Origin of the sequence: Duganella sp. (assembly GCF_039595735.1) — a bacterium.
In the GTDB taxonomy this organism is placed as follows: Bacteria; Pseudomonadota; Gammaproteobacteria; order Burkholderiales; family Burkholderiaceae_D; genus Rugamonas.
The window spans coordinates 57672-112699 of record NZ_JBCNLB010000001.1; the positions used below are offsets into that span (position 1 = coordinate 57672).

The 55028-nt window shown below is 63.4% G+C and carries 52 protein-coding genes (1 of these 52 only partly in view); 27 read left to right on the top strand and 25 right to left on the bottom strand.

All coding sequences use genetic code 11. From position 1 onward, the window contains the following. Positions 1–173 precede the first annotated feature (173 nt). Positions 174–395 (bottom strand): hypothetical protein, encoded by a 222-nt coding sequence (locus tag ABDW57_RS00240; protein ID WP_343728197.1) that lies wholly within the window; start codon positions 393–395, stop codon positions 174–176. A gap of 194 nt (positions 396–589) precedes the next feature. Between ABDW57_RS00240 and ABDW57_RS00245 the strand changes: the two genes are divergently transcribed. Further along, a complete protein-coding gene (locus ABDW57_RS00245; protein WP_343728198.1) occupies positions 590–2011 on the top strand; it encodes a diguanylate cyclase in 1422 nt (473 codons plus the stop codon). A 10-nt stretch (positions 2012–2021) separates the two neighbouring features. Here the strand turns inward: ABDW57_RS00245 and ABDW57_RS00250 are convergent, their stop codons facing one another. The 3 genes from ABDW57_RS00250 to ABDW57_RS00260 all read right to left on the bottom strand — a co-directional run bounded on the left by ABDW57_RS00250 (position 2022) and on the right by ABDW57_RS00260 (position 6895). Further along, a complete protein-coding gene (locus ABDW57_RS00250) occupies positions 2022–2939 on the bottom strand; it encodes an EamA family transporter (RefSeq protein WP_343728199.1) in 918 nt (305 codons plus the stop codon). A gap of 9 nt (positions 2940–2948) precedes the next feature. After that, a complete protein-coding gene (locus ABDW57_RS00255) occupies positions 2949–5123 on the bottom strand; it encodes an FUSC family membrane protein (RefSeq protein ID WP_343728200.1) in 2175 nt (724 codons plus the stop codon). Between the two features lie 83 nt (positions 5124–5206). Further along, positions 5207–6895: a M14 family zinc carboxypeptidase gene (locus tag ABDW57_RS00260; RefSeq protein WP_343728201.1), complete on the bottom strand. Its 1689-nt coding sequence runs from the start codon at positions 6893–6895 to the stop codon at positions 5207–5209. A gap of 183 nt (positions 6896–7078) precedes the next feature. Between ABDW57_RS00260 and ABDW57_RS00265 the strand changes: the two genes are divergently transcribed. Beyond that, entirely contained in the window at positions 7079–7861 is a 783-nt protein-coding gene (locus ABDW57_RS00265) for a hypothetical protein (RefSeq protein WP_343728202.1), read from the top strand. Here ABDW57_RS00265 and ABDW57_RS00270 read toward each other — a convergent pair whose 3' ends face one another. Next, on the bottom strand, positions 7862–8428 hold the full coding sequence (locus ABDW57_RS00270; protein ID WP_343728203.1) for an NAD(P)H-dependent oxidoreductase: 567 nt from the start codon (positions 8426–8428) through the stop codon (positions 7862–7864). 59 nt (positions 8429–8487) lie between these two features. Continuing rightward, positions 8488–8952, bottom strand: coding sequence for a DUF2269 domain-containing protein (locus ABDW57_RS00275; protein WP_343728204.1), 465 nt, complete (start codon positions 8950–8952; stop codon positions 8488–8490). Positions 8953–9030: 78 nt separating this feature from the next. Here ABDW57_RS00275 and ABDW57_RS00280 point away from each other — a divergent pair, with 78 nt between their 5' ends. Next, positions 9031–9510, top strand: coding sequence for a hypothetical protein (locus tag ABDW57_RS00280; protein WP_343728205.1), 480 nt, complete (start codon positions 9031–9033; stop codon positions 9508–9510). Between the two features lie 100 nt (positions 9511–9610). Here the strand turns inward: ABDW57_RS00280 and ABDW57_RS00285 are convergent, their stop codons facing one another. The 5 genes from ABDW57_RS00285 to purB form a co-directional block, all read right to left on the bottom strand. Continuing rightward, positions 9611–11764 (bottom strand): S46 family peptidase, encoded by a 2154-nt coding sequence (locus ABDW57_RS00285; RefSeq protein WP_343728206.1) that lies wholly within the window; start codon positions 11762–11764, stop codon positions 9611–9613. 193 nt (positions 11765–11957) lie between these two features. Continuing rightward, positions 11958–12524, bottom strand: coding sequence for a YceI family protein (locus ABDW57_RS00290; RefSeq protein ID WP_343728207.1), 567 nt, complete (start codon positions 12522–12524; stop codon positions 11958–11960). Positions 12525–12547: 23 nt separating this feature from the next. Further along, positions 12548–13102, bottom strand: a complete 555-nt coding sequence (locus ABDW57_RS00295) for a YceI family protein (RefSeq protein ID WP_343728208.1) — start codon at positions 13100–13102, stop codon at positions 12548–12550. 25 nt (positions 13103–13127) lie between these two features. Then, complete coding sequence (locus ABDW57_RS00300) at positions 13128–13655, bottom strand: cytochrome b (RefSeq protein WP_343728209.1); 528 nt, start codon at positions 13653–13655, stop codon at positions 13128–13130. A 132-nt stretch (positions 13656–13787) separates the two neighbouring features. Further along, positions 13788–15164: an adenylosuccinate lyase gene (gene purB / locus ABDW57_RS00305; protein WP_343728210.1), complete on the bottom strand. Its 1377-nt coding sequence runs from the start codon at positions 15162–15164 to the stop codon at positions 13788–13790. A 104-nt stretch (positions 15165–15268) separates the two neighbouring features. On the opposite strand from purB, the gene ABDW57_RS00310 reads away from it, so the two are divergent. The 6 genes from ABDW57_RS00310 to ABDW57_RS00335 all read left to right on the top strand — a co-directional run bounded on the left by ABDW57_RS00310 (position 15269) and on the right by ABDW57_RS00335 (position 23417). Further along, positions 15269–15877 (top strand): glutathione S-transferase N-terminal domain-containing protein, encoded by a 609-nt coding sequence (locus ABDW57_RS00310; protein ID WP_343728211.1) that lies wholly within the window; start codon positions 15269–15271, stop codon positions 15875–15877. 3 nt (positions 15878–15880) lie between these two features. Beyond that, positions 15881–16912, top strand: coding sequence for a LacI family DNA-binding transcriptional regulator (locus ABDW57_RS00315; protein WP_343728212.1), 1032 nt, complete (start codon positions 15881–15883; stop codon positions 16910–16912). A gap of 128 nt (positions 16913–17040) precedes the next feature. Beyond that, a complete protein-coding gene (locus tag ABDW57_RS00320) occupies positions 17041–19329 on the top strand; it encodes a TonB-dependent receptor (RefSeq protein ID WP_343728213.1) in 2289 nt (762 codons plus the stop codon). Positions 19330–19345: 16 nt separating this feature from the next. After that, entirely contained in the window at positions 19346–21172 is a 1827-nt protein-coding gene (locus tag ABDW57_RS00325; protein ID WP_343728214.1) for an alpha-amylase family glycosyl hydrolase, read from the top strand. Next, positions 21169–22104, top strand: coding sequence for a PfkB family carbohydrate kinase (locus tag ABDW57_RS00330; protein WP_343728215.1), 936 nt, complete (start codon positions 21169–21171; stop codon positions 22102–22104). Before ABDW57_RS00325 ends, ABDW57_RS00330 begins: the two co-directional genes overlap by 4 nt. Next, the gene (locus tag ABDW57_RS00335; protein ID WP_343728216.1) at positions 22101–23417 is read left to right on the top strand and encodes an MFS transporter; all 1317 of its coding nucleotides are present in this window, start codon (positions 22101–22103) and stop codon (positions 23415–23417) included. Before ABDW57_RS00330 ends, ABDW57_RS00335 begins: the two co-directional genes overlap by 4 nt. Here the strand turns inward: ABDW57_RS00335 and bfr are convergent, their stop codons facing one another. Further along, positions 23418–23891 (bottom strand): bacterioferritin, encoded by a 474-nt coding sequence (gene bfr, locus ABDW57_RS00340; RefSeq protein ID WP_155464418.1) that lies wholly within the window; start codon positions 23889–23891, stop codon positions 23418–23420. A gap of 216 nt (positions 23892–24107) precedes the next feature. Here bfr and ABDW57_RS00345 point away from each other — a divergent pair, with 216 nt between their 5' ends. Beyond that, on the top strand, positions 24108–24644 hold the full coding sequence (locus ABDW57_RS00345) for a pyridoxamine 5'-phosphate oxidase family protein (protein ID WP_343728217.1): 537 nt from the start codon (positions 24108–24110) through the stop codon (positions 24642–24644). Here ABDW57_RS00345 and ABDW57_RS00350 read toward each other — a convergent pair whose 3' ends face one another. After that, the gene (locus ABDW57_RS00350; RefSeq protein ID WP_343728218.1) at positions 24645–25331 is read right to left on the bottom strand and encodes an energy transducer TonB; all 687 of its coding nucleotides are present in this window, start codon (positions 25329–25331) and stop codon (positions 24645–24647) included. A gap of 2 nt (positions 25332–25333) precedes the next feature. Then, a complete protein-coding gene (locus tag ABDW57_RS00355; protein ID WP_343728219.1) occupies positions 25334–25555 on the bottom strand; it encodes a (2Fe-2S)-binding protein in 222 nt (73 codons plus the stop codon). Positions 25556–25743: 188 nt separating this feature from the next. On the opposite strand from ABDW57_RS00355, the gene ABDW57_RS00360 reads away from it, so the two are divergent. From ABDW57_RS00360 to ABDW57_RS00375, 4 genes are all read left to right on the top strand, one after another. Continuing rightward, on the top strand, positions 25744–26010 hold the full coding sequence (locus ABDW57_RS00360; RefSeq protein ID WP_343728220.1) for a FeoA family protein: 267 nt from the start codon (positions 25744–25746) through the stop codon (positions 26008–26010). Between the two features lie 3 nt (positions 26011–26013). Beyond that, positions 26014–27918 (top strand): ferrous iron transporter B, encoded by a 1905-nt coding sequence (locus ABDW57_RS00365; RefSeq protein ID WP_343728221.1) that lies wholly within the window; start codon positions 26014–26016, stop codon positions 27916–27918. 1 nt (position 27919) lies between these two features. Beyond that, the gene (locus ABDW57_RS00370) at positions 27920–28189 is read left to right on the top strand and encodes a DUF6587 family protein (protein WP_343728222.1); all 270 of its coding nucleotides are present in this window, start codon (positions 27920–27922) and stop codon (positions 28187–28189) included. Between the two features lie 179 nt (positions 28190–28368). Then, complete coding sequence (locus tag ABDW57_RS00375; RefSeq protein WP_343728223.1) at positions 28369–30765, top strand: dockerin; 2397 nt, start codon at positions 28369–28371, stop codon at positions 30763–30765. Positions 30766–30767: 2 nt separating this feature from the next. Here ABDW57_RS00375 and ABDW57_RS00380 read toward each other — a convergent pair whose 3' ends face one another. Continuing rightward, positions 30768–32381, bottom strand: a complete 1614-nt coding sequence (locus ABDW57_RS00380) for an FMN-binding glutamate synthase family protein (protein WP_343728224.1) — start codon at positions 32379–32381, stop codon at positions 30768–30770. Between the two features lie 155 nt (positions 32382–32536). Here ABDW57_RS00380 and ABDW57_RS00385 point away from each other — a divergent pair, with 155 nt between their 5' ends. Genes ABDW57_RS00385 through ABDW57_RS00395 form a run of 3 tightly spaced genes read left to right on the top strand, consistent with a single transcriptional unit; the run spans position 32537 to position 34465 of the window. Continuing rightward, positions 32537–33208 carry a glutathione S-transferase gene (locus tag ABDW57_RS00385; protein ID WP_343728225.1) on the top strand — a complete coding sequence of 224 codons (672 nt, stop codon included), beginning with the start codon at positions 32537–32539 and terminating at the stop codon, positions 33206–33208. 44 nt (positions 33209–33252) lie between these two features. Further along, the gene (locus ABDW57_RS00390; RefSeq protein WP_343728226.1) at positions 33253–34026 is read left to right on the top strand and encodes a 5'-3' exonuclease H3TH domain-containing protein; all 774 of its coding nucleotides are present in this window, start codon (positions 33253–33255) and stop codon (positions 34024–34026) included. Positions 34027–34042: 16 nt separating this feature from the next. Next, positions 34043–34465 carry a response regulator gene (locus tag ABDW57_RS00395; RefSeq protein ID WP_343728227.1) on the top strand — a complete coding sequence of 141 codons (423 nt, stop codon included), beginning with the start codon at positions 34043–34045 and terminating at the stop codon, positions 34463–34465. On the opposite strand, the gene mnmA is transcribed toward ABDW57_RS00395, so the two are convergent. Next, complete coding sequence (gene mnmA, locus ABDW57_RS00400; protein ID WP_343728228.1) at positions 34462–35580, bottom strand: tRNA 2-thiouridine(34) synthase MnmA; 1119 nt, start codon at positions 35578–35580, stop codon at positions 34462–34464. The two genes, ABDW57_RS00395 and mnmA, sit on opposite strands and share 4 nt — an antisense overlap. 3 nt (positions 35581–35583) lie before the next feature. Then, positions 35584–36081, bottom strand: a complete 498-nt coding sequence (locus ABDW57_RS00405) for an NUDIX hydrolase (RefSeq protein WP_343728229.1) — start codon at positions 36079–36081, stop codon at positions 35584–35586. Positions 36082–36280: 199 nt separating this feature from the next. Between ABDW57_RS00405 and ABDW57_RS00410 the strand changes: the two genes are divergently transcribed. The 3 genes from ABDW57_RS00410 to ABDW57_RS00420 are packed head-to-tail and all read left to right on the top strand — an operon-like array spanning position 36281 to position 39193. Further along, on the top strand, positions 36281–37408 hold the full coding sequence (locus ABDW57_RS00410; RefSeq protein WP_343728230.1) for a Re/Si-specific NAD(P)(+) transhydrogenase subunit alpha: 1128 nt from the start codon (positions 36281–36283) through the stop codon (positions 37406–37408). Between the two features lie 10 nt (positions 37409–37418). Beyond that, positions 37419–37733 carry an NAD(P) transhydrogenase subunit alpha gene (locus ABDW57_RS00415; RefSeq protein WP_343728231.1) on the top strand — a complete coding sequence of 105 codons (315 nt, stop codon included), beginning with the start codon at positions 37419–37421 and terminating at the stop codon, positions 37731–37733. Then, entirely contained in the window at positions 37730–39193 is a 1464-nt protein-coding gene (locus ABDW57_RS00420) for an NAD(P)(+) transhydrogenase (Re/Si-specific) subunit beta (RefSeq protein ID WP_343728232.1), read from the top strand. Before ABDW57_RS00415 ends, ABDW57_RS00420 begins: the two co-directional genes overlap by 4 nt. 3 nt (positions 39194–39196) lie before the next feature. Here ABDW57_RS00420 and ABDW57_RS00425 read toward each other — a convergent pair whose 3' ends face one another. From ABDW57_RS00425 to ABDW57_RS00440, 4 genes are read right to left on the bottom strand one after another with little or no spacing between them, the layout of a single operon-like run. Continuing rightward, entirely contained in the window at positions 39197–40336 is a 1140-nt protein-coding gene (locus ABDW57_RS00425) for a UbiH/UbiF/VisC/COQ6 family ubiquinone biosynthesis hydroxylase (protein WP_343728233.1), read from the bottom strand. Beyond that, complete coding sequence (pepP, locus tag ABDW57_RS00430; RefSeq protein WP_343728234.1) at positions 40329–41675, bottom strand: Xaa-Pro aminopeptidase; 1347 nt, start codon at positions 41673–41675, stop codon at positions 40329–40331. Before pepP ends, ABDW57_RS00425 begins: the two co-directional genes overlap by 8 nt. Next, the gene (murU, locus tag ABDW57_RS00435) at positions 41675–42409 is read right to left on the bottom strand and encodes an N-acetylmuramate alpha-1-phosphate uridylyltransferase MurU (protein WP_343728235.1); all 735 of its coding nucleotides are present in this window, start codon (positions 42407–42409) and stop codon (positions 41675–41677) included. The genes pepP and murU overlap by 1 nt, the downstream gene beginning before the upstream one ends. Before the next feature lie 10 nt (positions 42410–42419). Next, on the bottom strand, positions 42420–43463 hold the full coding sequence (locus ABDW57_RS00440; RefSeq protein WP_343728236.1) for a phosphotransferase: 1044 nt from the start codon (positions 43461–43463) through the stop codon (positions 42420–42422). Positions 43464–43562: 99 nt separating this feature from the next. Here ABDW57_RS00440 and ABDW57_RS00445 point away from each other — a divergent pair, with 99 nt between their 5' ends. The 4 genes from ABDW57_RS00445 (at position 43563) to rsmA (ending at position 49213) form a co-directional block, all read left to right on the top strand. Beyond that, on the top strand, positions 43563–45818 hold the full coding sequence (locus ABDW57_RS00445; protein ID WP_343728237.1) for an LPS-assembly protein LptD: 2256 nt from the start codon (positions 43563–43565) through the stop codon (positions 45816–45818). 105 nt (positions 45819–45923) lie between these two features. Further along, positions 45924–47375, top strand: coding sequence for a peptidylprolyl isomerase (locus ABDW57_RS00450; protein ID WP_343728238.1), 1452 nt, complete (start codon positions 45924–45926; stop codon positions 47373–47375). An 18-nt stretch (positions 47376–47393) separates the two neighbouring features. Beyond that, positions 47394–48443, top strand: coding sequence for a 4-hydroxythreonine-4-phosphate dehydrogenase PdxA (gene pdxA / locus ABDW57_RS00455; protein ID WP_343728239.1), 1050 nt, complete (start codon positions 47394–47396; stop codon positions 48441–48443). Further along, the gene (gene rsmA, locus ABDW57_RS00460; protein ID WP_343728240.1) at positions 48440–49213 is read left to right on the top strand and encodes a 16S rRNA (adenine(1518)-N(6)/adenine(1519)-N(6))-dimethyltransferase RsmA; all 774 of its coding nucleotides are present in this window, start codon (positions 48440–48442) and stop codon (positions 49211–49213) included. The genes pdxA and rsmA overlap by 4 nt, the downstream gene beginning before the upstream one ends. A 149-nt stretch (positions 49214–49362) precedes the next feature. Here the strand turns inward: rsmA and ABDW57_RS00465 are convergent, their stop codons facing one another. From ABDW57_RS00465 to ABDW57_RS00475, 3 genes are all read right to left on the bottom strand, one after another. After that, positions 49363–49977 carry a hypothetical protein gene (locus ABDW57_RS00465; protein WP_343728241.1) on the bottom strand — a complete coding sequence of 205 codons (615 nt, stop codon included), beginning with the start codon at positions 49975–49977 and terminating at the stop codon, positions 49363–49365. A gap of 31 nt (positions 49978–50008) precedes the next feature. Next, positions 50009–50620 carry a hypothetical protein gene (locus tag ABDW57_RS00470; RefSeq protein WP_343728242.1) on the bottom strand — a complete coding sequence of 204 codons (612 nt, stop codon included), beginning with the start codon at positions 50618–50620 and terminating at the stop codon, positions 50009–50011. Between the two features lie 133 nt (positions 50621–50753). Beyond that, the gene (locus tag ABDW57_RS00475) at positions 50754–52151 is read right to left on the bottom strand and encodes a metallophosphoesterase (RefSeq protein ID WP_343728243.1); all 1398 of its coding nucleotides are present in this window, start codon (positions 52149–52151) and stop codon (positions 50754–50756) included. A 57-nt stretch (positions 52152–52208) separates the two neighbouring features. On the opposite strand from ABDW57_RS00475, the gene ABDW57_RS00480 reads away from it, so the two are divergent. Together ABDW57_RS00480 and hrcA are read left to right on the top strand one after the other, a co-directional pair. Beyond that, on the top strand, positions 52209–52916 hold the full coding sequence (locus tag ABDW57_RS00480; RefSeq protein WP_343728244.1) for an HAD family hydrolase: 708 nt from the start codon (positions 52209–52211) through the stop codon (positions 52914–52916). A gap of 40 nt (positions 52917–52956) precedes the next feature. Beyond that, positions 52957–53973, top strand: coding sequence for a heat-inducible transcriptional repressor HrcA (hrcA, locus tag ABDW57_RS00485; protein ID WP_343728245.1), 1017 nt, complete (start codon positions 52957–52959; stop codon positions 53971–53973). Between the two features lie 86 nt (positions 53974–54059). Here the strand turns inward: hrcA and fur are convergent, their stop codons facing one another. After that, on the bottom strand, positions 54060–54488 hold the full coding sequence (fur, locus tag ABDW57_RS00490) for a ferric iron uptake transcriptional regulator (RefSeq protein WP_176648127.1): 429 nt from the start codon (positions 54486–54488) through the stop codon (positions 54060–54062). A 150-nt stretch (positions 54489–54638) separates the two neighbouring features. On the opposite strand from fur, the gene ABDW57_RS00495 reads away from it, so the two are divergent. Then, a protein-coding gene (locus ABDW57_RS00495) for an outer membrane protein assembly factor BamE (RefSeq protein WP_343728246.1) crosses the window boundary here: on the top strand, positions 54639–55028 show its 5' portion. It continues 255 nt past the right edge of the window; only the first 390 of its 645 coding nucleotides appear in the window; its start codon is at positions 54639–54641; the stop codon falls past the right edge of the window.

The following is a 55028-nucleotide window of genomic DNA, read 5'->3' on the forward strand; positions in this document are numbered from 1 at the left end:
CTTGCGCGTGCCGGGGCTTTTTGCCATATATGCTCAGTCGCTGTGCAGCTTATTCCGCCTTGTTTTCTGGCTTGTTGCCCAGGTAGAGGCGCAGCACCAGGCCGGACAGGGCGATGGCGGCAGGCAGGTTCTCGATGATGGTCAGCATGGTTTTCTCCTTGAGGTAGATTCAATTAACCGCGGGAAGCGAAGTAGCGCAGCTCAGCAGCCAGGTTGGGCGAATGCAGCTCGCTGTCGGCGGCCAAGCGGTTCAGCCACCAAATGGTTTCTTCTTTGTTGCGCTGCGACACGGCCGGCTGCACGGCGAACAGTGCGGCGATCAGTTGACGCGCGGCGTTGGCAATGTTGGCGAAGTAGCCAGTGTCAGCAAAGGTGTTCAGGGTCGTTGCGCTCATTTGAAGCTCCATAAATATTCGTTTGATGCGATGCAGTATGCGCCCGTTTCAGTAATAAATAAACTTTTGATTTGTGATACGCGCCATAAGTTATCCGTATAACTCTGCATTTTTCCTATGAAACTGCATTGCCGTATGGCAGCGAAATTCAGGTATCATTGCTGTCCACATGGCAATAATTTGATGGAGTCCGGATGTCCCTGCGCACAAAATTCATGCTGGCTTTGTTGTTGACCGGACTGGCGGCGGTTGCGATGGTGGGCGGCCTGGCCTACGTGGGCATGACCAAAAAGGTGGATACCATCCGGCGCGAGCAGGCGGCCGACCAGTTCCACTCGGTGGTGACGGCTTATCTGCAAAAGTACGGCAACTGGCAGGCCAGTCCGGGCAAGCAGGGCTTCGACGCATTCATGCAGTCAGGTGAGCATCCGCCGCCGCTGTCCGATGGTGCGCAGGATGAGGATCGCCGGCCGCCGCGCGAAGACGGGCGCGGCGCGCAAGATGACGGACGTGGTCCGCCGCGCGAAGACCGGCGAGGCCCGCAGGATGACGGCCGCGGCCCGCCGCGGGGCGAAGGTCCGGATGACGGACAGCGGCCACCACGCGGCGAAGGTTATCGTCCGCCGCGCCGCGGCGGCGAGCCGCCATTCCGCTTCATCCTGGCCGATCAGGATTTCAAGGTGCTGCTGGGCGCCGGCGTGTATCGCCACGGCGAAGCGCTGCCGGAAGCCGCGCGCAAGGATGCGCGCGCCGTCACCGTCAATGGCAGCGTGGTGGCTTACGTATCACCGGAAGGCGTGATCACGCCAAGCAAACAGGAACTTCAATATCTGGCCGCCATGCGCGACGCCCTGTGGTACGGCGTGAGCGGTGCGGCCGTGCTGGCGCTGGTCCTCGGCCTGCTGCTGAGCCGTAGCCTTGGCCGCACGCTGGGCCACCTGACCAGCGCCGTGCGCGCCATGCACGGCGGCTCGCTGCTGCAGCGCGTACCGGTCGAAGGCAAGGATGAAGTGGCCGAACTGGCCGCGGCCTTCAATGACATGAGCGAAAAGCTGGCGCGCTCGCATCAGGAATTGCAGGAGTCGCACCAGACCATTCTTCAGCAGGCCGAGCAAATGCGCGAACTCAGTGTGCGCGACGCCCTGACCAAGCTGCACAACCGCCGCCACTTCGACGAGCAGGCCACCACCTTGTTCAGCCATGCGGTACGCCACAAACGGCCGCTGGCCATGGTGATCGGCGATATCGATTACTTCAAGAAGATCAACGACCAGTTCTCCCACGCCACCGGTGACGCGGTGCTGCGCCAGGTGGGCGAGATCCTGCGCAGCCATATGCGCCTGAGCGATCTGGTGGCGCGCTACGGCGGCGAGGAATTCGTCATCGCCTTCCCGGAGACCGAGCTGCCGCAAGCCGCCGCGCTGTGCGACAAGCTGCGCGGAATTATTGAAGCCTTCCCATGGCATCAGGTACATCCGGATCTGAAGGTCACCATGAGCATGGGCGTGTACGCCGATCTCGCGGCCGGCACGGCGGAAGCCATGCTGCAAAAGGCCGACGCGCTGCTGTACCGCGCCAAGGAGACGGGGCGCAACCGCGTCTGCTTCGCGGCCTGATTCGCGGCCTTCACAGCGCCCGGCGGTCCAGCCAGCGGCCGCCAAACATGGTGCACACCAGCGCCGCCACAATCAGCGCAATACCGGCCCACTGCCAGCTGTTGATGGTATCGCCCAGCGTCACCATGCCGGAGGCAATGCCCACCACCGGCACGCCCAGGCTGAACGGCGCCACCCGATTGACCGGGTGGCGCTTCAACAGCCGGGTCCACATCGCATAGCCGATGATGGTCGAGATCCAGCCGACATACGCTACCGCCACCCAGGTCGCAAACGGCGCATCAACCCACTGCCAGCGCGTGGCCGGATCATCGAACGCCAGCGACAGCAGTACGAACGGCACAATGGGCACGGCGCCGCACCAGACAATAAAGCTGATCACATCGAATTCCGGCGTCTCCTTCTGCGCCCGCCGCACGACGATATTCGACACCGCCCACATGGCGGCGCCGGCCAGGCACAGCGCAAAGCCGGCCGGTGTGATGTCGGCCGAATGCACGGCTTGCACGGAGCTCATGCCAAAGCACAGCAAGCCCACCGCCGCCAGCGCCAGGCCGGCCAGCAAGGCGCGGCTGGTGCGCTCCTTCAGCAGCATGAAGCCGAAGATGGCGGTGAAAAAGACCTGCGTCTGCAAAATGACGGAAGCCAGCGAGGCCGACATGCCCACCTTCAGCGACAGAAACAACAGGCCGAATTGGCTGACGCCCTGGCTGAAGCCGTAAGCCAGCACCCATTTGGCCGGCAGCCTGGGGGGCTTCACAAACAGGATCAACGGCAGGATGGCGAACACATAGCGCGCTGCGCCCAGCTGGAACGGCGTCAGGTTGCGCAGGCCGACTTTCATGGCGACGAAGTTGGTGCCCCAGATAAGGACCACCACCAGGGCGGAGAGCAGGTCGCGGGTGCTGAAGGATGAGTTGGAAGTCATCCCTCCATGTTACGTCACATCGCGCAGGATTGCTTCGCTGTGGACGATGATTTTCACCGCGTCCGCTTGCAGCAGGCGAATGCGTCGTTGAACCAGCGGCCAGCCGGACCACGGCACCAGCGCCGCTGCCGCCGCCGCCGCATCCTGCGCGGACAGGGTGGATGCCGACATCAGCGCATCCTCGCGCGCTTCGGCCGCATGCGGATCGAGCGCGTGCTCCAGAATCTGCACCACCTGCTCGTGGCTCTCGGCCAGCATGGCGTTCAGCTGTTCGGCCGGCAGTTCCTTCACGTGGCGGCGCAGAATGGCGCGCAGGGCCGCCACGTGCGCCATCAGCAGGTAGTTCTGCACCATGAACAGATTGATGTCTTCCACCGCGCGCTGCTTGCTGGATGGCTCGTCCAGCATGCGCGCCAGTGCGGAGCTCAGGCCGGCCAATGAGTCCATCAGGCGCTTGCGTTCGATGCGGTAGGCGAAATCGTCCTTGCATTTCCCCTGCAGCAGATCGAAGCTGGCCTGCATGTAGCGCAGGTTCACATCCAGCACGCCGCGCACCAGGCGTGGCAGGCTTTGATACTCCCAGTTCGCCAGCACAAAGCTGAACGCCGTCGCCACCGCCGCGCCGACGATGGTGTCGATCAGCCGCTCCATGATCAGGTTCTCGTTGCCTGGCGCGATCAGGTACATCTGCAGCAAAATCATCACGCTGACCGCCACCGCCGCATAGCGGTAGCGCAGATAGACGAAGGTCGGCATGGCCACGGTGGACAGCACCAGCGCACCGAGGATAAACGCGGGATAGTTGAGGAACTTGAGGATCAGCGCCGTGATGAAGCAGCCGATCACCGTGCCGACGATGCGGTCGCGCCGGCGCTGCTTGGTCATGCTGAACGACGGCTTCAGGATAATCACGATGGTCAGCACGATCCAGTAGCTGTGCGCCGCATACGGCAGCCACGCGCCGATCAGCAGGCCGACCGAAATCGCCATCGCCACCCGCAGCGAGAAACGGAAGATCGGCGAATCCCAGCGCAGGTGCGACAGAATCATGCGGAACTCGTACTTCTGCTGCGACAGGAATGGCCCCATGTCGGCATCGGCCCAGAAGGGCGTGGTGTCGTAGGCCTTCTGGCTGGCCTGATGCAGCTCACCGATCATCTTGATGATGGCGCGGATCTTGTTGCGCTGGGCGCGCAGCACGGCCAGTGCTTCCTGCTGAGGCTTGCCCTCGTTGATGCGCTGCTGGATGGCCGCCAGTTCGGCCTCGATGGCGTCCAGCTCCGGCTCGTACGAAATCTCCGGATACGAAGCCTTCTTGCGCGTGACGTCATACGCCACCGATTCAATATCGCGCGCCGCCTTGTAGGCCAGGTCATGCAGCGTTTTCAGCACCGGCGAATCCACCAGATGCACGCGCAGCTGCGCGTAGTCGGTATGGGTGGACAGGATCAGCTCATACAAATCCAGCATGCAGACGTGCACCTGCACCACGATCGCGTCCTTGGCATTGTTATGGGCGCGCAGGATCAGGTCGCGCGATGCCTGCTGGCGGTCGGCCAGCAGGCTTTGATGGCGGATCAGTTTATTGAATTGCTCGGTGAGGTTGTAGCGCGCGTCGTAGAAGTCGGCCTTGATGTCGATGTAGGCCGCCAGCTCGAACAGCGCTTCCGCCAGCACCTGCTGCTTGATGCGGTGGCGCAGTATCCACGAGATGCCCATGGCGTAAGCCAGATAGGCCACCGCGCCCAGCGTGAATAAGCCGGTATGGACGAAGGACTGGCGCACCGTCATCGAATGTTCCATCGACATGGTCATGATGAACAGCGTGGCCAGTTGCAGCGGCATCGACTTGCGGCCGTACACCACCATCATGCAGGCGCCAAAGCTGATCGCCACCAGCATGGTCATGAGCAGCCAGTGATATGGCGCGCACAGGCTGATTAACAGGGTGACGGCGCTGCACAGCAGCACCGAGGCGCTCATCTCGTTGAACTTGTGGCGCAGGGGGCTGGGCATGTCCATCAGTGCGGTGCAGAGCGCGCCGATGCACACCGTCATGGCGGTGGCCAGGTCGGCAAATTGGAGCGTGATCAGCGTGACGCCCACCAGTCCGGCGGCGAAGCGCAAGCCAAGATAAAAGTAATGGCTGTAGAAGAAGGTTCGGAAATTTAACGCGTAATGCATGGCCTGGGCCTTGTGGGCAGCTTGCATGCGCACCGCAGGATCGCCGCGGTGCGCATGTTGAATGACGCAGAGGGACTACTTTTTTACAGTACGGAGAGCACCGGATAGCGGCGCCACTCAGGTTCCTGGTGGCGTTTGCCGTTGGCGAAGATGAAGCCGAGCACCGCGTCCTGATCCGACAGCAGCGCCGGATTGGCGGCTTTCCAGGCTTCGAATCCGGCTTTCAGTTCTGGTTCGGTTTCCAGCATTTCCATGGCCAGGTCTTCGAACACGTAGTCGGAGTAGTTCTCTTTTTTCTCCAGCACGCTGTTGAAGAAGCCCCAGCGGAAGAAGGAGTCATGGCCTTGCGGTTCCAGCGTTTCGACGGCGTAGCGGGCGTTGGCCTGCTTGAGCGGAATGAAGTAGTCGCCCGGCTGCACGGTAAAGCTGCCGGTGCGCGCTTCCAGCTGCACTTCGTCGTGGTACATATGGCCTTCGTAGGCGGTCGGGCGCGAGGTGACGGAGACGATGTGGTAATACTGCGCTTCCACGGTGGAGGCTTCGTCAAAGCGCGCCATGTCGACGCCATTCCATTGCAGGCGCTCGATGGCTTCGCGCCAGGCTTGCGGCACGATGTAGCCTTTTGGCGCACGCACGGTGGCTGCCGGCACGAAGCTGTTGTAGTAGGCGATGTCCTTTTCCCACGGCTTGCTGCGGTCGTACGACAGGCGCTGGTAGTCGCCCAGCAGGGATGGGCTGCGCTTTGCTTCGTAGCCTTTGAAGCGGAAGGTCGATGGATTGTTTTCGTCCATCTTCCAGGCCACGGTCCATTCGCTGGCGTTGGCGGCCTGCTCGCGCGCTTCGGCGCGCAGCTGCCTGATTTGTTCGCCGTGCGAGACGGTGAAAGCCATGGTCACGTCCAGCAGGGCGCGCATCGAATCGTAGCGGTCCTTGAAGGGCTTGAGCATGTGCGTCTCCGGCATGAAGCCGATCACATGATGCAGGGCGGCGAAGCCGGTCGAGAAGCGCGGCACTTCCAGGAACTCGGCGATGCCGTCGTCCGGCGTGTCCCTGACCGGATTGACGTACGGGCAGGTCGGCCAGCCTTTCGCTTCCATCTCCTTGTAGATGTGCGGCAGCATGGTCTCGCGCAGGAAGGGGCCGAGGCCGTAGCCCAGCTTGTCCGCCTGCGTGTGGATCAGGGTCATGGTGTACGGATAATCGGCGCCGTTGGAGGTGTGGGTATCGACCATCACGTCCGGGTCCCAGCTGGTCAGCAGCTGATTGAAGATGCGGGCGTTGAGCGTGTCGCACTTGACGAAGTCGCGGTTCAGGTCGAGGTGGCGGCTGTTGCCGCGGAAGCCGAATTGCTCCGGGCCGTCCTGATTGACGCGCGAGGTGTTGGCGCGGTTCAGCGCGCCGTCAACGTTGTACAGCGGGACGAACAGCAGCACAGTCTTGCCGAGCGCCGCCAGCTTGGCTGCATCGAAGCACAGGTCGCGCACGATGGCCATGCAGGCATCCACGCCTTCGGGTTCGCCGGGGTGGATGCCGTTGTTGTTGAAGAAGACGGGGCGGCCTTCGGCCTTGATCTGGGTGCGATCGTGCACACCGTCGGCACTGACCACGCCGGCGTGCACCGGGATGCCGCCGTCGGACACGCCGATCTGCTCAAATCGCAGCACTTGCGGGAAGCGCTGCGCCAGGGCTTCGTAGAAGGCGATGCATTCGCTCCACGTGGTGGTCTGGTTTTGATTGCCTTTTTCGTAAGGCGTCGGCATGTCTGGGTGCATGGTCGTCTGGATCTCAGCGGGTGTTTTGGGGGAAGGCGGGCTGGATAAGCCCGCTGTCGAGGGCGAGATTGTATCATCGTGCCCGTTTTTTGAGCGCCGGCAGCGCCAGCGTTGCGTTGCTTCAAAGAAAACTCTGGCGGGCGGTGTTCTACTGGCCTGGTGAAAATCAGCCAGGGGAACGGGATGCGGACCTTGATCGTGGTGGCGGTGCTGGCGCTGGTGTGCAGCTGGGGCGTGGCGCAGATTGGCCCGCGCTATGTGATCGAACTGCGCAGCCAGGGCGGCGGCACGGTGGGCATGGCGCAGGGGCGCGTGCAGTTGGCGGGCAAGGGGATGGCGCTGATCCGCTTTCAGGGCCTGCGCGTGCTGGCGGTGGATGCGGATAGTGAGGCCTACAGCGGGGAAGCGGTGCGTGGCTGGCCGGCGGCCGATGTGCTGCTGGTGCTGCCGGCCGCCGCCGGGCACTACGAAGGGCTGGCGCCGCTGCGCGCGCTGCGCCATGGCATGCCGGTGATCGTGGCGGAAACCCCGGTTGAGATGCAGGCGGCCCAAACGGCCCACGCAATGCAAGCGGCCCAAGCGGCCCAAGCGGCGCGGACACCGGGCGCGGCTGGGACTGCGGCGGACGGGCCGCAGCTGTATCCCATGCAAGTCTGGAACACGCTTGACCTGCGCAAGCAAAACACGCGCTTGCGGGTGACGGCGATGGCCGGCGCGCCAGGCACACGCGGCGTGGCTGGCTTCATGCTGGAGATGGGGAACAGCCGCTCATCCTACCGCCTCTACATCAGCGGCGGGCAGGACGAGGCGGTGACGCTGGCGCAGCGCCTGCCGGGTGCGGACCTGGCGCTGCTGCCGGCCCGCGAGGCGCCATTGCTGCTGGTGCTCAATCGCGGCGCACCGGCGGCGCGCGAACCGGCCGCGTTGACCACGGCCGGCTACGCCTTCACTGCGATCAGGCGCTGATCATTTCTTGCCGGTGGTTTCGACCCACTGGGCGTAGGCGTCGATGAATTTCTTCAGGAACTGTTTGGTGCTGTCGTTATTGATCTTGCCGTCCGGGCCGAGCAGATTGGCGGCGCCGCCGATGTAGGCTTCCGGCTGCTGCAACAGCGGCATGTCGAGGAACACCATCGACTGACGCAGATGGTGGTTGGCGCCGAAGCCGCCGGTCGCGCCGGGCGACACGCTGACGATGGCTGCCGGCTTGCCGCTCCACACGCTGGCGCCGTAAGGCCGCGAACCGACGTCCAGCGCGTTCTTCAGCGCGGCCGGCGTCGAGCGGTTGTACTCGGGCGTGAAGAACAGCACGCCATCGACATCCTTGATGCGCTGACGGAAATGCGTCCACGCCTGCGGCGCCACCGCACCGTTCTCTTCCAGATCCTGGTTATACATCGCCAGCTCACCGATCTCGACGATTTCGAACTCCAGCGATGGCGGCGCCAGCGCGATGACTTCGTGGGCGAATTTCCGGTTCAGCGAATCCTTGCGCAAGCTGCCGATCACAACGGCGATTTTCTTCGCGGGCATGACATCTCCTTACGGTAAGTGGGCGGAAGCCATACTGTAACCTATCCGCCAAAAAACGCTCACACCGGCTTGGCGACCATCAGGTAGAACACGGCGAGCAGGGCGAAGAAGGCGGGAGCACCGAGGACGACCCAGGCGGTGAAATAGCGCCAGAAGGCGCGCGGCAGTTCGCGCCCGGTGGCGGCGGCCGCCGCCGACAGGTCGCGCAGCCGTATCTGCAGCCACACGACCGGCAGCCAGCACGCCAGGGCAATCAGATACAGCACCAGCGACCACATGATCCAGCGGCTGTGCATGGGATAGCCGGCCAGATGGATGAGATAGAAGCCGGTGGCCGGCTGCACGATCATGGTCACGCCGGTAAATAGCCAGTCGGCAATCACGACCATGCGCGTGACGGACGCGATCACCCGCGTGTCGCGGCTGATGACGGCAAACAGCAGATACCACGCGGTGCCAATGCCAGTGCCAAACAACAGCGTCGACGACAAAATGTGCAGCCACTTGTAGATGAAGTATTCCATGCCATTCCTTACGCCGCGCCGTGCGATTCATTTTTTCGGTATCTTGGCTTTGACCTTACACCAAACGGGAGAATGGCCATGGACGATTGGAAGACTGCGATAGGAAAGGGCATGCTGCCCGGCGCGCTGGCCAGCGTGGCTTCGGCAGCCGTGCTGGCGCTGCGCGGCAAGCAGGAAGCCGGTCATGTGTTCGCAGGGCACAATGCCATTAGTCACTGGCTGTGGGGCGACAAGGCTTTCCGCAAGGATGCGCCGACATGGAAATACACGCTGGTCGGCTACGGCATCCACCACGCCAGTTCCCTGATGTGGGCCAGCTTGTTCGAGCAGGCGGCGGGCAAGGTGCTGGACCGCAAATCGCCCGGCGCCACGCTGGCGGCATCAGCGGCGGCCACAGCGGTGGCCTGCTTTGTCGATTATCAGATGACGCCCAAGCGCCTGCGTCCCGGCTTTGAAGAACGGGTGTCGCGCAGTTCGCTGGCGTTGGTGTACACGGCTTTCGGGCTGGGACTGGCGGCCGGCGCGTTGCTTAACCACCGTGACAAGGACCAGGCTTGACCGAGTCCCCAAAGATCCGCCTTGGCTGCTGCCGATGCCTGGCTGGCGCAGCATGGAGCTGCGGTGGGCCGCACCTCCACGCGGTAACACACTGCGCCGCTTAGTCTGCGTTCATTTCTTTCAGCAGATTGTCGGCGTGGTCGACGTGCTTCATGTTCCACAGGATGTAGCGCAGGTCAACCTGAATGTCGCGCGTCATGGCCTTGTTGAAGTCCCAGTCGGAGATGATGGAATCCAGCGTGCCGTCAAACGCCAGGCCGATCCACTCGCCCTTGCTGTTCAGCGCGGCCGAGCCGGAGTTGCCGCCGGTGATGTCCAGCGTCGCCAGGTAAGCCACCGGCACCGATTTCAGCACCGGATCGACATACTTGCCGAAGTCCTTCTCCTTGATGGCTTTCAGCTGCGCGGCCGGGGCGTTGAACTCGCCCTGGCCGGTGGCCTTGGCCGCCACGCCCTGCACCGTGGTGAAGGCCTTCCAGATGGTGCCGTCCGCACCCGGATCGCGGCCGGCGATCTTGCCGAAGGTCACGCGCAGGGTGCTGTTGGCGTCAGGATAAACCGCCTGGCCCTTGCTGTGCATGTAGGCGATCTTCGCCTTCATGTAGTTGGCATAGGCTTGCTGCAGCTTGCCGCCCAGTTCCTCTTCTTCCGCTTCGGCCTTCAGATCCGGCTCGTACAGGGCCACGGCAGCCTTGATGAAGCTGTCGTCGCTGGCCTTGAAGTCTTCCGGCTTGCGTTCCAGCCAGGCCTTGCGCTGCTCGGCATCGCCCAGCTTGCTGCCGGCGTACAGCTTGTCCAGCGCCGCTTGCAGCTCGGCCTTGCTCATGCCGTCCTTGATGCCGACCACGGCATCAAACGCGGCGTTGCGCTGCGCTGCCGGCTGGGCGGCATACTTGGTCAGGCTGTTCAGCACCAGTGCCGTGTCCACCTTCTCGTCATAGTTGCGTACCAGAGCGTCAACCGCAGCCTTGATGCGCGGCACGTCGCGTTGCTGGAAGCCCGACTTGCGCTCGACATCCGGCTTGGCATTTTCATTGGCCAGACGGTACAGCGTGCGCGCCGTGTTCAGCAGGCGCGGCTTGGACGAACTGAAGTAATAGTCGCGCTTGTATTCCGCATCGCGCTGGGCGATCAGTTTTTCCACCGCTTCGATATCGCCGGCGTACTCGGCCTTGCGCTTGGCGTCGGCATTGATCCACTGCTTCAGCGCTTCGTGCTCGGCGGTCTTACGCTTGAGCATGTCGCTGCCGGCGTAGGAATCGAGCATGCCCTGACGGTTCTTGTAATAGTTGTTGATATTGGCCACTTGCGACGCGTACTTCAGCGCGGTGTCCTTGTTGTCCTTGGTGGTATCGGCAATGATGGCCAGGCTTTCGGCCGAGGACTTCACGAACGCCGGGTAGCTCCAGTCGAAGGTAAACGCCACTTCCGACGGCAGGCGGTGACGGTTGGTGCGGCCCGGGTAGCCCAGCACCATGATGAAATCGCCTTCCTTCACGCCTTCCTTGGCCAGCTTCAGGTAGTGCTGCGGCAGGTAAGGCACGTTATCCTTGCTGTAGTCGGCGGCCTTGCCGTCCTTGCTGACGTAGGCGCGGTAAAAGCCGTAATCGCCGGTATGGCGCGGCCACATCCAGTTGTCGGTATCGCCGCCGAACTTGCCCACGCCTTCCGGCGGCGCGTGCACCAAGCGCACGTCGCGGATTTCCAGTTGCTTGATCAGGTAGAACTCCAGGCCGCCGTAATAAGACGACACGGTACAGCGGTGGCCGGGATCTTTCTCGCACTCGGTCTGCAGGGCTTTCTGGTTTTTCTCGATGGCATCGCTGCGCTGCTTGCCGTTCAGCTTGGCCACGGCCGGGGTGATGATCTGTTTGCTGACATCGGTCACCGCCTTGGTCACGTAGACGCGGGTGCCCGGTGCGGCGGGCAGTTCCTCGCCCAAGTTATGGGCCAGGAAGCCGTTGGCCAGCAGATCGCGTTGCGGCGTCGAATTGTGGGCCACGCTGCCGTACACGCAATGGTGATTGGTGGCGACCAGGCCCTGGGGCGACACGAACGAGGCCGAGCAGCCGCCCAGGCTGACGATGGCGCCCATCGGGAATTCGGTCAGCTTGGTCAGATTGGCGGGATCGAGTTTGAGGCCGGCTGCCTTCAGTTGCTTGGCTACTTGTGGCAGCTGCTGCGGCATCCACATGCCTTCATCGGCATGGGCTGCGGTGCTCAGGATGGCGAGCACGAGGAGGGATTTTTTCATTTGTCTTCCTGATAAATTGTGGCGAACAAAGTATCGTCAGACCTTACGTTCGCGTCAACCAGAATTTTCAGGAAAATAACTCCGGGGTCATAACTCCGGGGTCAGGTCCGCCATTTCTACACGGGCTGTGCCGTAGCGGCCGCTACGGCACAGCCCGTGTAGAAATGGCGGACCTGACCCCGGAGGTGGCGGGTTACTCGGCTTTGATGGCTTCGATCTGGATAGCCAGTTTCACTTCCGGCGAGAAGTTCGGCAGGCCGTAGTTCAGGCCGAAGTCGCTGCGCTTGAATTCGGCGCTGGCGTCGGCGCCGCACACTTCACGCTTCAGGCGCGGGTGCATGATGCACTTGAACTTGTTCACTTTCAGCGCCACCGGCTTGGTCACGCCCAGCATGGTCAGCTCGCCGTCCACCGCCACCAGCTTGTCACCGTCGAACTTGAACGATTTGCTGGTGTAGGTGATGGTCGGGAATTTCTCCACATTGAACATGTCCGCGCCCTTGGCGTGCGAGTTCATTTTGTCGAAGCCGAAGTCGATCGACGCGGCGTCGATTTTCACGTCCAGCGCGCCGGTCTTGGCGGCAGTATCCAGGGTCACGGTGCCGCTGGTTTTGTCAAACTTGCCGCGCCATACCGACAGGCCCATGTGGTCGGCTTCGAAGCTGGGGTAGGTGTGCGTCGGGTCGATGTTGTAGGTGGCGGCGATGGCGGAGGTGGCCGAAGCGGCCAGCAGCGCGGCGATCAGGATCTGCAATTTCATGTGGTAAGTCTCCCTTGAGTGGTTTATTGCGCAGCTACTACGTGGAATTTGATGGTGACGTCGTCGGCCACCATGCTGGTGTCTTTCCATTCGCCTTCACCGATGTTGTAGGCCAGGCGCTTGATCGGCACGGCGCCGTCAAACACCTGGGTCTTGCCGTCAGCCTTGACGGTCAGCGGGAAGGTGACGTCGGTGGTCTTGCCTTTGATGGTCAGCTTGCCGGTCACGGTCAGCTTGCCGGTGCCGGCCGGCTTGATCGAGGACGAGACGAAGGTGGCTTTCGGGAACTGCGCGGCGTTGAACCATTCCTTCTTGGCCACTTCCTTGTTGTACTCGGCGTCGCCCAGGTCCATGCTGCCGGTGTCCACTTCCACCGTGGCTTTGGCGGTTTCCGGCTTGGTCGCATCGTAATCGATGTTGGCGGTGAATTTCTTGAACTTGGCGTCCACCGGCACGTTCATTTGCTTGAAGGTGGCGGTCACGGTGCTCTTGGCCGGATCGGTCTTCAGGGCCGCGGCGCTGGCGGCAACGGCGACACCCATCAGGGAAACGAGGGCGATTTTTTTCATGGTGTTCATGTTATGGGGCTCCAGTGGGTGAGATTTACAGCGGCAGCATGCGTTTCAGCGTGACGTCGCGGTCGACAAAGTGGTGCTTGAGTGCGGCCAGGGCGTGGGCGACTACTGCTGCGGCCATCGTCATGGTCAAAACATAATGTACAGTTTTTAAAGTTGCCTTAAGTTCAGGATCTGCTGCCAGCGGGGCCGGCATCTGCCACAGGCCCAGGTAGACCACCGGCACGCCGGCCGCGTAGGTGTACAGATAGCCGGAGATCGGCACGGCAAAGATCAGGAAGTACAGCAGGTAGTGCATGCCCTCGGCGATCTTGTGCTGCCAGTCCGGAATCGAGGCCAGCTTGGGCGGCGGCTGATGGGTGACGCGCCACAGCACCCGCAGCACGGCCAGCAACAGCACCGTGACGCCCATCCACTTATGCCAGGAGAAGTACTTCAGCTTGGTGGGCGAAAAGCCGGGAATGGCGACCATGGACAGGCCGAGGAAGAAGGTGGCGATGATGAGCAAGGCGACTAGCCAATGCAGCAACATGGCGATTTTGGTATAGCGTGGCATATAGCAGCTCCGGAAATAGTACGTGTTAGGACTAATATACCAAAGAAACCTGAAGCGTGCTTGCACAGGCGAAAAAAAGCCCCGGGACGCAGGCGCCGCCGGGGCTAGTGTAGAGCAGTTTGCTGAATTACATCAGATGGCTTTAGCCAGAGCTGCGGCAATGCCGGTGTAGTTCGACGGGGTCATGGCCAGCATCAGGTCCTTGGCTTCCTGCGGCACGGCCAGGCCGTTGATGAACTCCTGCAGCGCGGCTTTGGAGATGCCCTTGCCGCGGGTCAGCTCTTTCAGCTGCTCATACGGGTTGGCGATGCCGTAGCGGCGCATCACGGTCTGCACTGGCTCGGCCAGCACTTCCCAGTTGGCGTCCAGGTCGGCTTCCAGGCGCTGCGGGTTGACTTCCAGCTTGTTCAGGCCGCGCAGGCAGCTGTCGTAGGCCAGCAGGGCGTAGCCGAGGCCGACGCCGATATTGCGCAGCACGGTCGAGTCGGTCAGGTCGCGTTGCAGGCGCGAGACCGGCAGCTTCTCGGACAGGTGTTTCAGTACGGCGTTGGCCAGGCCCAGGTTGCCTTCCGAGTTTTCAAAGTCGATCGGGTTGACCTTGTGCGGCATGGTCGATGAACCGATTTCACCGGCCTTCAGCTTCTGCTTGAAGTAGCCCAGCGAGACGTAGCTCCAGATGTCGCGGTTCAGGTCCAGCAGGATGGTGTTGGCGCGCGCGAAGGCGTCGAACAGTTCGGCCATGTAGTCGTGCGGCTCGATCTGGATGGTGTACGGGTTGAACACCAGGCCCAGGCGCTGCTCGATAACGTTCCGGGAGAATGCCGGCCAGTCAAACGATGGGTAGGCCGACAGGTGGGCGTTGTAGTTGCCGACCGCGCCGTTCATCTTGCCCAGGATTTCCACCTGCTCGATGCGCTTGATGGCGCGCTGCAGGCGGGCGACCACGTTGGCCATTTCCTTGCCCAGGGTGGTCGGGCTGGCGGTCTGGCCGTGGGTGCGCGACAGCATCGGCAGTTCGGCATTGGCGTGGGCGATTTCAGTCAGCTTGGCGATGACTTTGCGCAGCGACGGCAGCATGACGTTATCGCGCGCCGCTTTCAGCATCATGCCGTGCGAGGTGTTGTTGATGTCTTCCGAGGTGCAGGCGAAGTGGATGAACTCCGACGCCGCCACCAGCTCCGGCACATCCTTGACCTGCTCCTTCAGCCAGTACTCGACCGCCTTGACGTCGTGGTTGGTGACTGCTTCGATTTCCTTGATGCGGGCCGCATCTTGTTCGGTGAAGTCGGCGGCCAGCTTGTCCAGCAGGGCGTTGGCTTCGGCCGAGAACGGCTTGATCTCGTCAAAACCGGCCAGCGACAGCGCTTGCAGCCAGGAGATTTCTACTTTGACGCGGTGGTGCATGAAGCCGGATTCGGACAGGATGGGGCGCAGCAGATCGGTTTTACCGGCGTAGCGGCCGTCCAGCGGCGACAGGGCCGACAGCGTGGAGTAAGGAGTAGTGGTCATGATGGAAAGAACGGAAGTTGAAAGAGCAGACCGTGATTTTACCATTGGCCGGCCCCGGAGCCGCCGATGTTATACTGGGGCCTGTTCTTCCTCTCTAAGCGTCTATGAAACTTATCGGTTCCCTCGCCAGCCCTTACGTCCGCAAAGTGCGCGTGGTGCTGGCGGAAAAAAAGCTCGATTACCAGTTTGAATTGGAAAATGTGTGGGCGGCCGACACCACCATCAGCCAGCTCAACCCGCTTGGCAAGGTGCCCAGCCTGGTCATGGAAGATGGCACGGTGATGATCGACTCGCGCGTCATGGTGGAATACCTGGATACCCTGACCCCGGTCTGCAAGCTGCTGCCGCCGAACGGCCGCGACCGCGCCGACATCAAGTGCTGGGAAGCGCTGGCCGACGGCATGCTGGATGCGGCCGTGAGCGTGCGCCTGGAGCGCACCATGCGTCCCAAGGAACTGCAAAGCGAGGAATGGATGGCGCGCCAGATGCACAAGGTGGCGCTGGGCCTGAAGGCGCTGTCGGACAAGCTGGGCGACCAGCCTTACTGCGCCGGCATCCATTACTCGCTGGCCGACGTGGCGGTGGGCTGCACGCTGGGCTGGCTGTCGTTCCGCTTCCCGGACATCGCCTGGCGCGACGATTATCCCAACCTGGCCAGGCTATACGACAAGCTGTCCGAGCGCCAGTCGTTCAAGGACACGGTTCCGGCCTGATCCATGCCGAAGACCACGCCCGAAGCAGAAAGCCGGCGCCTGCAAATGGCCGACATCGCGCGGCTGGCGGGCGTGTCGACTTCCACCGTCTCGCGCGCGCTGGCCGGCAGCAAGCTGATCAGCGAAGAGACGCGCACCCGCGTCATGGAACTGGCGCGTTCGCTCAACTACAGCATCAACATCGGTGCGCAAAACCTGCGCATGAAGCAGAACCGCACCGTCGGCGTGGTGGTGCCGTACGACCCGGACACCCGCCAGCACCTGTCCGATCCCTTCTTCCTGTCCATGCTGGGCAGCCTGGCCGATGCGCTGACCGAGCAGGGCTTCGACATGCTGGTGTCGCGGGTGGACGCCAGCACGCTGGATGCCGCCGCCGCGCCCTTCGATACCGGCCGGGTGATCGGCATCGTGCTGATCGGCCAATGGCGTCATCATGATCAACTGAACCAGCTGGCCGCGCGCCATGTGCCCATCGTGGTATGGGGCGCGCAGCTGCCGCAACAGCTGTACTGCACCGTCGGCAGCGACAATCTGGCTGGCGGCGCGCTGGCCGGCGCGCACCTGCTGGCGCAGGGGCGCCGGCGCATCGCCTTCTTTGGCGACATCAATCTGCCGGAAATCGGCCAGCGCTACGCAGGGCTGTGCCAGGCGCTGACCGCGGCCGGCATCGCGCCTGATCCGGCGCTGCTGGTGCCGGCCTCCTTCGTGCCGGACGGCGGCCGCCTGGCGGTCGAGCAGCTGCTGGCCGCTGGCGCGGCGTTTGACGCCATTTTCGCCGGCAGCGACCTGATGGCCATGGAAGCCATCAACGCCCTGCGGCAGCGCGGCCTGGAGGTGCCGGGCCGCGTGGCGGTGGTCGGCTATGACGACATCCAGCTGTCCAGCTATTTCCACCCGCCGCTGACCACGGTCCAGCAGCCTATCCAGGAGGCTGGCCGGGCGCTGGTCGCCGCCCTGCTGGAACTGACCGAGGGCCGTCCCGCGCCCTCGCAGCAACTGCCTACCCAACTGATTGTCCGCCACAGTACTGTGTGATTTGTGCAACCGATTGCATTCGGATTTAAAAGCCGTAACAAAAAGTCTTTTGCATTTTCATGCAATCGATTGCATAATGCGTCCATCTGCTCAATAAAGCAGCAACAACGACAATACTGGAGACAACCATGCACCATCGCACCCTCAAACTGGGCGGCATCGCTGCCGCTGTCGCAACCGCCGTCCTGCACATGGGCAACGCCGCCGCGCAGGAGGCGCCGCCTTCGGACGGCCTGAACATGGAGCGCGTGGTGGTCACCGGCACCAGCACGGCGTCGTCCAAGATGAAGACCAGCGTGTCCATCAGCACCCTGGAAGGCGACACCATCAAGAACGCCGCGCCGCTCAGCGCGGCCGAGGTGCTGCGCTCGGTGCCGGGCGTGCGTTCGGAATCGTCGGGCGGCGAGGGCAACGCCAACATCACCGTGCGCGGCGTGCCGATTTCGGCCGGCGGCGCGCGCTATGTGCAGATCCAGGAAGACGGCCTGCCAGTGCTGCAATCGGGCGATTTCAACTTCATCACGCCAGACAGTTATGTGAAAATCGACGGCACGCTGGACCACCTGGAAGTGGTGCGCGGCGGTTCGGCCTCCACGCTGGCGACCAATGCGCCGGGCGGCATCATCAACTTCATCACCAAGACCGGCGAAGAGAAGGGCGGCCACATTGCCATCAGCCGTGGCCTGGGCTACGACGAAACCCGCTACGACTTCGACTACGGCGCCCCGATTTCCGACAAGACCCGCTTCTTCATCGGCGGTAACTACCGCACCGGTGAAGGCGTGCGCAACACTGGCATGAGCACCGAAGGCGGCGGCCAGATCCGCGGCAATATCACGCATGATCTGGACAATGGCTTCATCCGCCTGTCGTTCAAGCACCTGGACGACAAGGCGCCGACCGCGCTGCCGGTGCCGGTGCAGGTGGTGAACCAGCAGATCCGCGAAATTCCGGGCATTGATCCGCGCACGGTCAGCTTCTATTCGCCGTACTGGGTGCGCGACGTGGTGCTCAGCAAGAACAACACGCCGGTCTCCACCAACGTCAACGACGGTTTGAAAGTGAAGAGCGATTCCATCGGCCTGGAAGGCTCGTTCGATCTGGGCGACGGCTGGAACCTGAACAACAAGTTCCGTACCTCGGACAACAGCGGCCGCTTTGCCGGCGTGTTCCCGGCCAATAACGGCACGGTCGGCAGCTATATCTTTGCCACCGGCCCCAACAAGGGCAAGGCTTACAACGGCCGCGCCTTCTCCGCCGTGGTGTTCAACACCTCGATCGACGATGCCGGCAACACGCTGAACGACACCAGGCTGGCCAAGACCTTCAAGCTGGCGGACGGCTCCAGACTGACCACCACCGCAGGCCTGTACCTGTCGACGCAGAAGCTGGCACTGACCTGGAACTTCAACGAATACCTGATGCAGGCCACCGGCGACAAACCGGCGCTGCTGCAAACCGCCAGCGCCACGCCGGGGCTGGTGGGGCCGGCCTTCGGCGGCTGCTGCTCGCGCGCGGTGGATATGGAGTATAAACTCACCTCGCCTTACCTGAACCTGGGCTATGAAACCGGCCCGCTGAATGTGGATGCCAGCATCCGTCAGGACCGCCAGCGCGCCAGCGGCACCGCCAACATCGCGACCATGAGCAACGGCGCGCTGCGCTACGATGCGGCCACCGAGCAGTTTGTCGACTACAAGCTGAATCACAATTCGTACTCGGTGGGCGGCAACTACGCATTCACGAAAAACCTGTCGGCGTTTGCCCGCGTCAGTGATGGCGTGGCCTTCAATGCGGACCGCATCCTGTTTGGCACGCCGCTGGACGGCAGCGCACCGATCAACATCAACACCGTCAAGCAAGTGGAAGGCGGCGTGAAATGGCGCAGCGGCGGCATCAGCACCTTCGTCACGCTGTTCCAGGCCAAGACCGACGAGAGCAATTACGAAGCGACCACCCAGCGCAGTACCTCCAACAAGTACGACGCCAAGGGCGTGGAGCTGGAGGGCGCTTACAGCAATGGCGGCTTCCGCATCACCGGCGGCATGACCTATACCGACGCCAAGATCGTCGGCACCGCAGCAGCGGATGTCGCCAATATCGGCAACACGCCGCGCCGCCAGGCCAGGTACATCTACCAGCTGGCGCCGAGCTACAGCTTTGGCAGTGCCACGGTTGGCGCCAGCTTGATCGGCACCGGCAAGTCGTGGGGCGACGATGCGCACACCATCGTGCTGCCGGCGTATGAAGTGGTGAACGCCTTCGTCAACTACAGCCTGACCGAGAAAGCCACGCTGTCGCTGAGTGTGAATAATCTGTTCAACAAGATCGGTTACACCGAAGTGGAAGGTGACGGTCACGCTGCCCGCTCCATCTCCGGCCGTGCCGCGAAAGTCAGCCTGTCCTATGCCTTCTAATGTGATGATGGACCGCATGCTCGCGGTCCTGCCCGAGGAACTGCGGCCGCAAGCCGCGCAGCGCCTGGCCGCCAACGAGCCGGTGCTGCGCCGGCTGCTGGCTGGTTTGTACGGCGGGCATGCGGGCTTCGATACCTGGCTGGGCGAGTTGATGGCGTCACTGGGCGCGCTGTACGCGGCACGCCCGGCCGAGCTGCGCGCGCTGGATGAACAGCGCGCAGCGCAGCCGGACTGGTTTCTCAGCCAGCGCATGCTGGGGTATTGCGCGTATGTGCAGAACTTCGGCGGCGATCTGAATGGCGTGGCGGCGCGTATCCCGTATCTGCAGGAGATGGGCGTCAGCTATCTGCATCTGCTGCCTTTCCTGCGGGCGCGCGCCGGTGAAAATGACGGCGGCTTTGCGGTGTCCAGTTTTGACGATGTCGAACCATCGCTAGGCACCAATGCGGATCTGGTGGCGTTGACCACGCAGCTGCGCAAGGCCGGCATCAGCCTGTGCTCGGACTTCATCCTGAACCACGTGGCGGACGACCACGCGTGGGCGCTTGCCGCCAAAACCGGCGACGAGGAAGCGCGCGCCATGTTCCTGGTTTATCCGGACCGCGAAATGCCGGACCGTTATGAGCGCACGCTGGGTCAGGTGTTCCCGCAAGTCGCACCGGGTAATTTCACGCCGGCGCTGGGCGGCTGGGTGTGGAGCACCTTCTACCCGTATCAGTGGGATCTGAACTACGCCAATCCGGCGGTGTTCGCGGCGATGGCGGCCGCCATGCTGCGCCTGGCGAATCGCGGCATCGAAGTATTCCGCCTCGATTCCACCGCTTTCCTGTGGAAGCGCGAAGGCACCAACAGCATGAACCAGCCGGAGGCGCACCAGATCCTGCAAGCCCTGCGCGCGATTGTCGATATCGTCGCGCCGGGCGTGTTGCTCAAGGCGGAAGCCATCGTGCCGACCAAGGAACTGCCGGCCTATCTTGGCAGTACCGACGCGCGCGAATGCCACATCGCCTATCACAGCAGCCTGATGGCGGCCAGCTGGCTGGCCTTGTCCGAGCAGGGCACCGGCGCGCTGCGTGAAGTCATCCGCAACACCCCGGAGCTGCCGCCGGCGGCAACGTGGCTCAGCTACGTGCGCTGCCACGACGACATCGGCTGGAACGTGCTGCGCGCCGAGGCGGGAGCGGATGCCGCCGCACGGCTGGCGCGCGCCTCGCGCTTCTTTGCCGGCGCCGAAGGCAGCTATGCATGCGGCGCCGCCTTCCAGAGCACCGATCCGAACGCGGCGCACGGCAGCAACGGCGCGGCCGCCTCGCTGGTGGGGCTGGAAACCGCCAACACCGCGGAGGAGCGCGCACTGGCCATGCGCCGCCTGTTGCTGCTGCATGGTCTGGCGCTGTGCTTTGGCGCGCTGCCGGTGCTGTACATGGGCGACGAGCTGGCGATGGAAAACGATTACAGCTACCTGCATCGCCCGCAGCACGCCATGGACAGCCGCTGGCTGCAACGCCCGGTATTCGACCGCGCCCGCTGGAAGAGCCGCGACTATGAAGGCGCCGAGGCGGGCCGCATGTACCAATCCCTGCTGCGATTGGTGCACGCGCGCCGCCAGCACGACGCACTGGCCGCCAACGCACCCCGCACGCTGCTGGCCGATGCGCCGGACGGCATGCTGGCGCTGGCGCGCGGCGAGCGCTTTGTCACCTTGATGAATTTCTCCGGCCGGCCGCAAACCTACGCCTTGCAAGGGCAGTGGACCGACTGCCTGGACGGGCGCATACTGGATGGCACGGTCACGCTGGAACCGTATGCAATGCACTGGCTGGAACGTGGAGCGACAGCATGAGCCAACACACCATCGCCGTCTTCGGCGAAGCACTGGTCGACGATTTCATTACCGAACAGGTGGTGGGCGGCGCGCCGTTCAATGTGGCGCGCAACCTGGCGGCCTTCGGCGTCGCCACGTTGATGGTCACCCGCATTGGCGCCGACAAGAATGGCGCCCTGCTGCGCCAGGAGTTCCAGCGCTTCGGCATGAGCGAGGCCGCGCTGCAAGTGGACGAACGCGAAGCCACCGGCCGTGTGGTGGTCGAGCGTGACGCTGGCGGCCACCGTTTCATCATCCTGCCCGACCAGGCGTACGATTACGTGGAGGCCGCGCCGGCGTTGAAGGCGCTGGCGGACGCGCAGCCGGACGTGATCTACTTCGGCACCATGGCGCAGCGCCACCAGCAATCGCGCACCACCTTGCGCGCCATGCTCGAAGCGTCGAAAGCACAGCGCTACCTCGACCTCAACGTGCGCGAAGGGCAGGTCACCGAGCGCATCGCCCATGAGTCGCTCAAGCTGGCCGATATCGTCAAGGTCAATGAGGACGAGCTGCAAGACCTGTTCAAGTGGTACACCCATACGCAGCCCGGCACCGGCGCGGCCGACAGCCCGGCCATGCGCGACGCATGCCTGGTGCTGATGCGCACCTTCGGTTTGCGCGGGCTGATCGTCACGCTGGGCGCACGCGGCGCGATGTACTTTGAGGCCGACGGCACGGTGACCGCCAACCACGAATGCCACGCGCCAGCTCACATCGTTGACACGGTGGGCGCCGGCGATGCTTTCTCCGCCGTGTTCCTGTTCGGTCAATCGCAAGGCTGGCCGCTGGCTGTCACGCTGGCGCGCGCCAATGCATTTGCTGGCGCGATCTGCGGCATCTCGGGCGCGGTGCCGGCCGATATCGGCTTCTACACCGCCTGGATAAAAAGCTGGGGAGCCGCATCATGAAGCCGCGCCTGTCGTTCTGGCAGATCGTCAACATGAACATTGGATTCTTCGGCATCCAGTTCAGCTTTGGCCTGCAACAGAGCAGCATGAGCCCCATCTACAAATACCTGGGCGCCGATGAAGCCAGCCTGCCCTATCTGTGGCTGGCCGGCCCGATGACCGGGCTGCTGGTGCAGCCGCTGATCGGCGCCATGAGCGACCGCACCATCACGCGCTGGGGGCGGCGCACGCCATACTTCCTGATCGGTGCCATCCTGTGCAGCCTTGGCCTGCTGGCCATGCCGTTCAGCCCCACGTTGTGGATGGCGGCCAGCCTGCTGTGGATACTGGACGCGGCCAACAACGTCACCATGGAACCGTACCGCGCGTTCGTCAGCGACAAGCTGCGGCCGGAGCAGCACTCGATCGGCTTCCTGACGCAAAGCGCCTTCACCGGCCTGGGGCAAACGCTGGCTTACCTGACGCCGTCGCTGCTGGTCTGGCTGGGCATGAACAAGGATGCGGTCAACGGCAGCCACATTCCGCACATCGTCATTGTCGCTTTCATGATCGGCGCGGTGTTCTCGATCAGCTCCGTGCTGTGGACCCTGAAGACCACCAAGGAAAATCCGCTCACCGAAGCCGAACTGCAGGCGATGCGCGCCAGGCCGGCTGGCTGGCGCCATGCCCTGGGCGATATCGCCAGCGCGGTGCGCGAGATGCCGTCCACCATGCGCCAGCTGGCGTGGGTCAAACTGTTCCAGTGGTACGCCATGTTTTGCTACTGGCAGTACATCATGCTGTCGCTGTCGACCACCATCTACGGCACCACCGACCAGACCTCGCAAGGCTTTCGCGATGCCGGCCTGCTGACGGGGCAGGTGGGGGCGTTCTACAACTTCATCGCGTTTGTGGGCGCGCTGGCGCTGGTGCCGTTCACCCGCCGCTACGGGCCGAAGATCACGCACAGCGTCTGCCTGGCGCTGGCCGGCGTGGCGATGCTGAGCATCCCGCAGATTCATACGCCGGCATTGCTGTATGTGCCGATGCTGGGCATCGGGCTGGCGTGGGCCAGCATCATGGGCAATCCGTATGTGATGCTGGCGGGCTGCATTCCGCCGGAGCGCACCGGTGTCTACATGGGCATCTTCAATATGTTCATCGTGATCCCGATGATCATCCAGATCTTCACGCTGCCGCTGTACTACCGCAGCCTGCTGGGTGGGAATCCGGAGAATGTGATCCGCCTGGCCGGTGTGCTGATGCTGTGCGGCGCAGTGGCTGTGTTGATGGTCAAGATAAAAAAACGCCAGCTTGAGGCTGGCGTTTTGTGATCACTCTTCGTTCATCTGGCTTTGCAGGTAGTTCTGGATGCCGATCTTGCCGATCAGGTCCAGCTGCGTTTCCAGCCAGTCGATGTGTTCTTCGGTATCTTCCAGAATCATCAGCAGCAGGTCGCGCGACACGTAGTCGGCGGCCTTCTCGGCGGCGGCGATGCCTTCCTTGACGGTGATCTGCGCGCCACGTTCCAGCTTCAGGTCGCAGTTGATCATCTCTTCGGTGTTCTCGCCGATCATGATCTTGTGCATGGCTTGCAGGTTCGGCAGGCCGTCCAGCATCAGGATGCGGTCGATCAGTTTGTCGGCGTGTTTCATTTCGCCGATCGATTCTTCGTATTCTTTCTTGCCGATCTTTTCCAGACCCCAGTGTTTGTACATGCGAGCATGCAGGAAGTACTGGTTGATGGCAGTGAGTTCGTTGGTCAGCTGTGCATTCAGCAAGCGGATGACTTCTTGGTCGCCCTTCATGGCTGGCTTTCTAAGTAGTTGCGGAATAGCGGCATTTTGCCATGAACGGACTGTCAACGTGTAGCGATTGCCAATGATTTTCGTCCAAAGTGTATCAATATCCCCGGCCTGAAAATATTGGAGCTAATGAAAACTATTAGCATTCGCAACGTGCGGCAACCCACAGTGCGCCAGCGCCCGGATAGCTAACATGGAAGCTCAACTAAGGAGCGCGCCATGGATTCCATCAATGCCAACCAAGTAGAATCAAACCATCAGGATCTCGTCGGTGAAGACGCCGTGCGCAAGATCCGCGAATTTGTCGACAGCACCCCCGGCTGTTTTTTCTGCACCAACGACGCCCAGGGCGGTCCCGGCGATGCACGGCCGATGACCGCGCTGCAGGTCGATAACCTCGGCAACCTGTGGTTCATCTCCGCCAGCGACAGCCTGAAGAATGCGGAATTGGCGGCCGACCCGTCGGCCACCTTGTACTTCCAGGGCTCGGCGCATTCCGAGTTCATGCATCTGGAAGGCATCGCCACCGTGCTGCGCGATCCGGTCAAGCTCAAGGAACTGTGGAGTTTCACCATGAAGACCTGGTTCACCGAGGGCGAAAATGATCCGCGCATCACGCTGATCAAGTTTGCGCCGACTTACGGCTACTACTGGGATACCAAGCACGGCAAAGCCGTGGCCAGCGTCAAGATGCTGATTGGCGCCGTGATCGGCAAGACCCTGGATGACTCTATCGAAGGCAGGCTGGATCTGTGATCAGCCGAGCTGGAAGTTAATTGGCACCAGTGCATACACGGGGATGGCCTTGCCATCCTCGACATGCGGTTTGTACAGGGCGCGCAGCACGGCCTGGCGGCCCGCTTCATCCAGATTGCTGAAACCGGACGATTTCTGGATCGTCACCTGTTCCGCCGTTCCCTTTTCCCCGATCAGCACGCGCAGCATGACGGTGCCGGTTTCGCCCATGCGGCGCGACATGCTTGGATACACCGGTTGCGGCGCGCGCACATATTCCACGCCCGAGACCGTCTTCGGCGCGCTCGGTTGCGGCGGTGCGGGCGGCGCCACGGCAGCCGCCGGCGCGGCCACGGCCGGCGTGGCGTCGCTTGGACGCGGTTGCGGCGGCGGCAGGGTGATGGTGGGTTCAGTCTGGACGATATTCACTTGCGGCAGCGGCGGCACGAAGGTTGGCTTCGGCTGTACCAGCGGCACCACTTTCGGTGGCGGCGGCGCCTTCAGCGGTTCCGGGGCGGCCACAAACGTGACCGTCACCACCTGCGGCAGAATGGCATGCGTGACCGTGCGCAGCATGCCGGAATAAGCCAGGTAAAACACCACAGCGTGACCTACGACGATGGCGGCCATCGGGGCCAGCTTGCGGCCGCGGCGCTTGAAGTCGCCGCCGGACAGCGTCGCTGCCGGATTGTAGGTCAGGGTGTTCATGCTTAGTTGGAGAACACCGGACGCTTCAGCACGGTTTCCTTGAGGTCGGCGGCGGCCTTGGCCGCCAGCTGTTCGGTGAGGATTTCTTCGGCGCAGGAGAAGCACTGGCCGCAGCAGGTGGCCACGCCCAGCGCGTCGCGCAGTTCGTCCATGGACGTGATACCCAATTCCATGGCTTGACGGATTTCGCGATCGGAGATGTTGTTGCAAACACAAACAATCATTGCTGCACCTTCTGGCTAGGCTGAATAAGTCTGAATTAAGTCCTTCCTGACATGATTGCTAGTAACTTAATGCGAATCATTATCATTAATCGTATACTGCCGTAAACTTCAGCGGTATGCAAGCTAAATAGAAGTCATTCGCATTACCGTTTATAATGCTAGTATCTGATTCCGGCCGGAAATTACTCATGACGCACGCTGCTCCCCTCATTACTCTCGATGCGCTAAAGGTTGGCGCCACCGCCACCGTGGTGCATGTTTCCCCCGGCGCGGCCGATGATGGCGGCACCGGTCTGGCGCGTCGTCTGATGGAACTGGGCTTTGTGCCCGGCGAAAAAATCCGCATGCTCAAGCGCGGCATGCCGGGCGGTGAGCCGCTGGCGATCAAAGTCGGCAACTCCACTTTTGCGTTGCGCCGCTTTGAAGCTGCGCTGGTCTCGATTCAACCGGAATAAATAATGGGTGCAGTAGAAAACGTGGCGCCGCCAGTGCCGGCCGCCTCCCGCACGCCGATGATGGCGCTGCTGGGCAATCCGAATTGCGGCAAGACCGCCTTGTTCAACCGCCTGACCGGCGCGCGCCAGAAAGTGGCGAACTACGCCGGCGTGACCATCGAGCGCAAGGAAGGCGCGTTCACCACCACCGGCGGCAATGGCTTCCGCGTGCTGGACCTGCCTGGTGCTTATAGCCTGTCGGCCCACACGCCGGACGAGGAGATTACGCGCGACGTGGTGGCCGGCCTGCGCAAGGGCGAGGCGGCGCCGGACGTGGTGGTGTGCGTGGTCAACGCCACCAATCTGCGCCTCAACCTGCGCCTGGTGCTGGAGATTCAACGCCTGGGCCTGCCGATGATCCTGGCGCTGAACATGGTGGACGTGGCCACGAAGCGTGGCATCAGCATCGACGCCGACAAGCTGGCGCAGGAGCTGGGCATGCCGGTGGTGGAAACCGTGGCGGTGCAGGCCGGCGGCGAAAAGTCGCTGCTGCGCGCGCTGGACGGCATGTGGCCGCTGCCCGAGACCAAGCCGCATCCGCTGTCGGCCATCGATGCCGTCAGCGTGGAAGAGACCCAGCGCGAAGTGCGCCGCATCCTTGACCTGGTGGTGACCGAGCCGGCGCATGCCAACGACAATCTGACTGAAAAAATCGACAACGTGGTGTTGCACCCGGTGCTCGGCCCGATCATTCTGGCGGTGCTGATGTTCCTGGTGTTCCAGGCGGTGTTCACCTGGGCCACGCCGGCCATGGACCTGATCAAGGACAGCGTCGATCATTTGCGCTCGCTGGTGCGCGATGCCATGCCGGACGGCGTGCTGCGCGGCCTGCTGGTGGATGGCATCCTGAGCGGCGCCGGCAACGTGCTGGTGTTCCTGCCGCAGATTCTGATTTTGTTCTTCTTCATCCTGGTGCTGGAAGATTGCGGCTACCTGCCGCGCGCGGCCTTCCTGCTGGACCGCCTGATGGGCGGCGTCGGCTTGTCCGGCCGCGCCTTCATTCCACTGCTGTCCAGCTTTGCCTGCGCGATTCCGGGCGTGATGGCGGCGCGCACCATTCAGAATCCGCGCGATCGTCTGGTCACCATCATGATCGCGCCGCTGATGACTTGCTCGGCGCGCCTGCCGGTGTATGCGCTGATCATTGCCGCCTTCATTCCGGAGCGCGAAGTGTATGGCTTCCTCAGCTTGCAGGGGCTGGTGCTGTTTGCGCTGTACTTCGCCGGCATCTTCTCGGCGATGGCGGTGGCTTACTTCTTCAAGCGCGCGCTGGGCGCCAACCAGAAGCAGCCGCTGATGCTGGAACTGCCGGCCTATCACTGGCCGCACCTGCAGAACCTGGCGCTGGGCCTGTGGGAGCGCGCCAAGATCTTCCTGACCCGCGTCGGCACGGTGATCCTGACGCTGATGGTGCTGCTGTGGTTCCTGAGCTCCTTCCCGGGCGCACCGGAAGGCGCAACCCATCCGCCGATCTACTACAGCCTGGCGGGCATCCTGGGCCGCGGCCTGGAATACATCTTTGCGCCGATCGGCTTCAACTGGCAGATCTGCATTGCGCTGGTGCCGGGCCTGGCCGCGCGTGAAGTGGCGGTGGGCGCGCTGGGCACGGTGTACGCGCTGTCGCAGAGCGGCGAGGAACTGGCGCAGTCGCTGGAGCCGATCATCGCTTCGTCGTGGGCCTTGCCGACCGCGCTGTCGCTGCTGGCCTGGTACGTGTTTGCGCCGCAGTGCATGTCGACCCTGTCGGTGGTGCGCCGCGAAACCGGCGGCACGCGCTATGCGCTGCTGATGGCCGGCTATATGTTCGCACTGGCTTACATTGCTTCGTTCCTGACTTACCGGATTTCGCTGGCCGTATTGGGAGGCTAATATGTGGCAAGAGATGATCGTTGCGCTGATCGTGCTGGCGGCACTGGCGCATTTCTGCACCAAGTACCTGCCGGCGGCGCTGCGCCGCCAGATCGTGGCAGCGTTGAGCAAGCGTGGCTACGATGAGGCGCGCATGGCCAAACTGTTCAACATCAAATCCGGTTGCGGCGACGACGCCGGCTGCGGCAGCTGCGGTTCCTGCGACAGCGTCCCGCCTGCCAAAACCGATGCTTCCATGAAGCGCGTCATCAAGCTGCACGTGCAGCGTTAATCCCCGGGGCGGCACAACGCCGCCCGCCTCGGCCAGCGCGCTGAGGTATCAAATTTTATTTCCCGAATTGACGATTTTCGCAATTGTGGCGTTGTCACGCCCTACGTATGCTGAGTTGATGGACGGCATCATTTGACGCTTCGGTCCATTCGTTATCAATCATATATTGCGAGGTGTAAATGCGTATCCTGAGTCCATCGCCAGACCTGCTGGTCCGGCTGTTCAGGCAGGCCGGTCTCTCGGCCATGGTGGTGCTGGCAGGCTGTGGCGGCGGTGGCGGCGATGCAGCGGCTCCGGTTGTGCCGACGCCGACGCCCGTTACTCCTACGCCCACACCGACCCCGACCCCGACGCCGACCCCGACGCCAACGCCAACGCCAACGCCAACGCCCACAGGCGCCGCGACCTGGCAAAGCGTGAAGTGGGGCGGCGGCGGCTACGTCAGCGGCCTGATCTTCCATCCGACTACCGCCAACCTGCTGTACGCGCGCACCGACATCGGCGGCGCCTACCGCTGGGACCAGGCCACCTCGTCCTGGACGCCGATCACCGACGGCCTCGGCTTTGGCGCCGCCGAGAGCAAATACCACGGCGTGGAAAGCATGGCGCTCGATCCGAACAACGACCAGCTGGTCTACATGGCCACCGGCATGTACACCTTTGAAGGCAATGGCCGCCTGTACATTTCCAGCGACCGCGGCAACCACTGGACCCACGTCGACCTGCCGTTCGCGCTGGGCGGCAATAATCCAGGCCGGGCCATCGGCGAGCGCCTGATGGTCGACCCGAACAAGCCTTCCACCCTGTTCTATGGCTCGCGCACGGCCGGCCTGTGGAAGAGCACCGACTCCGGCCAGACCTGGACCCAGGTGACGTCGCTGTCGCCGGTCAAGATGAGCGCGGACCAGATCAGCGCCGCCGGCGGCAGCGCCATGGGCGTCGAGGTGGTGGTGTACGACACCTCAACCAAGGGCAGCGGCACGGCCACCCAGACCATCTACGCCGCCATCGCGCCCGATTACGCCAGCGCGGCGGGCCTGAGCTCGAACCTGTACAAGTCCACCAACGGCGGCACCACGTGGACCGCGGTCACCACCCCGGTGAGCGGCTACCACATCCCGCACATGGTGCGCGCGGCCGACGGCGTGTTCTATGTGGTGTTCACCAAGGACGCCGGACCGGGCGCCGGCGGCCCCGGCCGCTTCTACAAGTTCGACGGCACCACCTGGACCCTGCTCAAGAGCGAGGACCCGGCGGGCGGCACCAATTTCGGCCTGGGCGGCGTATCGGTCTACGGCAGCGGCGCCACCACCCGCATCGCGCTGGGCGTGACCAATTCCTGGGGCAACTGGAGCGGCCAGCAGATCGTGCAGCTGTCCGACGACGCCGGCAAGACCTGGCGCGAAATCGAAGCCACCATGCCGGGCGAAATCGCTTCCGGCTGGGTGGACGACGTCGAGATCGATCCGTCCAACCGCGACCACATCATGCATGTGCACGGCGGCGGCATCGTCGAGACCCGCAACGCTTCCTCGGCCACGCCAAGCTGGAGCGGCGCGATCACCAACATCGAGGAAACCGCCACCCTGTACCTGACCACGCCGCCGGCCGGCGCGCCGTACAAGTTCATCAACAGTGCCGGCGACATCGGCACCTGGGTCCAGACCGACCTTGCCAGCAAGCCCACCATGGGCCCGACCGATAACTGGAGCAACGGCAACGCCGCCGATCTGGCATGGTCCGATCCGCTGTATATCGCCGGTGCCGGCGTGGCCAACTGGTCCGGCGCAGGCGGCTTCGGCTTCTGGTCCGGCGATGGCGGCAAGACCTGGTCGAACTTTGCCACCCTGCCGGCCGGCGCCAAGGCCAACACCGGGGCCGCCGGCAATATCGCGGTCACCTCGCGCAACAACATCATCTGGGCGCCGCCCAACTCGGTACCGTCCTACAGCACGAATAGCGGCGCCAGCTGGACCGCCACCAACCTGCCGGCGCTGCCGGTGGTGGGCCAGAACTGGGACCGCGGCTATCGCCTGGTGGCGGACCGCAAGAACCCGAACAAGGTGTATGCCTACGATTCGGGCGGCGCCTCCTGGGCCACGCCGGGCAAGGTATACGTCTCGACCGACGGCGGCCACACCTACACGCTGAGCCAGGGGGCGACCGCGGCCAATCTGGCGCCCAACGCCTGGTGGAGCACCGCCATGGCGGTCAACCCCAACGCCGAGGGCGATCTGTGGCTGGCGGACGGCAACACCGTGTATCACTCGGTGGATTCGGGCGCCAGCTGGACCAGGCTGAACAACTTCGCCAGCGCCGGCGGCACCCAGGGCGCCAGCCTGATCGCGCTGGGCAAGGCGGCGCCGGGCGCCAGCTACTCGGCGGCGGTGTATGTGGTGGGCGTGATGAATGGCACCTGGGGCGTGTACCGCTCCGACGATGCCGGCGCCACCTGGTCGCGCTTCAATGACGACGCTCACCAGTTCGGCGGCATCGGCGTGATGGCGGCCGACTGGAACACCTACGGCCGCATCTACGTCAGCGGCACCGGGCGCGGCCTGCTGTATTCCAACTGAGGTCAGCCGCAGTACGGGTCGAACGTTTCGGCCTGCGCCATCGGCCAGTAATGGCCGAAGACCGGCGGCAGACGGGCGAGCTGGCTGGGGTCCAGCAGCTCGCCCGGTTCCAGGAAGGGCAGCAGCGTCGAGGCCAGCTTCACCTGGTTGGACGAGATGCGCCGCACCAGATGGCGCGGGCGCAGTTGCGCAGGATGCGTCAGGCCGGCGGCGGCAATCAGCTGCGCCAGCGCCTTCATGGTGTTTTCATGGAAGTTGGCCACGCGCTGGATCTTGTCCGGCACCACCAGCGCGCGCTGGCGGCCGGGGTCCTGCGTGGCCACGCCGGTCGGACAGCGGTCGGTGTGGCAGCTTTGCGACTGGATGCAGCCCAGCGCGAACATGAAGCCGCGTGCCGAATTGCACCAGTCCGCGCCCAGCGCCAGCGTGCGGGCGATGTCAAAGGCGGTGATGATTTTGCCCGAGGCGCCGATCTTGATCTTGTCGCGCAGGTTGGCGCCGACCAGGGTGTTATGCACCAGTAGCAGGGCTTCCTGCAGCGGCGTGCCGACGTGGTCGGTGAATTCCACCGGCGCCGCGCCGGTGCCGCCTTCGCCGCCATCGACCACAATAAAGTCCGGCACGATGCCAGTGGCCAGCATGGCCTTGACGATGCCGAAGAATTCCCACGGGTGGCCGATCGACAGCTTGAAGCCGGTCGGCTTGCCGCCGGACAGATTGCGCAGGCGCTCGATAAACTCCAGCATTTCAATCGGCGTGCTGAACGCCGAGTGGCGCGACGGCGACACACAATCCATCCCCATCGGCACGCCGCGCGTCAGTGCGATCTCGGGCGTGATCTTGGCCGCCGGCAGCACGCCGCCGTGGCCTGGCTTGGCGCCCTGCGACATTTTCAGCTCGATCATCTTGACCTGCGGCGCGGCGGCGTTGGCGGCAAAGCGCTGTTCCGAGAAGCTGCCGTCGTCGTTGCGGCAGCCGAAGTAGCCGGAGCCGATTTCCCACACCAGGTCGCCGCCGTGCTGGCGGTGGTGCGGGCTGATGCTGCCTTCGCCGGTGTCGTGCATGAAGCCGCCTTGTTTGGCGCCGCCGTTCAGCGCCAGGATGGCGTTGGCCGACAGCGCGCCAAAGCTCATGGCCGAGATGTTGAACACGCTGGCCGAGTAGGGCTGCGTGCGCGGGCAGTCCGGGTGGTTGCCGATCTCGATGCGGAAGTCATGGTGCTGCTCGGGCGCCGGCGCGATCGAGTGGTTGATCCATTCATAGCCGGGCGCGTACACATCGAGCTGGGTGCCGAACGGGCGCTTGTCGGTGTCAAGCTTGGCGCGCTGGTAGACGATGCTGCGCTGGTTGCGCGAGAACGGTTCGGCCACCGTGTCGTCTTCCAGGAAGTACTGGCGAATCTCGGGACGGATCGATTCGAAGAAGAAGCGGAAGTGCGCCAGGATCGGGTAATTGCGGCGCAGTGCGCGTTTGGTTTGCAGCAGGTCGCTGATGCCGACCACGGTCAGGAAGGCGGCCACCGCCGGGATCTCCCACGGCGCCCCCAGCGCCAGTGAAACCAGCAACGCAACAACGGAAGCAGTGAAGGCAAGGTAACGCGGTGACAGCAAATTCATGGGGACTCCGGCGGCGGCTGTGGATCTGCCGAGTGTACTGCTGTTTCCCGATGGAATCCATATCCCGGGAGGGCAGGTGCGCGCGCGGGCGGCAACAATGCTAAGCTAGCGGCGTTGCGGCGCACGGCCGTTCTTTTTTCTCGGGGATATCCACCATGATCGTTGTCCACCATCTCAATAATTCGCGTTCGCAGCGGGTGCTCTGGTTGCTGGAAGAGCTGGGTCTGGAATACGAGATCGTGCGCTACCAGCGCGATCCCAAGACCATGCTGGCGCCGCCGGAACTGCGCGCCATCCACCCGCTGGGCAAGTCACCGGTGATCAGCGATGGCGAGGTCGTGGTGGCGGAGTCGGGCGCGATCGTCGAATATCTGATCGACACTTACGGCAATGGCCGGCTGGCGCCGCCGCCCGGCACGGCGGAACGCCGCCGCTGGACCTACTTCCTGCACTACGCTGAAGGCTCGGCCATGGCGCCGCTGCTGATGAAGCTGATTTTCGACCGCGTGGAAACCAGCCCGGCGCCCTTCTTCGTCAAGCCGATCGCGCGCGCGATTGCGCAGAAGGTGAAGGGCAGCTACATCCTGCCGCAGATCGCCATGCATCTCGATTATCTGGAGACGGAATTAAGCAAGACACCGTGGTTTGCCGGCGCCGAATTCAGCGCGGCCGACATCCAGATGAGCTTCCCGCTGGAAGCGGCCTCCGCGCGTGGCGGGCTGGACGAACAGCGCCCCAACCTGAGCGCCTTCCTCACACGCATCCACAGCCGCCCCGCCTTCCAGCGCGCCCTCGAACGCGGCGGCCCCTACGAACTGCTGAAGTAAGTCGGTTAGAATGGCGGCTTGAACAAGCCCGGATGAAGTTGAACATGGGTAGACTCCTTGCCATCGACGGCCTCAATATTGTGCGCCGTGTCTACGAAGCCAGCCCCGAACCTGACAGCGCTGAAAAGGCCGACATCGCGCTGCGCCATGCGCTGTCGTCGTTCCGCACGCTGGTCCATGACCACGAACCGACGCATATCCTGCCGGCCTTCGACTTCGGCGGCCGCACCTGGCGCCACGATCTGTACGCCGGCTACCGCGAAGGCCGCGCGCCGATGCCGGCGCCGCTGCGCGAGGCGCTGCCGGGCTTTTACGACAAGCTGCGCACCTTCGGCATGCATGTGGTGTCGCTGCCCGAAGTGGAGGCCGACGACGTGATCGGCACGGTGGTGCTGCGCTGGCTGGCCGAGGGCCGCGGCGAGGCCACCATCGCCACCACCGACAAAGACTTGCACGGCCTGATCGCCCACGGCGCGCGCGTGTGGGATCACTTCAAGAGCGAATGGCACGACCACGACTGGGTCGAAAACAAGTGGGGCGTGCCGCCCGCGCAGTTGCCAGACCTGCTGGCGCTGATGGGCGACGTTACCGATTCCATCCCCGGCGTCTCCAAGGTGGGCGTGAAAACCGCAGCCAGACTGTTGCGTACATACGGCACTCTGGACGCCATCATGGCCGGCGCCGGCATTCTGAAGGACACGCTGGGCGAAAGATTACGAAAAGAACGCGAAATGCTGTATCTTTCTCGACAACTGGTTCAGTTAAAAACGGACGTCAGGGTCGGCGTCACCTGGAATATGCTGCTCTGGTCCCACTAATAACAAGGTTTGCAAGATGTTAAAAGCAGTTGTCATCGATCCTAGCGCCGTCGCCCGCGGCTTGCTCAACACCGTGCTGCTGGACGGCGGCTACGATGTGGTGGGCGCGACCCATACCTGCGCCAGCGCCATGGTGCAGCTGATTAAGCATCACCCGCACATCGTCTGCATCGCCCGCGAGCAGATTGAAAAGGAAGAGGAAGCGATCCGCGAGATCCGCGCCAACTGGCCCAAGACCCTGATCTTCATGGTGTCCAGCGAGATGGACGCCGCCACCATCCAGGCCGCGCACGCCATGGGCGTGAGCGGTTTCATCGTCAAGCCGTTCAAGGCCGACACGGTCCTGAATACGATCCGCAATGTGGTGATTGCCATGGTCAAGCGCCAGCGCGCCGCCATGGAAAAGGCCGCCAGCGAAACCCCGCCGGCCGCCGATTAAGCCGCGAAGGTGGAACTGTCGATGATGCCGCCGCCGAGGCAGACCTCGCCGTCGTACAGCACTGCCGACTGACCCGGCGTTACCGCCCACTGGGCATCCATGAATTTCAGCGCGAAGTCGGACAGGCCGTCCGGCGCGACTTCGCACGCCACGTCAGCCTGGCGGTAGCGCGTCTTGGCCGACAGCGCGCGCGCTTGCGGGGCCTCGCCGGCGATCCAGCTGGCCTGGTCGGCGCGCAGCGACGATGACAGCAGCCATGGATGGTCGTGGCCCTGCACGATGTACAGCACGTTGTTGGCCACATCCTTGCGCGCCACATACCAGGCATCGTTGCTGCCGTCGGCGTTCTTGTACGCCTTCAGGCCGCCCACGCCGATGCCCTTGCGCTGGCCCAGCGTGTAGAACGACAGGCCCACGTGCTCGCCCACCACTTTGCCGTCCGGCGTCATCATCGGGCCCGGTTTGTAGGACAGGTAGCGGTTCAGGAATTCGCGGAACGGACGCTCACCGATAAAGCAGATGCCGGTCGAATCCTTCTTGGCCGCATTCGGCAGCTTGAGCTTCTCGGCAATCTTGCGCACTTCGGTTTTCGGAATCTCGCCCAGCGGGAACAAGGTGCGCGACAGCTGCGCCTGGTTCAGGCGGTGCAGGAAGTAGCTCTGGTCCTTGGTGTGGTCGACCGCCTTCAGCAGCTCGTGCTGGCCGCCGTTCTGGCGCACGCGCGCGTAATGGCCGGTGGCGATCAAATCCGCGCCCAGCGACATGGCGTGGTCGAGGAAAGCCTTGAACTTGATCTCGGCATTGCACAGCACATCCGGATTCGGCGTGCGGCCGGCCTGGTACTCGCGCAGGAAGTCGGCAAACACACGGTCCTTGTATTCGCTGGCGAAGTTCACCGCTTCGATATCCACGCCCACCACGTCGGCCACTGAGGCGGCATCGATCCAGTCCTGGCGGGTGGAGCAGTACTCGGAGTCGTCATCGTCTTCCCAGTTCTTCATGAACAGGCCGATGACTTCATAGCCCTGTTCTTTCAGCAGCCATGCCGAAACCGAGGAGTCCACCCCGCCCGACATGCCGATAACGACCCTTTTTTTGCCCGACCCGTTACTCATTCCTTATCCATTCGCAGTGCTGACCGCTTCCTTGTAGACGGAAGCGTGTGTTTGTACCAGTTCCAGCGGCGCCCGGTGGCCCGCCAGATATTCATCGACGCATTGCAGCACCGTCGGACTGCGGTGACGGTCGGCGCAGGCGGCCAGTTCGTCGCGCGTCAGCCACATGGTGCGCAAAATGCCCTCGTCCAGAGGACGGTCATGTTTCTCTCCCGGATAGCCGCAGAAGGTGAAGCGCAGATACGTCACTTCCTCGCCGGTGCGGTTGGAGGTGTAACGCGACATATACATGCCCACCAGCGCGGTCGGCGTGAAGTCGTACGCCGTTTCCTCCAGCGTTTCGCGGATCACCGCCTCCTGCAGGGACTCATACGGGTCCAGGTGGCCGGCAGGCTGGTTGATGCGGATGCCATCGCTGGTTTCTTCTTCGATCAGCAAGAACTTGCCATCTTTTTCGACGATGGCGGCAACAGTAACAGAGGGTTTCCAGATACGCGGCATGAGTCATCCTTGAAAGAGCCGACATTTTAGCTTGTTCCGGCCATTTGGTTTGCGCTGGCGCAGATTTAGCGGGGAATTAATGACAAATAGTAATACTTGAAATGATGAAACCAGTGTCGATTGAGAATTAAGTATTAAGTATCATGGTCGAAAAATCCATGATAGATTGTAGTCAGTTTATTAATCATTTGGAGGCACCATGAGAATAAGCGTACCGGCCGAGACCCGGCCGGGTGAGACCCGGGTGGCGGCCACCCCGGAGACGGTCAAGAAACTGGCCGCCAAGCACCAGGTGCTGGTGCAGGCCGGCGCCGGCCTGGCCGCTTCCGTCACCGACGCAGCCTATGTTGCGGCTGGGGCACAAATCGTGCCCGCCAGCGAAGTCTGGGCCGCGGATGTGATCCTCAAAGTACGTGCCCCCAATGCAGAAGAGCGCGCCCAGATCAAGCCGGGAACGGTGGTGATCGGCATGCTCAATCCCTTCGATGCGGACAACAACGCCGCCATGGCCGCCGCCGGGCTGCAAGCCTTTGCGCTGGAAGCCGTGCCGCGCATCACGCGCGCGCAGTCGATGGACGTGTTGTCGTCGCAAGCCAACATCGCCGGCTACAAGGCGGTGATGGTGGCGGCCAATACTTACCAGCGCTTCATGCCGATGCTGATGACCGCGGCCGGCACGGTGAAAGCGGCCCGCGTGCTGATCATGGGCGTGGGCGTGGCCGGCCTGCAGGCCATCGCCACCGCCAAGCGCCTCGGCGCGGTGATCGAGGCCTCCGACGTGCGGCCGCCGGTAAAGGAGCAGGTGGAGTCGCTGGGCGCCAAGTTCATCGACGTGCCTTACCTGACCGATGAAGAGAAAGAGATCGCGCAAGGCGTGGGCGGCTATGCCCGCCCGATGCCGGCCGACTGGATGCGCCGCCAGGCCGAACTGGTGCACGAACGCGCCAAGCTGGCCGACGTCATCATCACCACCGCGCTGATCCCGGGCCGTCCGGCGCCAGTGCTGATTTCCGAAGACACCGTGAAGGCCATGAAGCCGGGTTCCGTGATCGTCGACCTGGCCGTCTCGCAAGGCGGTAATTGCCCGCTGTCGGAATTGGGCAAGACGGTGGTCAGGCATGGCGTGCACATCGTCGGCGAGCCGGATCTGGCCACGCACGTGGCGGCCGACGCCTCGGCGCTGTATGCGCGCAATGTGCTGGACTTCCTCAAGCTGATCATCGACAAGGAAGACAAATCGGGCGGCGCTCCGCTGGTGATCGACCGCGAGGACGAGATCATCAAGGCCACGCTGCTGTGCACCGGCGGCGAACTGCTGCGCAAATAAGGAGACGGACATGGAAATCAGCCACACCATCATTAACCTGATTATTTTTGTTCTGGCCATTTACGTCGGCTACCACGTGGTCTGGACCGTGACGCCGGCGCTGCATACGCCGCTGATGGCGGTGACCAACGCGGTATCGGCCATCATCATTGTCGGCGCCATGCTGGCCGCGTCGCTGACCGAGGGCATCGTCGGCCAGGTGGCCGGCACGGTGGCGGTGGCGCTGGCCGCCGTCAATGTGTTCGGCGGCTTTCTGGTCACGCAGCGCATGCTGGAGATGTTCAAGAAGAAGGAACCTAAAACCAAGCAGGGAGATAAAGCATGAATTTCATCTCCATGAATCTGGTGACGATGCTGTATCTGATTGCATCGGTGTGCTTCATTCAAGCGTTGAAGGGTTTGTCGTCGCCGGCCACCGCGCGCCAGGGCAATGCGTTTGGCATGACCGGCATGGCGATCGCGTTTGTCACCACGGTGGCGCTGATCCTCAAGCTGCGCGCGGAAGCGGCGGCTGGCGGCGCGGGCCTTGGCTTGCCGCTGGTGGCGCTGGGGGTGATCGTCGGCGGCGGCATCGGCGCGGTGCTGGCGAAGAAGGTCGAGATGACCAAGATGCCGGAACTGGTGGCCGCCATGCACTCGCTGATTGGTCTGGCGGCCGTGTGCATCGCGGTGGCGGCGGTGTCGGAGCCGCATGCGTTTGGCATTGCGGCAGTCGGCGAAGCGCTGCCGGTCGGTAACCGCATCGAGCTGTTCATCGGTACCTTTGTGGGCGCGATTACCTTCTCCGGTTCGGTCATCGCATTCGGCAAGCTGTCGGGCAAATACAAGTTCCGCCTGTTCCAGGGTGCGCCGGTCAGCTTCGCCGGCCAGCACATGCTGAACCTGATCCTGGCGATCGTGATGGTCGGCCTGGGCCTGGTGTTCGTGGCCGCCGGCGGCACCGAACCGGCGTGGGTGCCGTTCCTGATCATGACCGCGATTGCCTTTGTGCTGGGTGTGCTGATCATCATCCCGATCGGCGGCGCCGACATGCCGGTGGTGGTGTCGATGCTGAACTCCTACTCCGGCTGGGCGGCGGCCGGCATTGGCTTCTCGCTGAATAACTCGATGCTGATCATTGCCGGTTCGCTGGTGGGCTCCTCGGGCGCCATCCTGTCCTACATCATGTGCAAGGCGATGAACCGTTCGTTCTTCAACGTGATCCTGGGCGGCTTTGGCGGCGCGCCGGCGGAAGCGGGAGCGGGCGGCGCGAAAGAGCAGCGTCCGGTCAAATCCGGTTCGGCGGATGACGCCTCCTTTATCATGGCGAATGCGGAAAGCGTGATCATCGTACCGGGCTACGGTCTGGCGGTGGCGCGCGCGCAGCACTCGCTGAAAGAGCTGGTGGAAAAGCTGACCCACAAAGGCGTGACGGTGAAGTACGCGATTCACCCGGTGGCGGGCCGCATGCCGGGCCACATGAACGTGCTGCTGGCGGAAGCCGAAGTGCCGTACGATCAGGTGTTTGAGATGGAAGACATCAACGGCGAATTCGGCCAGACCGACGTGGTGCTGATCCTGGGCGCCAACGACGTGGTCAACCCGGCCGCCAAAGATCCGAAATCGCCGATTGCCGGCATGCCGATCCTGGAGGCCTACAAAGCCAAGAGCATCATCGTCAACAAGCGCTCGATGGCCTCCGGCTACGCAGGCCTGGACAATGAGCTGTTCTACCAGGCCAACACCATGATGGTCTTTGGCGACGCCAAGAAGGTCATCGAAGACATGGTGAAGGCGGTAGAGTAAGTTTTAGCGGCGGCCGTACATCATCAGTTCCGCCAGCAGTCCGCGGGCGGGGCTGATGATGTCGATGGCGGCCAGCGACAGGCCCAGCAGGGCCTGGGCTGGAGTATCGTTGGCGAAGATGCGGGCCATGGCGTCGGTGACGCGCACGGTGGTGCTGCGGTCGCGCTGGCGCTGTGCGGTGAACTGCGACAGCTTCTCCGGCGTGGCGCCTTGTGCCAGCAGGCGCGCCAGCACGGTCACATCGCGCAGGCCCAGATTCAAGCCCTGGCCGGCGACCGGATGCAGCGTCTGTGCGGCGTTGCCGATGGCGACGGTGCGCGCGGTGCTGCGTGGATCGGCGTTCAATCCCAGAGGGAAGGCAAGGCGCGGCGTGGCGCGCGTGAAGGTGCCGACGCGGTCGCCAAAGGCTGTCCCCAGCGCCTGCAGGAAGTCCGCATCGTTCAGTGCCTGCAGTGCGGCTGCGGTGTCCGGGCGCACGCACCAGACCAGCGAGTATTCATCGTCTTGCGGCAGCAGGGCCAGCGGCCCCTGCTCGGTAAAGCGTTCGTAGGCGCGGTGCGGCGGCGGCGCGGTGCTGCGCACTTGCGCGATGATGGCGGTTTGCCGGTAGTCGCGATGGGTGGCGCGGCTTTGCTGCTCGTTGAACAGGCCTCCCTCGGCCTGCACCACGATCCCGGCGCGCAGGGTTTTCGGTGCGCCTTCAACATCGGCGATCAGTGTGACGGCATCGGCTTCTTCGTCCAGCGTGAGCACGCGGGCCGGGCGCAACGCGGCGATGCCAGCCTGTGCGCAGACGGCGCCCAGCGCGGTGACCAGGTGGCCGTAGCGGCTGACATAGCCCAGCGCCGGCAAACCGTAATCCTTGCGATCGATCAGGCTGCGGCCGAACTGGCCGCGGCGCGAGACGTGGATTTGTTCGATGGCGGTGGCCGCGGCAGGCCAGGCGCCGATTTCTTCCAGTATCTGCCGGCTGCCCCACGACAGCGCCAGCGAGCGCGGGTCCTTGCTGGCCTGTTCCAGCGTCTTGGCGTCGATCAGGGCGACGCGGGCAGCGGGCACGCCGCGTTTGACCAGCAGCGCCGCCAGCGCCATGCCGGCCGGTCCCGCGCCGCAGATGGCGATGTCGTAATCCAGTTCAGTCATGCTGCATCAATGCTTCAATCTCGGCCACGGTCTTGGGCGCCCTGGCGCTCAGGATGGTGTGGCCGTCGGCGGTGACCAGCACGTCGTCTTCGATGCGGATGCCGATGTTCCAGTATTCTTCCGGCACGCCTTCGGCCGGGCGCACGTAGATGCCCGGTTCCACCGTCACCACCATGCCCGCTTGCAGCGCGCGCGATGGCTTGTCGGCCTGCGTCACGTCGCGGTATTGGCCGACGTCGTGCACGTCCATGCCCAGCCAGTGGCCGGTGCCGTGCATGTAGAACTGCAGGTAGGTCTTGTTGGCGATGACGTCCTCCAGCGTGCCTTGCAGCAGGCCGTAGTCCAGCATGCCCTGTGCCAGTACCCTGACTGCCGCTTCGTGCGCGCCGGAGTAGGGCAGGCCGGGAGCGATGGCTTGCAATGCGGCGGCCTGCGCATCCAGCACGAGTTGATACAGGCGCTTTTGCGGCTCGCTGAACTTGCCGTTGACCGGGAAGGTGCGCGTGATGTCGGAGGCATAGCCATCCAGCTCGCAGCCGGCGTCGATCAGCACCAGGTCGCCGTCGCGCGATCGGGCGTTGTTGGCGTTGTAGTGCAGCACGCAGGCGTTGGCGCCCGCCGCCACGATGGAGGTGTAGGCTGGCGCTTGGGCGCCATTGCGGCGGAATTCGTACAGCAGTTCCGCTTCCAGTTCGTATTCATGGATGCCGGCGCGCGCCGCGCGCATGGCGCGGATGTGGGCTGCGGCCGAGATGTCGGCCGCGCGCTGCATGGTCGCCTGTTCGCTGGCGTCTTTCAGCAGGCGCATTTCGTCCAGCAGCGGCAGCAGGTCGACGGTTGACGCGGGCGGCGTGACGCCGGTGCGCGATTTTGCGCGCACGGCGGACAGCCAGCCGGCCACGCGCGCATCGAGCTTGCCGCCCAGCGGGTAGTACAGGGCCGGCACATTGGACAGCAGCGTGGCCATGTGCTCGTCCAGCGTTTCGATGGCGTAGGCCTGGTCGAAGCCGAAGGCGTCGCGCGCCGCTTCCGGGCCGTAGCGGTAGCCATCCCAGATTTCGCGGTCGATATTTTTCTGGCGGCAGAACAGGATGGCGCGCGCCGGCGCATCGCCGCCTGCGGCCACCAGCACCACCACCGCTTCCGGCTCGGTGAAGCCGGTCAGGTAGTAGAAGTAGCTGTCGTGGCGATACGGGTAATCGCTGTCGCTGTTGCGCGCAACTTCCGGTGCGGTCGGCAGCACGGCCACCGCGCCCGCCGCCATTTGCGCCAGCAGGCGCGCGCGCCGGGCGGCATGTACCGCGATGGCGGGCGCCGCTGCGCTGGCCTCGGCCGTCATCACTGCAATCCCTTGCCGGCTGGCGCCAGCGCTGCCAGCGGCGCGTTCAGCAGATCGAGCTGCTGGACGGTGCCGACGTTGTGCCACTCGCCTTCATACACTTCGCCGCCGACCTGCTTCTTGTCCGCATATTCGCGGATCAGCGGGCCAAGCTTGGCATAGTCGCCGGCGGCGATGCGGTCGAACATCTCCATGCGGTACACGCCGATATTCCCGAAGGTCCACTTGGGCGAACCTTCGTTGGTCAGCGAATACATGCTCATGCCGAAGTCGCCCTCCGGATGCCAGTCGGGATTCGGCACCATGTACAGCCAGCAGATATCGCGCTTGTCGGCCGGATAGGGATTGCCCCACATGTCCTTGTCGTGCAATACGTCCTTCACCTGCTCGAAGTCGAAGTAAGGCACATAGATATCGCCGGAGATGGCCACGAACGGCTCCTCGCCCAGCAGATGGCGCGCCTTGGCGATGCCGCCCGCCGTTTCCAGCGCCTTCTCTTCGCGCGAATACAGCAGCCTGGCGCCGAACTGGCTGCCGTCGCCCAGCGCCGCCTCGATCTGATCGCCCAGATGCGCGTGATTGATGACGATTTCCGTAATGCCGGCCTTCACCAGATTCAGAATGTGCCACACGATCAGCGGCCGGCCGCGTACCTTGAGCAGCGGCTTGGGCGTGGTATCGGTCAGTGGACGCATGCGTACACCGCGTCCGGCGGCGAAGATCATCGCTTTCATGCGCGCGCCCTCAGAAGGTGTAGCCGACTTGCGGCTGACGGTCTTCCAGCAGATCCAGCAACTTGATCAGCGGCCGCAGATCCTTGTAACGGCCGGCGGTCTTGCGCACGTATTCCATCACGGTCGGCAGGTCGTCCAGGTACTGCGGCTTGCCGTCGCGGTAGTTCAGGCGGCAGAACAGGCCGAGAATCTTCAGGTGGCGCTGCAGCGCCATGTATTCGAAGTCCTTGTAGAAGGCGTCGATGTCGGCGTTGACCGGCAGGCCGAGCGACTTGGCGTGCTGCCAGTAGCGGATCGCCCAGTCCAGCACCAGTTCTTCATCCCACGACACGTAGGCGTCGCGCAGCAGCGAGGCCAGATCGTAGGTCATCGGGCCATACAGCGCGTCCTGGAAATCCAGCACGCCCGGATTGCCGGCGTCGACCACCATCAGGTTACGTGAATGGAAATCGCGGTGGACATAGACCTGCGCCTGCGCGGTGACGTTGGCCAGGATGGCGTCAAACACAGCTTGCAGCTCGGCGCTTTGTTTTTCCGTCAGCGTGGCCTTCAGGTGCTGGCCGATGTACCACTCGGGGAACAGATTCATTTCGCGCAGCAGGAAGGCGCGGTCATATTCCGGCAGCACGTCCGGACGGCTGGTCAGCTGGAATTTCACCAGCGCTTCCAGCGCTTCGGCGTACATGGTCGAGGCGTTGTCGTGGTCCAGCACCGACAGATAGGTGGTGGTGCCGAGGTCGGACAGCAGCATCAGGCCGGCCTCGTAATCGGTGGCGACAATGCGCGGCACCGTCACGCCCGCGTGCGTGAGCATTTCATCAACCTTGACAAAGCCCAGCACGTTTTCGCGCTCCGGCGGCGCGTCCATGGCGATCAGGGTCGGGCCCAGCGCAGCTTGTTGTTCTGGCAAAACATTCAGGCGGAAATAGCGGCGGAAACTGGCGTCGGCCGAGGCCGGGCGGATGCTGTCCACGTCCACCACATTCAGGCGGCGCAGCCACGTCACCAGCAGTTCCAGACGTGTATCGGAAGTTAAATTCTGTAATAAAGACATTGATGCGTGCCGAGGAAACCGGCGTCAGGTGAAGATTCCCATATAATAAGGGATTCAAATTAAAAAATCGCCTTTCATGGTGTTTCGTCCCGTCTTTTCATGAGTCGCATGCCCAAACCGCAGCGCTTGGCGTATGCCTTGTCCGCTATCTTCACTGTATCGGCGCTGCCTGTCCACGCCTATGCCCAGAGCGCGCCGCCCAAGCAGCGTGCGCCGCGCGTGGAAGACAAGAACGCTGTCACCATCATCAAGGCGGAGGATATCGGCGGCCGCCCCGAGCGCGAGGTCACGCTGGACCGCGACGCGGAACTGGTCAAGGACAAGACCAGGGTCAAGGCCGATTCCGCCTGCTACCGCCAGGTCGAGGACGAAGTCGAAGCCAAGGGCAATGTGAAGATCTGGCGCTTTGGCGACTACTTCACCGGCGACGAGCTGAAGCTGAACATGGATACCGGCAAGGGCTATATGCTCAACCCGACCTACCAGCTGGAAGCCAACCACGCGCGCGGCAAGGCTGAACGCCTGAATTTCATCAACGAAGATGAAGCGCAGGTGGTCAACGGCACGTACAGCACCTGCCAGAGCGCCGATCCGGACTGGTATCTGCGCTCGGACACGCTCAACCTGGATTCCGGGCGCGACGTCGGCACCGCCGGCAAGACGCTGATTTATTTCAAGGACGTGCCCATCATCGGCACGCCGGCGCTGTCGTTCTCGCTGTCCGGCGCGCGCCGCTCGGGCTGGCTGTCGCCAACGCCGGGCTTTGGTTCCAAGAACGGCGCCGAACTGGTGGTGCCGTACTACTTCAATATCGCACCGAACCGCGACCTGACGCTGTACCCGAAAATCATCGGCAACCGCGGCATCCAGTTTGGCGCGCTGGGGCGCTACCTGGGCGAGACCGACGGCGGCTTGTACCGCGGCGAAACCTACCTGGAGTACCTGCCGCGCGACCGCGCGTACGCCAAGGCCAACCCGGATGAAAACAGCGACCGCTGGATGATCCGTTCCACCCACACCCAGGACCTGAGCAAGGACTGGGAATACAGCTGGAACTTCCGCGCCGCCTCGGACAACAACTATCCGAACGATTTCTCCAAGACCGTGTCCAGCTCCACCGAGCGCCAGCTGCTGCGCGAACTGCGCACCGACTACCATGGCGAGTTCTGGACCCTGACCGCGCGCGTGCAGAAGTACCAGGTGCTGCAAGACCCGGAATCGGTGGTCGATCCTTCGCTGACCGTGACGCGCCCGTATGACCGCCTGCCGGCCGTGAACTTCCACGCCGCGCAGTACGACGTGGCCGGCGGCTTTGACTGGGCCTTCGACTCCGAGCTGACCCGCTTCTACCACCCGACCCTGATCAACGGCACGCGCCTGGTGGCGATTCCGCAGCTGAGCTACCCGATCATCGGATCGAGCTATTTCATCACGCCGAAGGTGATGGTCAACATGGCCAGTTACCAGCTGGACGCGTTTGGCGCGCAGCGCGCCGACAACCTGTCGCGCACGGTGCCGACCTTCTCGCTCGATTCCGGCCTGGTGTTTGAGCGCGACGTCAAGTTTGGTGGCAAGCAGATGACCCAGACGCTGGAGCCGCGCCTGTTCTACGTGAACACGCCGTACCGCGACCAGAGCAAGTTCCCGACCTTCGACACCGACGCGGCCACCTTCAACTTCGCCCAGATCTTCAGCGAAAACCGCTTCGTCGGCTCGGACCGCATTGGCGACGCCAACCAGCTGACCGCCGCGCTGACCTCGCGCTTCCTGGACGCCAACGGCGCCGAGGCCTTGCGCTTGGCGTTCGGCCAGCGCTTCTACTTCCGCGACCAGAAGGTGCAGCTCGATTCATCGACGCCGGTGGTGGATGCCCACTCCGATATCCTGCTGGCCGCCAGCGGCCGCATTTCGGAAACCTGGGGCTTCGACAGCGCCGTGCAGTACAACCCGAGCCAGAGCCGCATCGTCTCGGAAAGTTACACCGCGCAGTGGATACCGGGCCCGAAGAAAGTGCTGAACCTGGGCTACCGCTATCTGCGCGACAGCTTCAAGAATATCGAGTTGTCCAGCCAGTGGCCGATCTTCCAGCGCTGGTATGGCGTGGGCCGCATCAGCTACTCGGTGCAGGACAAGAAAATCCTGGAAAGCCTGGTCGGCCTCGAATACAACGCCGATTGCTGGGTGTTCCGCACCGGCGCCCAGCGCTTCGTGACCACCTCGACCAAGGCGTCGACCCAGATCTTCTTCCAGCTGGAGCTGAACGGCCTGTCGCATCTGGGCGTCGGCAGCCCGCTGGAGGCGATGAAGACCAGTATTCCGGGCTATCAGCGCCTGAATGAGGGTTATGGCCGCTAACTCCTGATGTACACTTGGCGTCCGCCGCGCAAAAAATGCCGCGGCGCTTTTTGACTTTTTTACACCTTTGAGCGTTCTACCATGCGTAATGCCAGTAAGTACCAGATGAAACTCCTCGCAGTCCTGTTGTGCACGGCCGCGCTCAGCGGTTGTAGCCTGTTCTCGTCGAAGAAGAAAGCTGAGCCTGCGCCAGCCCCTGCTGCCGCCCCGGCCGCGGCCGCCGCGGCGCCTGCTGCCGCGGCCAAGCCGGCCGCCAAACCGGCCGGCGCCGGTTTCGTCCCGCCTGGCGAATCGGGCAACGTGGCCATCGATTCCATCGTGGTGGTGGTCAATGACGACGTCATCACTCAGCGCGAGCTGGCCAACCGCATCAAGACCGTGACCGCCCGCATGAAGGCGCAAAACGTGCAGATGCCATCGGCCGCCGACCTGCGCCGCCAGCTGCTGGAGCGCATGATTGTGGAGCGCTCGCAGTTGCAAATGGCCAAGGAATACGGCGTGCGGGTGGACGACCTGCAACTGGACCGCGCCATCCAGCGCATCGCGGAAGCCCAGAAAATGAATGTGCAGCAGTTGCGCGACCAGATGGAAAAGGATGGCACGCCGTACGCCTCGTTCCGCGAAGAGATCCGGGAAGAAATCATCATGCAGCGCCTGCGCGAGCACGAGGTGGACGCCAAGATCCAGATTTCCGATGCCGAGGTGGACAGCTTCGTGGCCGCGGAAAAAGCCGCCGCCGCCGAGCAGTTCGAGATCAATATCTCGCAGATCATGATCCGCATTCCGGACAACGCCACTGCCGAAGTGATAGCCCAGCGCCGCGCGCGCGCCGAGGAAGTGATGCGCCAGCTGCGCACCGGCGCCGACTTCGCCAAGATGGCGGCCACCTATTCGGACGCCAGCGATGCGCTGCAGGGCGGCGCGGTGGGCTGGCGCCAGCCGGAGCGCCTGCCGCCGGTGTTTGCCGAAGCGCTGGTCAAGCTGAAGCCGGGCCAGGTCACGCCGATCATCAAGAGCACCGGCGCCTTCCACATCCTGAAGGCGGTGGACCGCCGCAGCCTGGCCGAGGCGCAAGCCGTGGCCTCGGTGCAGCAGACCCACGCGCGCCACATCCTGATCAAGGTGACGCCGACCATGAGCGCGGCCGACGCCAAGCGCAAGCTGCTGGAGCTGAAGGAGCGCCTGGACCATGGCGCCGCCAAGTTTGAAGACCTGGCGCGCCTGGTGTCGAACGACGGCTCGGCCTCCAAGGGCGGCGACCTGGGCTGGCTGTATCCGGGCGACACCATGCCGGAATTCGAAGCGGCCATGAATGCGCTGAAGATCGGTGAAGTCAGCCAGCCGGTGGAAACCAGCTTCGGCCTGCACCTGATCGAGGTGCTGGAGCGCAAGAGCGACGACGTCTCGAAAGAGCGCGAGCGCAACAACGCCCGTCAGGCCCTGCGCGAGCGCAAGCTGGAAGAAGCCACCGAAAGCTGGCAGCGCGAAGTGCGCGACCGCGCGTACGTCGAGTACCGCAACGAAGAAGACAAGGCCGCCAACGCCGCCAGCAAGTAAGACAGAAAGGGGAGCACGATGAGCGCCACTTCACCTAAACGGCGCCCCGGAGTGCGCCCCGCCATTGCCGTCACGGTTGGCGAGCCGGCCGGCATCGGCCCGGAAATTTCCCTGCGCGCGGCGTGGGCGCGGCGGCACGAGGTCAATTGCGTGCTGCTGGGCGACGCCGCCTTCCTGGCCATGACGGCCAACGATATCGATCCCGGCATCAAAGTTTCCGCGCTGTCGCTGATGGCGGTGCGCAATGGCGGCTTGCCGCACTTCGGCCCGGACCGCATCAGCGTGATCGACGTGCCGCTGGACGCGCACGTGGTGCCCGGCAAGCTGGACAAGGAAAACGGCCGCGCCGTGCTGGCCACGCTGGACGCCGCCATCGAGGGGGTGCAGGCCGGCTGGTTCGAAGCCGTGGTCACCGCGCCGCTGCAAAAAAGCACCATCAACGACGCCGGCGTGAAGTTCTCCGGCCACACGGAATACTTCGCTGAAAAGACCGGCACGGCGCAGGTGGTGATGATGCTGGCCGGGCCGCAGCTGCGGGTGGCGCTGGCCACCACCCATCTGCCGCTGAAAGACGTGTCGGCGGCGATCACGCCGGATGGCCTGGCGCGCACGCTGGACATCCTCCACGCTGACCTGCGCGACAAGTTCGGCATTGCCGCGCCGCGCATCCTGGTGTGCGGCCTCAACCCGCACGCCGGCGAGAACGGCTATCTGGGGCGCGAGGAAATCGACACCATCACGCCGGCAATTGCAGCGGCGCGGGCGCGCGGCATCGATGCGCGCGGCCCGTATCCGGCCGACACCCTGTTCCAGCCCAAGTATCTGCAGGATGCCGACTGTGTGTTGGCGATGTATCACGACCAGGGTCTGCCGGTACTGAAATACGCGACGTTCGGCAATGGCGTCAACATCACGCTGGGTCTGCCGCTGATCCGCACCTCGGTCGATCACGGCACGGCGCTGGACCTGGCCGCGCAAGGCCTGGGCAAGGCCGACTGCGGCAGCATGGAGCAGGCCATCAGCGCCGCGCTGACCATGGCAAACCATTCTTTGGACAATAAACAATGAAACAACACGTAGCCCGCAAACGCTTCGGCCAAAACTTCCTGCATGACCAGCACGTGCTGGGCAGTATCACCGAGTCCATCAATCCGGCGCCGGACGACACCATGGTGGAAATCGGCCCCGGCCTGGCCGCCATGACCGATCAGCTGCTGCGCACGCTCAAGCACATGCACGTGGTCGAGCTGGACCGCGATCTGGTGGCGCGCCTGGAAAAGGCTTACCCGCGCGACAAGCTGACCATCCATGCCGGCGACGCCCTGAAATTCGACTTCGGCAGCATTCCGGTGCCGGAAGGGCAAAAGCTGCGCATCGTCGGCAACCTGCCATACAACATTTCCAGCCCGCTGCTGTTCCATCTGGCGACCTTCGCGCCGCTGGTCAAGGACCAGCACTTCATGCTGCAAAAAGAGGTGGTGGAGCGCATGGTGGCCGAGCCGGGCAGCAAGGTGTACGGCCGCCTGTCGGTGATGCTGCAATGGCGTTATGACATGTCGCTGCTGTTTGTGGTGCCGCCGGAGGCGTTCGATCCGCCGCCCAGAGTGGATTCGGCCATTGTGCGCATGATCCCGATCGCCAGCCCGCTGGCATGCGACGGCGAGAAGCTGGAAGCGGTAGTGCAGAAAGCCTTCTCCCAGCGCCGCAAAGTGATCCGCAACTGCCTGGCTGGCATGTTCACCGAAGAACAGATCGTCGCCGCCGGCATCAACCCGACTGACCGCCCGGAAGCCGTGGGCCTGGCGCAGTACGTCGCGCTGACCAATCTGCTCAAGTAAAAAAAAAGCCCGCTAAGCTAGCGGGCTAAATCCATTTCCTTTGCAAGAAGTGGAGGAGACAAGTGCAGTATGCTGCGTGACAGCATATAAAGCCACTTTATTTTCCCAATATCAATTATTGGGGTGCTGAATATCTCCTCCAGCCTTGCTTATTTGGGTACGCAAGTCACTTGCAGGTTGTTGACCGGAACCTCGTGCATGACGCCGGTGCCGTTGGCGATGGTGCAGCTCAGGCCATTGCCTGGGTCGAGCACGGTCACGCCGTAGGCGGTGCCGTCCGCCACCGTGGCGCTAAAGGCGAAGCTGCCGGCGCCGTTGGTGGCGCTGGCGCTGCTCAGGGTCACCGAGCCGCCGGCCGAACCGTTCAGCAGCGTCACCGTGCGGGCCGTGCCGTCCGCCGCCGCGGTCAGGCCGGTGAACTGGCCGCCCAGCGAGTATTCATTTTGCGCGCAGGTGACAACCGCCTGGATCGCCACATTTTGACCGGCTGAGCCGCTGCCGCGGCTCACGCCGCATTGCATGTGGGCCGGGTTTTGCTTGACCACGATGTTGTAATCAGTGCCGTAGTCAATCTGCTTGGGGAAGGTGAAGGTGGTGGCGCCGGATGGCACGCTCACGGTATCGCTGCCGTTACCGAGGATCAGGCCGCTATTGTTCAGGTTGACCACCGTGCCCTGCACCGCAAACTGCGCCTTGCCGCCACAGGCTGCCAGCGCGGCGGCCACGCCCAGCGCCGCCACGGCGCTTACGTACGAAAATTTCATGTATTTCTCCAAAGTTGAAAGCGCGCGCGGCTTAGTTGTTGGTGCAGTTGACGATCAGGCCCAGCTGGTCCGCATTCGGCATGGTGCCCGGATTCAGCGCGCTGTCGAATTTGCAGGTCTGGCCGGCAGGCTGGGTCAGCACAGTGCCGCCATACGAGGAACCGTTCGATACCTGGGTCGGGAATTTGAAGGTGACGTCGGCGCCGGCGGTGGCCGCTGGCAGCACGCCCACGGTGTCCGGACCGTTGGCCAGTACCAGGCCGGTGCCGGTCAGACCCTTGACGGTGCCGCCCAGCACGAACGGGTTGGCTTTACAGGTGACCGCTACCCGGTACACGGTGTAGACGTTGGCGTTGCCGGTGTTGTTGGTGACGGTGCAAATGGCACCGGTCGGATTGGTGTCCACTTCCACGTCGAAGCTCTCATCGCTGCCCAGCAGCCTGGTGAACACAAAACTGGCGGCGCCGGTTTCGATGGTCAGCTTTTCGCCGTTGCCCTTGTTGATCAGTACCAGGCCTGCTTTTGGAGGCCCCTCATAACCGATGGTGCCGGACAGCGACAGGTTGCCGTCATTGCCGCCGCAGGCGCTCAGAATGACACCACACAGCAGGGCAAGGCCCGCACGCAGATACGAACTTTTCATAAAAACTCTCTCTCCAAAACGAATAGGGCCCGGCAGCACGCACGGGAGGCAGCATATTACACTTGTGCGCCGTATTTTAGTGCATTTGGCATGCTTGCCCTTGCAAATGGATGTAACAGCCTGTGTCGCCGGCTTACTTCACCTGCGCCACTTCGCACACCGAGCGGCGCCCGTCCAGCGTGCAGCGGTTGCGGATTTTTCCTTGCAAATCATGCACTTCCACCTGCCATTGGTCGGCGCCGCGGCGCTCCATGGTCATGAAGCCAAAGCCGTCGACCCAGGAACTGAAATGCTCGACCAGCGCGCCCGGGGCTGGCGTCACGCCCGGCGGCAGTTGTTCCGGCAGCGGCACGATGTCTTCCGAGGTGCCGGCAAAGCCGGCAATGAACTGGCTCGGGTGGCCGCTGCTGAAGCTGGCCTGCTGCCACAGGTGGACGTGGCCGGACAGCATGGCCTGCACCGCCGCCGGGAACAGCCGGGGATTGAGCGAGCCGAAGCTGGCTTGCAGGCCGGCGTCGCCCGGCAGCAGCACGATGCTGCCGTCGGCCTTGCGGTCGGCGCCCATGCCCAGCAGCGGATGGTGGCTGATGCCGATGTTGCGCGGCGCCTGCTGCGCCAGGGCGTCCAGCTTGCGATACAGATCGCGGTACTTGTCGTAGCCGAGGTCGCCCGGCTTCAGGCCTTTCCAGGTGGTGTTGGCGGTGTCCAGCACCAGCAACTGGGTGGACTGGCCGATCGGGATGGCGTAGGGATCGCTGTAGTTGCCGACAGCGTCGTCCGCCGCCGCGTTGCAGTCGCGGCCCTTGAGCAGCGGGCGCGGGTCGAGGAAGCGCCAGTAGCCCTGGCCGCCGCGCAGGCAGTTTTCGTGATTACCGCGCGCCATCACCCACGGCGCGGCGTCCAGCAGCCGGGCGCCCGGTGCAAAGAAGTCCTCGTCCCAGGCATCCCAGCCATAGCCCCATGGACTGCCGGCGCAGCCGGCGTTGCCCTCGGGGCAGGCGTTTTCGCGGTAATGGTAGTCGCCAACGTGGATCACCAGCTGCGGCTTCCAGGCGGCGGCCTGGGCGGCCACGGTGGCAAACGGATATTGTTCCTTGTCGTTGCAGGCCTGGTAGCTGTTGCTGCTCTTTTGCAGGCGGCAGCCGGTGTCGCCTATCACCACGATGCGGGTCGGTTCGGCCGTGGGCAGCGGCAGCGCGCGGCCCAGCACCCTGGCGCTGCTGGTGCCGGCCGGCAGGATGGCTTCGCAGGTCAGCAGCGGGAAGTCGGCCGCTTTGGAATCGGCTGGCACCGACGGCGTGGTGCGCAGCGGGATGGTCTGGGCCGGCGCGCGCAGCGTCATCGGCTGGCTGCGCTGGTTGAGCACGATGTCGGGGCAGGTGGGCGCGTCGATCAGCACGCGCGCCACGGCGGCGCCGTATTCGCCGATCACCACATAGGACGTAAAGTCAGGCGGCGGCAGCGGATTGGTGGCGGCGCAGCCGGCCAGCAGCATGGCCGGGGCCAGGCGTTTCAGGATGGGTAACAGCACGGGATCTCCAGCGGAATAATCCTGATGTTACCATGGTGTTTATTTGCCTACATCACCATGACTGCTCGCCGTCCGCTCGCTCTGCTGTTTGACCTTGACGATACCCTGTGGCCGATCGGCCCGGTCATCGCGGCCGCCGAGGACAGCTGGCACGCCTGGCTGGCCGGGAGCGCGCCCAAAGTGGCGCAGGCCTTCAGCGTGGCCGAGCTGCGGGTGCGCCGCATGGCGCTGCTGGCGCGCCGGCCAGAACTGATCTCCGACCTGTACCGCCTGCGGCGCGAGGCGCTGGCCGAGGTGTTTGCCGAACTGGGCGAAGACCCGGCCCATATCGAAGGCGCGATGCAGCACTTTGCCGTGCAGCGCAACCTGGTGGTGCCGTATGCCGATGTGCTGCCGGTGCTGCCGCTGCTGCAGGGCATGCTGCGGCTGGGCGTGATCACCAACGGCAACGCGGATCTTGAAGTGATCGGCATGGACCACCATTTCGAGTATGCGCTGTCGTCGTCGCAGTTTGGCCGCGCCAAGCCGGACCCGGGCATCTTCCATGCCGCCTGCGCGGCGATGGGCGTGGCGCCAGAGGAGGCGGTGTACGTGGGGGACGACCTGCGGCTGGACGTGCAGGGCGCCCAGGCGGCCGGCTTGCGCGCGGTCTGGATGAACCGCCACGGCAGCAGCGCCCACCTGGCAGCGGGCGTGACGCCGGATGCGATTTGCGCCACGTTTGACGAACTGCTCCACTGGATACGTGGGCAGATGCCGCATTGAAGTGCATAATATAAACAGGACTTTTACACCGATATTTAGTATGCAACTCGACAATCGTGCCCAAACCCTGCTCAAGGCCCTGGTGGAACGCTATATCGCGGACGGCCAGCCGGTGGGGTCGCGTGCGCTTTCCAAAATTTCCGGGCTGGAGCTGTCGCCGGCCACCATCCGCAACATCATGGCCGACCTGGAAGAGCTGGGTTACGTGGCCAGTCCGCATACCTCGGCCGGCCGGGTGCCGACGCCGCGCGGCTACCGCATCTTTGTCGATACCCTGCTGACGGTGCAGCAGCTGGACGAGCAGGCGGTGGGCGCACAGCTGCGCCTGCAATCGCCGCAGCCGCAGAAAATGATCACCAATGCGGCGCAGATGCTGTCCTCGCTGTCGCAGTTTGCCGGCGTAGTGCTGAGCCCGCGCCGCGAGTCGGTGTTCCAGCAGATCGAGTTCCTGCGCCTGGGCGAAAAGCGCATCCTGCTGGTGATCGTGGCGCCCAACGGCGACGTGCAAAACCGCCTGCTGCTGACCGACGTCGACTACAGCCCGGCCCAGCTGGTGCAATCGGCCAATTACATCAACCAGAATTACGGCGGGCTGGCGTTTGACGAAGTGCACGCGCGCCTGCAGACCGAGCTGCGCCAGCTGCGCGACGACATGGGGCGCCTGATGCAGGTGGCGGTGGAGGCGGGCAGCGAGGCCATGGCCGACGATTCCGACAACATGGTGATTGCTGGCGAGCGCAACCTGCTGTCGGTCAGCGACCTGTCATCGAACATGACGTCGCTGCGGCAGATGTTTGACATGTTTGAGCAGAAGACCGGCCTGATGCAGTTGCTGGACGTGTCGTCCAAGGCCAGCGGGGTGCAGATTTATATCGGCGGTGAATCCAGCCTGGTGCCGATGGATGAGATGAGCGTGGTGACCGCGCCGTACACCGCCAACGGCAAGATCGTCGGCACCCTGGGCGTGATCGGCCCGACCCGGATGGCGTACGAGCGGGTGATACCGATCGTCGACATCACCGCCAAGCTGCTTTCCAACGCCCTGACGCATAATTAAATTCGGGGTCAGCTCTGTCATTCGGACACGGGCTCAACTATATAATTGTTGAGCCCGTGTCCGAATGACAGAGCTGACCCCGAATTTTATGGGCGGTGCGGGCAGGCGGTTTTGGTGCAGTTGCCGTAGATCGCCAGCGCGTGCTCGGCAATCTTGAAGCCGCGCTCTTTGGCGATGGCATGCTGGCGCTCTTCGATCGATTCGTCGTAGAACTCTTCCACGCGGCCGCAGTCCACGCACACCAGGTGGTCGTGGTGCGAACCGGCGTTCAGTTCGAAGATGGCCTTGCCGGTTTCGAAGTGGTTGCGGTTCAGCAGGCCAGCCTGCTCGAACTGGGTCAGCACGCGGTACACCGTGGCCAGGCCGACGTCCATATTGTCCGCCAGCAGGATCTTGTACACGTCCTCAGCGGTCAGGTGGCGCACTTCGCTGTTCTGGAAGATATCCAGGATTTTGATGCGTGGCAGCGTGGCTTTCAGGCCGCTGGCCTTCAGGTCGGTAGGATTGTTACCCATGGTCGAGACTCGTAGATTGGTTGGCGATAGCTAGCCGCTAGTTTACCGTACTCCGACTAATCCGGTTACAAAGATTTGCCCCGTCCCGTGCCGGGTGCTTTATGATATAGCGTTTTTCGGCACATCCGCTCGACCAGATTGAGGACATTTATGCGCGTCACCCAGGCTTTTTCGCAGTCTTTGTTGCACCGTTTTACTCCTGTCGCCGCGACCGTTTGCGTCGCGCTGGCGCTGGGCGGCTGCGCGACCAAAACCACGCTGGGCGAGAAATCGACCGAGGTGAAAGACAGCGAGCCGACGCTGGATGCCAGCAAGGGCGCGCAAACCACCACTATTACCAAACTGCAACGTTTCATGTGGTTCTTCTCGCCGTATCGTCCGGACATTCAGCAGGGCAACTTCGTATCGGAAGAGATGTTGTCGCAGTTGAAAGTCGGCATGACGCAGGACCAGGTGCGCTTCATCTTCGGCACCGCGCTGCTGACCGATCCGTTCCACGGCAACCGCTGGGATTATGCTTTCCGCCTGGCCAAGGGCAAT

Excerpts from the sequence above, each read along its gene's own strand:
- ABDW57_RS00240 (WP_343728197.1), bottom strand. The coding sequence starts at position 395 with ATGAGCGCAACGACCCTGAACACCTTTGCTGACACTGGCTACTTCGCC.
- ABDW57_RS00245 (WP_343728198.1), top strand. The coding sequence starts at position 590 with ATGTCCCTGCGCACAAAATTCATGCTGGCTTTGTTGTTGACCGGACTG.
- ABDW57_RS00250 (WP_343728199.1), bottom strand. The coding sequence starts at position 2,939 with ATGACTTCCAACTCATCCTTCAGCACCCGCGACCTGCTCTCCGCCCTG.
- ABDW57_RS00255 (WP_343728200.1), bottom strand. The coding sequence starts at position 5,123 with ATGCATTACGCGTTAAATTTCCGAACCTTCTTCTACAGCCATTACTTT.
- ABDW57_RS00260 (WP_343728201.1), bottom strand. The coding sequence starts at position 6,895 with ATGCACCCAGACATGCCGACGCCTTACGAAAAAGGCAATCAAAACCAG.
- ABDW57_RS00265 (WP_343728202.1), top strand. The coding sequence starts at position 7,079 with ATGCGGACCTTGATCGTGGTGGCGGTGCTGGCGCTGGTGTGCAGCTGG.
- ABDW57_RS00270 (WP_343728203.1), bottom strand. The coding sequence starts at position 8,428 with ATGCCCGCGAAGAAAATCGCCGTTGTGATCGGCAGCTTGCGCAAGGAT.
- ABDW57_RS00275 (WP_343728204.1), bottom strand. The coding sequence starts at position 8,952 with ATGGAATACTTCATCTACAAGTGGCTGCACATTTTGTCGTCGACGCTG.
- ABDW57_RS00280 (WP_343728205.1), top strand. The coding sequence starts at position 9,031 with ATGGACGATTGGAAGACTGCGATAGGAAAGGGCATGCTGCCCGGCGCG.
- ABDW57_RS00285 (WP_343728206.1), bottom strand. The coding sequence starts at position 11,764 with ATGAAAAAATCCCTCCTCGTGCTCGCCATCCTGAGCACCGCAGCCCAT.
- ABDW57_RS00290 (WP_343728207.1), bottom strand. The coding sequence starts at position 12,524 with ATGAAATTGCAGATCCTGATCGCCGCGCTGCTGGCCGCTTCGGCCACC.
- ABDW57_RS00295 (WP_343728208.1), bottom strand. The coding sequence starts at position 13,102 with ATGAACACCATGAAAAAAATCGCCCTCGTTTCCCTGATGGGTGTCGCC.
- ABDW57_RS00300 (WP_343728209.1), bottom strand. The coding sequence starts at position 13,655 with ATGCCACGCTATACCAAAATCGCCATGTTGCTGCATTGGCTAGTCGCC.
- purB (WP_343728210.1), bottom strand. The coding sequence starts at position 15,164 with ATGACCACTACTCCTTACTCCACGCTGTCGGCCCTGTCGCCGCTGGAC.
- ABDW57_RS00310 (WP_343728211.1), top strand. The coding sequence starts at position 15,269 with ATGAAACTTATCGGTTCCCTCGCCAGCCCTTACGTCCGCAAAGTGCGC.
- ABDW57_RS00315 (WP_343728212.1), top strand. The coding sequence starts at position 15,881 with ATGCCGAAGACCACGCCCGAAGCAGAAAGCCGGCGCCTGCAAATGGCC.
- ABDW57_RS00320 (WP_343728213.1), top strand. The coding sequence starts at position 17,041 with ATGCACCATCGCACCCTCAAACTGGGCGGCATCGCTGCCGCTGTCGCA.
- ABDW57_RS00325 (WP_343728214.1), top strand. The coding sequence starts at position 19,346 with ATGCTCGCGGTCCTGCCCGAGGAACTGCGGCCGCAAGCCGCGCAGCGC.
- ABDW57_RS00330 (WP_343728215.1), top strand. The coding sequence starts at position 21,169 with ATGAGCCAACACACCATCGCCGTCTTCGGCGAAGCACTGGTCGACGAT.
- ABDW57_RS00335 (WP_343728216.1), top strand. The coding sequence starts at position 22,101 with ATGAAGCCGCGCCTGTCGTTCTGGCAGATCGTCAACATGAACATTGGA.
- bfr (WP_155464418.1), bottom strand. The coding sequence starts at position 23,891 with ATGAAGGGCGACCAAGAAGTCATCCGCTTGCTGAATGCACAGCTGACC.
- ABDW57_RS00345 (WP_343728217.1), top strand. The coding sequence starts at position 24,108 with ATGGATTCCATCAATGCCAACCAAGTAGAATCAAACCATCAGGATCTC.
- ABDW57_RS00350 (WP_343728218.1), bottom strand. The coding sequence starts at position 25,331 with ATGAACACCCTGACCTACAATCCGGCAGCGACGCTGTCCGGCGGCGAC.
- ABDW57_RS00355 (WP_343728219.1), bottom strand. The coding sequence starts at position 25,555 with ATGATTGTTTGTGTTTGCAACAACATCTCCGATCGCGAAATCCGTCAA.
- ABDW57_RS00360 (WP_343728220.1), top strand. The coding sequence starts at position 25,744 with ATGACGCACGCTGCTCCCCTCATTACTCTCGATGCGCTAAAGGTTGGC.
- ABDW57_RS00365 (WP_343728221.1), top strand. The coding sequence starts at position 26,014 with ATGGGTGCAGTAGAAAACGTGGCGCCGCCAGTGCCGGCCGCCTCCCGC.
- ABDW57_RS00370 (WP_343728222.1), top strand. The coding sequence starts at position 27,920 with ATGTGGCAAGAGATGATCGTTGCGCTGATCGTGCTGGCGGCACTGGCG.
- ABDW57_RS00375 (WP_343728223.1), top strand. The coding sequence starts at position 28,369 with ATGCGTATCCTGAGTCCATCGCCAGACCTGCTGGTCCGGCTGTTCAGG.
- ABDW57_RS00380 (WP_343728224.1), bottom strand. The coding sequence starts at position 32,381 with ATGAATTTGCTGTCACCGCGTTACCTTGCCTTCACTGCTTCCGTTGTT.
- ABDW57_RS00385 (WP_343728225.1), top strand. The coding sequence starts at position 32,537 with ATGATCGTTGTCCACCATCTCAATAATTCGCGTTCGCAGCGGGTGCTC.
- ABDW57_RS00390 (WP_343728226.1), top strand. The coding sequence starts at position 33,253 with ATGGGTAGACTCCTTGCCATCGACGGCCTCAATATTGTGCGCCGTGTC.
- ABDW57_RS00395 (WP_343728227.1), top strand. The coding sequence starts at position 34,043 with ATGTTAAAAGCAGTTGTCATCGATCCTAGCGCCGTCGCCCGCGGCTTG.
- mnmA (WP_343728228.1), bottom strand. The coding sequence starts at position 35,580 with ATGAGTAACGGGTCGGGCAAAAAAAGGGTCGTTATCGGCATGTCGGGC.
- ABDW57_RS00405 (WP_343728229.1), bottom strand. The coding sequence starts at position 36,081 with ATGCCGCGTATCTGGAAACCCTCTGTTACTGTTGCCGCCATCGTCGAA.
- ABDW57_RS00410 (WP_343728230.1), top strand. The coding sequence starts at position 36,281 with ATGAGAATAAGCGTACCGGCCGAGACCCGGCCGGGTGAGACCCGGGTG.
- ABDW57_RS00415 (WP_343728231.1), top strand. The coding sequence starts at position 37,419 with ATGGAAATCAGCCACACCATCATTAACCTGATTATTTTTGTTCTGGCC.
- ABDW57_RS00420 (WP_343728232.1), top strand. The coding sequence starts at position 37,730 with ATGAATTTCATCTCCATGAATCTGGTGACGATGCTGTATCTGATTGCA.
- ABDW57_RS00425 (WP_343728233.1), bottom strand. The coding sequence starts at position 40,336 with ATGACTGAACTGGATTACGACATCGCCATCTGCGGCGCGGGACCGGCC.
- pepP (WP_343728234.1), bottom strand. The coding sequence starts at position 41,675 with ATGACGGCCGAGGCCAGCGCAGCGGCGCCCGCCATCGCGGTACATGCC.
- murU (WP_343728235.1), bottom strand. The coding sequence starts at position 42,409 with ATGAAAGCGATGATCTTCGCCGCCGGACGCGGTGTACGCATGCGTCCA.
- ABDW57_RS00440 (WP_343728236.1), bottom strand. The coding sequence starts at position 43,463 with ATGTCTTTATTACAGAATTTAACTTCCGATACACGTCTGGAACTGCTG.
- ABDW57_RS00445 (WP_343728237.1), top strand. The coding sequence starts at position 43,563 with ATGAGTCGCATGCCCAAACCGCAGCGCTTGGCGTATGCCTTGTCCGCT.
- ABDW57_RS00450 (WP_343728238.1), top strand. The coding sequence starts at position 45,924 with ATGAAACTCCTCGCAGTCCTGTTGTGCACGGCCGCGCTCAGCGGTTGT.
- pdxA (WP_343728239.1), top strand. The coding sequence starts at position 47,394 with ATGAGCGCCACTTCACCTAAACGGCGCCCCGGAGTGCGCCCCGCCATT.
- rsmA (WP_343728240.1), top strand. The coding sequence starts at position 48,440 with ATGAAACAACACGTAGCCCGCAAACGCTTCGGCCAAAACTTCCTGCAT.
- ABDW57_RS00465 (WP_343728241.1), bottom strand. The coding sequence starts at position 49,977 with ATGAAATTTTCGTACGTAAGCGCCGTGGCGGCGCTGGGCGTGGCCGCC.
- ABDW57_RS00470 (WP_343728242.1), bottom strand. The coding sequence starts at position 50,620 with ATGAAAAGTTCGTATCTGCGTGCGGGCCTTGCCCTGCTGTGTGGTGTC.
- ABDW57_RS00480 (WP_343728244.1), top strand. The coding sequence starts at position 52,209 with ATGACTGCTCGCCGTCCGCTCGCTCTGCTGTTTGACCTTGACGATACC.
- hrcA (WP_343728245.1), top strand. The coding sequence starts at position 52,957 with ATGCAACTCGACAATCGTGCCCAAACCCTGCTCAAGGCCCTGGTGGAA.
- fur (WP_176648127.1), bottom strand. The coding sequence starts at position 54,488 with ATGGGTAACAATCCTACCGACCTGAAGGCCAGCGGCCTGAAAGCCACG.